Annotated in this window: 52 protein-coding genes (2 of these 52 running past the window's edge); 29 read left to right on the forward strand and 23 right to left on the reverse strand. The window is 71.0% G+C overall.

The features are described from left to right. The 6 genes from ACIBN2_RS11245 to ACIBN2_RS11270 all read right to left on the reverse strand — a co-directional run. Nucleotides 1–461, reverse strand: partial view of an FAD-dependent monooxygenase gene (locus ACIBN2_RS11245; RefSeq protein WP_399134034.1) — the 5' portion only. It extends 859 nt beyond the left edge of the window; 461 of the gene's 1320 nt are visible here — the first part of the coding sequence; the start codon lies at nt 459–461; its stop codon lies beyond the left edge, outside the window. Nucleotides 462–464: 3 nt separating this feature from the next. Then, nucleotides 465–1229: an SDR family oxidoreductase gene (locus ACIBN2_RS11250; RefSeq protein ID WP_399134035.1), complete on the reverse strand. Its 765-nt coding sequence runs from the start codon at nt 1227–1229 to the stop codon at nt 465–467. Nucleotides 1230–1258: 29 nt separating this feature from the next. Continuing rightward, nucleotides 1259–1525: an acyl carrier protein gene (locus tag ACIBN2_RS11255; protein ID WP_399134036.1), complete on the reverse strand. Its 267-nt coding sequence runs from the start codon at nt 1523–1525 to the stop codon at nt 1259–1261. A gap of 26 nt (nt 1526–1551) precedes the next feature. Continuing rightward, nucleotides 1552–2769, reverse strand: coding sequence for a ketosynthase chain-length factor (locus ACIBN2_RS11260; RefSeq protein ID WP_399134037.1), 1218 nt, complete (start codon nt 2767–2769; stop codon nt 1552–1554). Then, the gene (locus ACIBN2_RS11265) at nt 2766–4034 is read right to left on the reverse strand and encodes a beta-ketoacyl-[acyl-carrier-protein] synthase family protein (protein ID WP_399134038.1); all 1269 of its coding nucleotides are present in this window, start codon (nt 4032–4034) and stop codon (nt 2766–2768) included. The genes ACIBN2_RS11260 and ACIBN2_RS11265 overlap by 4 nt, the downstream gene beginning before the upstream one ends. Before the next feature lie 135 nt (nt 4035–4169). Continuing rightward, nucleotides 4170–4622 (reverse strand): nuclear transport factor 2 family protein, encoded by a 453-nt coding sequence (locus ACIBN2_RS11270; protein ID WP_399134039.1) that lies wholly within the window; start codon nt 4620–4622, stop codon nt 4170–4172. A gap of 194 nt (nt 4623–4816) precedes the next feature. Here ACIBN2_RS11270 and ACIBN2_RS11275 point away from each other — a divergent pair, with 194 nt between their 5' ends. The 5 genes from ACIBN2_RS11275 to ACIBN2_RS11295 are packed head-to-tail and all read left to right on the forward strand — an operon-like array spanning nt 4817 to nt 10021. Beyond that, nucleotides 4817–5764, forward strand: a complete 948-nt coding sequence (locus tag ACIBN2_RS11275; RefSeq protein WP_399134040.1) for an aromatase/cyclase — start codon at nt 4817–4819, stop codon at nt 5762–5764. Then, complete coding sequence (locus ACIBN2_RS11280; RefSeq protein ID WP_399134041.1) at nt 5757–7352, forward strand: class I adenylate-forming enzyme family protein; 1596 nt, start codon at nt 5757–5759, stop codon at nt 7350–7352. The genes ACIBN2_RS11275 and ACIBN2_RS11280 overlap by 8 nt, the downstream gene beginning before the upstream one ends. Next, nucleotides 7346–7645, forward strand: coding sequence for an antibiotic biosynthesis monooxygenase family protein (locus tag ACIBN2_RS11285; protein ID WP_399134042.1), 300 nt, complete (start codon nt 7346–7348; stop codon nt 7643–7645). The genes ACIBN2_RS11280 and ACIBN2_RS11285 overlap by 7 nt, the downstream gene beginning before the upstream one ends. Next, nucleotides 7638–9245: an FAD-dependent oxidoreductase gene (locus ACIBN2_RS11290; protein WP_399134043.1), complete on the forward strand. Its 1608-nt coding sequence runs from the start codon at nt 7638–7640 to the stop codon at nt 9243–9245. Before ACIBN2_RS11285 ends, ACIBN2_RS11290 begins: the two co-directional genes overlap by 8 nt. Before the next feature lie 14 nt (nt 9246–9259). Further along, nucleotides 9260–10021: an SDR family NAD(P)-dependent oxidoreductase gene (locus ACIBN2_RS11295; RefSeq protein WP_399134044.1), complete on the forward strand. Its 762-nt coding sequence runs from the start codon at nt 9260–9262 to the stop codon at nt 10019–10021. Between the two features lie 92 nt (nt 10022–10113). Here the strand turns inward: ACIBN2_RS11295 and ACIBN2_RS11300 are convergent, their stop codons facing one another. The 10 genes from ACIBN2_RS11300 to ACIBN2_RS11345 form a co-directional block, all read right to left on the reverse strand. Next, nucleotides 10114–10293 (reverse strand): hypothetical protein, encoded by a 180-nt coding sequence (locus tag ACIBN2_RS11300; RefSeq protein WP_399134045.1) that lies wholly within the window; start codon nt 10291–10293, stop codon nt 10114–10116. Continuing rightward, complete coding sequence (gene rfbB, locus ACIBN2_RS11305; protein ID WP_399134046.1) at nt 10290–11282, reverse strand: dTDP-glucose 4,6-dehydratase; 993 nt, start codon at nt 11280–11282, stop codon at nt 10290–10292. The genes ACIBN2_RS11300 and rfbB overlap by 4 nt, the downstream gene beginning before the upstream one ends. Then, on the reverse strand, nt 11279–12346 hold the full coding sequence (locus ACIBN2_RS11310; protein WP_399134047.1) for a glucose-1-phosphate thymidylyltransferase: 1068 nt from the start codon (nt 12344–12346) through the stop codon (nt 11279–11281). Before ACIBN2_RS11310 ends, rfbB begins: the two co-directional genes overlap by 4 nt. Nucleotides 12347–12412: 66 nt before the next feature. After that, nucleotides 12413–13816: an adenosylhomocysteinase gene (ahcY, locus tag ACIBN2_RS11315; RefSeq protein ID WP_399134048.1), complete on the reverse strand. Its 1404-nt coding sequence runs from the start codon at nt 13814–13816 to the stop codon at nt 12413–12415. Next, the gene (gene metF, locus ACIBN2_RS11320; protein ID WP_399134049.1) at nt 13806–14696 is read right to left on the reverse strand and encodes a methylenetetrahydrofolate reductase [NAD(P)H]; all 891 of its coding nucleotides are present in this window, start codon (nt 14694–14696) and stop codon (nt 13806–13808) included. Before metF ends, ahcY begins: the two co-directional genes overlap by 11 nt. Then, entirely contained in the window at nt 14693–15691 is a 999-nt protein-coding gene (locus tag ACIBN2_RS11325) for a carbohydrate kinase family protein (RefSeq protein ID WP_399134050.1), read from the reverse strand. Before ACIBN2_RS11325 ends, metF begins: the two co-directional genes overlap by 4 nt. 1 nt (nt 15692) lies before the next feature. Continuing rightward, a complete protein-coding gene (metK, locus tag ACIBN2_RS11330; protein ID WP_399134051.1) occupies nt 15693–16856 on the reverse strand; it encodes a methionine adenosyltransferase in 1164 nt (387 codons plus the stop codon). 179 nt (nt 16857–17035) lie between these two features. Next, nucleotides 17036–17815 carry a thioesterase II family protein gene (locus tag ACIBN2_RS11335; protein ID WP_399134052.1) on the reverse strand — a complete coding sequence of 260 codons (780 nt, stop codon included), beginning with the start codon at nt 17813–17815 and terminating at the stop codon, nt 17036–17038. A gap of 125 nt (nt 17816–17940) precedes the next feature. After that, nucleotides 17941–18738, reverse strand: coding sequence for a BTAD domain-containing putative transcriptional regulator (locus tag ACIBN2_RS11340; protein ID WP_399134053.1), 798 nt, complete (start codon nt 18736–18738; stop codon nt 17941–17943). Between the two features lie 488 nt (nt 18739–19226). Beyond that, the gene (locus ACIBN2_RS11345) at nt 19227–19979 is read right to left on the reverse strand and encodes a TetR/AcrR family transcriptional regulator (protein ID WP_399134054.1); all 753 of its coding nucleotides are present in this window, start codon (nt 19977–19979) and stop codon (nt 19227–19229) included. A gap of 162 nt (nt 19980–20141) precedes the next feature. On the opposite strand from ACIBN2_RS11345, the gene ACIBN2_RS11350 reads away from it, so the two are divergent. Genes ACIBN2_RS11350 through ACIBN2_RS11360 form a run of 3 tightly spaced genes read left to right on the forward strand, consistent with a single transcriptional unit; the run spans nt 20142 to nt 22503 of the window. Then, entirely contained in the window at nt 20142–20765 is a 624-nt protein-coding gene (locus tag ACIBN2_RS11350; protein ID WP_399134056.1) for a PadR family transcriptional regulator, read from the forward strand. A 2-nt stretch (nt 20766–20767) separates the two neighbouring features. After that, nucleotides 20768–21736, forward strand: a complete 969-nt coding sequence (locus ACIBN2_RS11355; RefSeq protein WP_399134057.1) for an ATP-binding cassette domain-containing protein — start codon at nt 20768–20770, stop codon at nt 21734–21736. Nucleotides 21737–21747: 11 nt separating this feature from the next. Beyond that, a complete protein-coding gene (locus ACIBN2_RS11360) occupies nt 21748–22503 on the forward strand; it encodes an ABC transporter permease (RefSeq protein WP_399134058.1) in 756 nt (251 codons plus the stop codon). A gap of 186 nt (nt 22504–22689) precedes the next feature. Here the strand turns inward: ACIBN2_RS11360 and rpsT are convergent, their stop codons facing one another. Then, nucleotides 22690–22956: a 30S ribosomal protein S20 gene (rpsT, locus tag ACIBN2_RS11365; RefSeq protein ID WP_399134060.1), complete on the reverse strand. Its 267-nt coding sequence runs from the start codon at nt 22954–22956 to the stop codon at nt 22690–22692. Nucleotides 22957–23178: 222 nt separating this feature from the next. Between rpsT and lepA the strand changes: the two genes are divergently transcribed. Together lepA and ACIBN2_RS11375 are read left to right on the forward strand one after the other, a co-directional pair. Continuing rightward, nucleotides 23179–25047, forward strand: coding sequence for a translation elongation factor 4 (lepA, locus tag ACIBN2_RS11370; protein WP_399134061.1), 1869 nt, complete (start codon nt 23179–23181; stop codon nt 25045–25047). A 249-nt stretch (nt 25048–25296) separates the two neighbouring features. Further along, a complete protein-coding gene (locus ACIBN2_RS11375; RefSeq protein ID WP_399134062.1) occupies nt 25297–27171 on the forward strand; it encodes an AMP-dependent synthetase/ligase in 1875 nt (624 codons plus the stop codon). Between the two features lie 13 nt (nt 27172–27184). Here the strand turns inward: ACIBN2_RS11375 and ACIBN2_RS11380 are convergent, their stop codons facing one another. Next, the gene (locus tag ACIBN2_RS11380; RefSeq protein WP_399134063.1) at nt 27185–27772 is read right to left on the reverse strand and encodes a two-component system response regulator; all 588 of its coding nucleotides are present in this window, start codon (nt 27770–27772) and stop codon (nt 27185–27187) included. Nucleotides 27773–27784: 12 nt separating this feature from the next. Further along, entirely contained in the window at nt 27785–31846 is a 4062-nt protein-coding gene (locus tag ACIBN2_RS11385) for a HAMP domain-containing protein (RefSeq protein ID WP_399134064.1), read from the reverse strand. Nucleotides 31847–32038: 192 nt separating this feature from the next. Between ACIBN2_RS11385 and ACIBN2_RS11390 the strand changes: the two genes are divergently transcribed. Beyond that, nucleotides 32039–33955, forward strand: a complete 1917-nt coding sequence (locus tag ACIBN2_RS11390) for a SpoIIE family protein phosphatase (RefSeq protein WP_399134065.1) — start codon at nt 32039–32041, stop codon at nt 33953–33955. A gap of 44 nt (nt 33956–33999) precedes the next feature. Next, nucleotides 34000–35232 (forward strand): radical SAM family heme chaperone HemW, encoded by a 1233-nt coding sequence (gene hemW, locus ACIBN2_RS11395; RefSeq protein ID WP_399134066.1) that lies wholly within the window; start codon nt 34000–34002, stop codon nt 35230–35232. 53 nt (nt 35233–35285) lie between these two features. On the opposite strand, the gene ACIBN2_RS11400 is transcribed toward hemW, so the two are convergent. Together ACIBN2_RS11400 and ACIBN2_RS11405 are read right to left on the reverse strand one after the other, a co-directional pair. After that, on the reverse strand, nt 35286–36155 hold the full coding sequence (locus ACIBN2_RS11400) for a DUF3097 domain-containing protein (RefSeq protein WP_399134067.1): 870 nt from the start codon (nt 36153–36155) through the stop codon (nt 35286–35288). A 34-nt stretch (nt 36156–36189) separates the two neighbouring features. Next, nucleotides 36190–36918 (reverse strand): MBL fold metallo-hydrolase, encoded by a 729-nt coding sequence (locus ACIBN2_RS11405; RefSeq protein ID WP_399134068.1) that lies wholly within the window; start codon nt 36916–36918, stop codon nt 36190–36192. Nucleotides 36919–37069: 151 nt separating this feature from the next. Between ACIBN2_RS11405 and hrcA the strand changes: the two genes are divergently transcribed. From hrcA to ACIBN2_RS11455, 10 genes are all read left to right on the forward strand, one after another. Continuing rightward, nucleotides 37070–38086 (forward strand): heat-inducible transcriptional repressor HrcA, encoded by a 1017-nt coding sequence (gene hrcA, locus ACIBN2_RS11410; protein ID WP_399134069.1) that lies wholly within the window; start codon nt 37070–37072, stop codon nt 38084–38086. After that, complete coding sequence (gene dnaJ, locus ACIBN2_RS11415) at nt 38087–39223, forward strand: molecular chaperone DnaJ (RefSeq protein WP_399134070.1); 1137 nt, start codon at nt 38087–38089, stop codon at nt 39221–39223. 100 nt (nt 39224–39323) lie between these two features. Beyond that, nucleotides 39324–40400, forward strand: a complete 1077-nt coding sequence (locus ACIBN2_RS11420; RefSeq protein ID WP_399134071.1) for a nitronate monooxygenase — start codon at nt 39324–39326, stop codon at nt 40398–40400. Continuing rightward, nucleotides 40397–41149, forward strand: coding sequence for a 16S rRNA (uracil(1498)-N(3))-methyltransferase (locus ACIBN2_RS11425; protein ID WP_399134072.1), 753 nt, complete (start codon nt 40397–40399; stop codon nt 41147–41149). The genes ACIBN2_RS11420 and ACIBN2_RS11425 overlap by 4 nt, the downstream gene beginning before the upstream one ends. Before the next feature lie 19 nt (nt 41150–41168). Next, the gene (locus ACIBN2_RS11430) at nt 41169–41561 is read left to right on the forward strand and encodes a VOC family protein (protein ID WP_399134073.1); all 393 of its coding nucleotides are present in this window, start codon (nt 41169–41171) and stop codon (nt 41559–41561) included. 74 nt (nt 41562–41635) lie between these two features. Beyond that, nucleotides 41636–42190: a hypothetical protein gene (locus ACIBN2_RS11435; protein WP_399134074.1), complete on the forward strand. Its 555-nt coding sequence runs from the start codon at nt 41636–41638 to the stop codon at nt 42188–42190. 45 nt (nt 42191–42235) lie between these two features. Beyond that, entirely contained in the window at nt 42236–45451 is a 3216-nt protein-coding gene (locus ACIBN2_RS11440) for a S41 family peptidase (RefSeq protein ID WP_399134075.1), read from the forward strand. A 52-nt stretch (nt 45452–45503) separates the two neighbouring features. Next, nucleotides 45504–45857, forward strand: coding sequence for an HIT domain-containing protein (locus ACIBN2_RS11445; RefSeq protein ID WP_399134076.1), 354 nt, complete (start codon nt 45504–45506; stop codon nt 45855–45857). A 6-nt stretch (nt 45858–45863) separates the two neighbouring features. Continuing rightward, nucleotides 45864–46769 (forward strand): ribonuclease Z, encoded by a 906-nt coding sequence (locus ACIBN2_RS11450; RefSeq protein WP_399134077.1) that lies wholly within the window; start codon nt 45864–45866, stop codon nt 46767–46769. A 20-nt stretch (nt 46770–46789) separates the two neighbouring features. After that, nucleotides 46790–47779 carry an adenosine deaminase gene (locus ACIBN2_RS11455; protein WP_399134078.1) on the forward strand — a complete coding sequence of 330 codons (990 nt, stop codon included), beginning with the start codon at nt 46790–46792 and terminating at the stop codon, nt 47777–47779. Between the two features lie 10 nt (nt 47780–47789). Here the strand turns inward: ACIBN2_RS11455 and ACIBN2_RS11460 are convergent, their stop codons facing one another. Continuing rightward, complete coding sequence (locus tag ACIBN2_RS11460; protein WP_399134079.1) at nt 47790–48983, reverse strand: MFS transporter; 1194 nt, start codon at nt 48981–48983, stop codon at nt 47790–47792. Between the two features lie 226 nt (nt 48984–49209). Next, nucleotides 49210–49995 carry an IclR family transcriptional regulator gene (locus ACIBN2_RS11465; RefSeq protein WP_399134080.1) on the reverse strand — a complete coding sequence of 262 codons (786 nt, stop codon included), beginning with the start codon at nt 49993–49995 and terminating at the stop codon, nt 49210–49212. A 104-nt stretch (nt 49996–50099) separates the two neighbouring features. Between ACIBN2_RS11465 and ACIBN2_RS11470 the strand changes: the two genes are divergently transcribed. The 7 genes from ACIBN2_RS11470 to ACIBN2_RS11500 form a co-directional block, all read left to right on the forward strand. Further along, entirely contained in the window at nt 50100–51038 is a 939-nt protein-coding gene (locus ACIBN2_RS11470; protein WP_399134081.1) for a 5-dehydro-4-deoxyglucarate dehydratase, read from the forward strand. After that, the gene (locus ACIBN2_RS11475; protein WP_399134082.1) at nt 51035–52375 is read left to right on the forward strand and encodes a glucarate dehydratase family protein; all 1341 of its coding nucleotides are present in this window, start codon (nt 51035–51037) and stop codon (nt 52373–52375) included. The genes ACIBN2_RS11470 and ACIBN2_RS11475 overlap by 4 nt, the downstream gene beginning before the upstream one ends. Before the next feature lie 46 nt (nt 52376–52421). Next, nucleotides 52422–53825, forward strand: a complete 1404-nt coding sequence (locus ACIBN2_RS11480) for an MFS transporter (protein ID WP_399134083.1) — start codon at nt 52422–52424, stop codon at nt 53823–53825. Nucleotides 53826–53960: 135 nt separating this feature from the next. After that, complete coding sequence (locus tag ACIBN2_RS11485) at nt 53961–55106, forward strand: carbohydrate kinase family protein (RefSeq protein WP_399134084.1); 1146 nt, start codon at nt 53961–53963, stop codon at nt 55104–55106. 141 nt (nt 55107–55247) lie between these two features. Then, the gene (locus ACIBN2_RS11490) at nt 55248–56321 is read left to right on the forward strand and encodes a PhoH family protein (protein ID WP_399134085.1); all 1074 of its coding nucleotides are present in this window, start codon (nt 55248–55250) and stop codon (nt 56319–56321) included. A 13-nt stretch (nt 56322–56334) separates the two neighbouring features. After that, nucleotides 56335–56832, forward strand: coding sequence for an rRNA maturation RNase YbeY (ybeY, locus tag ACIBN2_RS11495; RefSeq protein ID WP_399134086.1), 498 nt, complete (start codon nt 56335–56337; stop codon nt 56830–56832). Then, a protein-coding gene (locus tag ACIBN2_RS11500) for a hemolysin family protein (RefSeq protein WP_399134087.1) crosses the window boundary here: on the forward strand, nt 56829–57506 show its 5' portion. It continues 630 nt past the right edge of the window; 678 of the gene's 1308 nt are visible here — the first part of the coding sequence; it begins with the start codon at nt 56829–56831; the stop codon falls past the right edge of the window. The genes ybeY and ACIBN2_RS11500 overlap by 4 nt, the downstream gene beginning before the upstream one ends.

Below are 57506 nucleotides of genomic sequence, written 5' to 3' on the forward strand. Positions count from 1 at the left end.
TCCAGCAGAGCGCCCACCCGGTGACCGTCGAGGTGCCGGAACCCGGGCAGCTGCCGGCACTGCGCGAGCAGCGCGTCGAGCAGATGGCGCTGCGGCACGGCCAGCAGGTGGTCGTACGGGGCCGCCAGCCGACGGTAGTCGATGTCGAGCAGTACGCGACTGCGGTCCACGAGCTGGAAGCCGTCGAGTTCGCACGCACCGGCGTCGCGCGCCGCGGTGAGGACGCCGAGGTCGTCGAGGATGCGCTGGCCGCCGGGCTGGAGGATCTCGCCGCGGAAGGCGCGCTCGAAGCGGGTGGACTTCTCCAGGACCGTGACCCGTACCCCGGAGCGCAGCAGCATCAGGGAAAGGGCGAGCCCGGCGGGCCCGCCGCCCACGACACAGACATCGGTGTGCAGTTCGTCCGCCGGCCCGGTGGTGCCGGTCCAGTTCGTGCCGTTCGTGTTGTTCGGGATGGACATTCCTCAGCCCGCCACCAGACCGAGGCCGCCGTCGACGGTCACGACCTGGCCCTGCAGCCAGGCGGCTTCGTCCGTGCACAGCAGTCCGACCACGTCGGCGACGTCCTCGGGCGTGGTGAGCCGTCCGCCGGGTGTGCGGGCGGCGATCGCCTCGGCGAACTCGCGGGGGACGGTCCCGTCCCCCTTGTCGACCTTGGCGGCGGCGACCGCGTTGACGGCGATGCCGCGTCCTGCCAGTTCCACCGCGAGGTAGCGCACGAGCGATTCCAGGGCGGCCTTGGCCACGCCCGCCCCGGCATAACGGGGAACCACCCGGCGGGCGCCGGTGCTGGAGACGGCGACGATCCTGCCGGAGCGGCCCGCCATCAGCCCGGCGAGCCGTGCGGCGCCGGTCAGCAGGGGGTGCAGTGCGACGGCCAGGGAGCGGTCGACGAGCGCGGTGTCGGTGGTGAGCGTGGGTGCGGGCCGGAAGTAGGAGGTGTTGTGGACGAAGATGTCGAGGTGGCCGAAGCGGCGCAGTGCCTCGTCGCACAGCGCGTCGATGCCTTCGGTGACGTCGGCTCTGACGGCGCCGACCCGGCCGGGCAGGCCGGCCAGCGCGTCGACGGCCTGTGCGGCGTTCGCCTCGTCCTCGGCGTAGTTGACGAGGACGTCGGCGCCGCTCGCGCTCAGTTTGCGGGCTATCGCGAGACCCACTCCCCGGGTGGCGCCGGTCACCAGCGCGGTGCGGCCGGTCAGCCTCGGGGCGGTGGAGTGGTCAGTGGTCACGGTTGGGCTCCCAGGTGGATCGACTCGGCTCAGGCGGCGCGGACGGCGGCGAGGGCCTCGTTGACCAGCGCCAGATACGCGCGCAGGGTCTCCGCCCCGGAAACGGCCTCGTCATCGAGGGCGATGCCGTACTCCCGCTCGACGCGTGCGGTGGTCTCCAGGACGGCGACCGAGTCGTAGCCGAGGTCGGTGAAGGAGACATCGAGGGCGCGCTCGGAAAGGTCGGCGTGCTCGCTCTCGCCCGCGCATTCGCGCAGCACGGTGGTGAGGTCTTCCAACTGCATCTGCTGGGCCATGGAGTTCTCCTTCTCGGGATGGGCCGTCAGCCGGCGGAGCACAGGACGGCGGCGGCGTTGAAGCCCCCGCGGCCCCTGGCCAGTACGAGGGCGGTGCGCAGCGGCAGCCGCCGCGCACGGCCGGTGACCAGGTCGAGGGGGCAGTCGTCGGCGGGTTCGGTGACGTTCACGGTGGGAGGCACGACCTGCTCGTGCAGGGCCAGCAGGGCGGCAGCCAGGTCCAGCGAGGCGCCGCCGGCCGAGAGCCGCCCGGTCATGGTCTTGGGCGCGGTGACCGGCACGCCGTACGGGCCGAACAACTCGGCCAGGGCCCGCGCCTCCGTGCGGTCCGCGTCCCGGTCGCCCGCGGCGTCGGCGAACACGACGTCCACCTGGTCCGCACTCAGTCCGGCGTCCCGCAGGGCGAGTTCGGCGGCCTGGCCGAGCCGGGAGGCGCCGCCGGATCCGGGCGCCGGATCGAAGGTGGCCGCATACCCGGCGAAGGATCCGTAGACGCGGGCGCCACGTTCCCGTGCCGCGGAGGCGTTCTCGAGGACCAGCAGGGCACCACCTTCTCCCACCACCTCGCCGGTGGCGTCCGCGGAGAACGGCAGATAGGCGCGGGCCGGGTCCTCGCTCGGGGAGAGCCGGCCGCCCGCCAGATGAGCGGTCCAGCCCCAGGGGCAGATCGCCGAGTCGACGCCGCCGGTGACCATCAGACCGGCGCCTCTGCGCAGCCGGCGACGGGCCTGGGCGACCGCGTCGAGGCCCCCGGCCTGCTCGGTGACGAGCACGCCGCTCGGACCGCGCAGCTGGTGACGGATGGAGATCTGGCCGGTGTTGACGGCGTAGAACCAGGCGAACGACTGATACGCGCTGACGTACTGTCCGCCTTTGCTCCACAGCGCCTGCAGTTCGCGCTGGCCGAACTCGAATCCGCCGGCCGAACTCGCGGTGACGACACCGGCCCCGTACTCGGGCAACTGCGCCGGCTCGACGCCCGAGTCCTCGATGGCCTCCTGGGCCACGGCGAGGGCGAGCCGGGTCATACGGTCGGTCTGCGGCAGCAGCCGGCCGGGGATGTGTTCGGTGTCGACGAAGTCGAGGACCTCGCCGGCGAGCCGTGCCGGGTAACGGGCCGGATCGAATCGGCTGAGCCGGCGGATGCCGCTCTCGCCGCGCAGCACCGCGTCCCACCAGGCCTTGACGGTCAGCCCGTTGGGAGCGGCCACTCCGATGCCGGTGACGACCGCCCGCTCGGTCATGCCGCCTCCTGGAGTCCGGGAGCGGTCAGGACCATGGCGCTCTGGAACCCGCCGAAGCCGCTGCCCACGCTGAGCACCGTGTCGATGCGCTGCTCGCGCGCGGTGAGCGGGGTGTAGTCCAGGTCGCAGGCCGGGTCGGGGTCGTGCAGATTGGCCGTGGGAGGCACCGTGTCGTGCTCGATGGCCAGCGCGCTGGCCGCCACTTCCAGCGAACCGATGGCGCCGAGCGAGTGCCCGATCATCGATTTGATGGAGCTCACCGGGACCCGGTAGGCGTGGTCGCCGAGGCTGCGCTTGAAGGCGGCGGTCTCGTGCCGGTCGTTCTGCTTGGTGCCGGAGCCGTGCGCGTTGACGTAGTCGACGGCGGTGGCGTCCAGCCGCGCCTCGTCGAGCGCGGTGCGGATGGCCGCGGCCATCTCCTTGCCGTCGGGACGCAACCCCGTCATGTGGTACGCGTTGCAGCGGCCGGCGAACCCCGAGATCTCCGCGTAGACGTGGGCGTCACGGCGCCGTGCGTGCTCGAGGCTCTCGAGGATCAGCACGGCGCTGCCCTCCCCGAGGACGAAGCCGTTGCGGCTGCGGTCGAAGGGACGGGAGGCGGTGGCCGGATCGTCGTTGCGCGGCGAGGTGGCCCTGATGGCGTCGAAGCAGGCGACGGTGATGGGCGAGATGGGTGCCTCGGTCGCACCGGCGACCATCACGTCGGCGCTGCCCTCCCGGATGAGATCCACGGCGTGGCCGAGGGAGTCGAGGCCGGAGGTGCACCCCGTGGAGATCAGCGCCACGGGCCCCTGCGCGCCGGTGCGCCAGGCGACCTCGGCGGCCATGGAGCTGGGCACGAAGTAGTCGAAGAGGTGGTCGACGGCGAGGGTGTGGTCGACATGCCAGTCGGAGCCCCCCTCGCTGACGACGTTGTACTGGGTGTCGAGCCCCATCGTGCAGCCGACCGCACTGCCGAGGGACACGCCGGTGCGCAGCGGGTCCGTCCCGCTGTCGAGGCCGGCGTCGGCCACGGCCTCGCGGGCGCTGACGACGGCGAACTGGGTGGCGCGGTCGAGCCGTTCGGCCTCGGCGGGGTCGAAGCCGTGCTGCGCGGGATCGAAGTCGGCCTCGGCGGCAATCCTGGAGCGGAACGCGGACGCGTCGAAAAGACTGATCCGGCGGGTGGCCGTACGGCCCGCCGTGAGCTGTTCCCAGAACGCCCCGACGCCCACCGCCCCCGGGGCCACCACCCCGATGCCGGTGATCACGACGCGACGGTTCATCGGCCCTCACCGCTTACTGTCCCCATGGTCATGGGTGCTCTCTCCTGCTGGTTGTGTGTCCTGCCGACGAGGCTGGGCGAGCCCTCTCGAACCGGGCTCGAAGCGCGCAGGAGCCGCGGTCGGGGCGCGGCGCGGTCAGCGCAGGTCGTCGCGGGCGACCTCGCGGGCCTTGACCAGCAGCCGCCCGCCCTCGCGGACCAGGACGTCGGTGCAGGTGCAGACTCGGTGGACGCGGGAGGCGCCGCCGAGCGGCGAGGCGAACACGGTGGTGTACGAGTGGACGACCACCGACCCGTCCTTCTGCGGCCGGACGTCGAAGACGCCGGGCCAGTGACGGTGCTGTTCACCGGCCTCGGCGAGCGCCTCGGCGGTGCGGCGTACCGCGGCCGCCAGGCCCGCGCGGCCCACCACCGGCGCGGGCAGGGTCGGCACCGAGAACGAGGCGTCCTCGGTGAAACCGGCCGCCCATGCGTCTGCGTCGCCGTCGTCCAGGAGGTGCATGTGGCGGGCGTAGAACTGCTGGATCTCCGCGTACAGGGCACCGAACTCGGTGGCGGAGTACGGCTGTGTCTCGGTCTGCGCGGTCATGGTGTCTCCGTTTCGTCGGGCTGTCCGGGCGGCGGCCATCGTGGACCGCCGCGGTCGAGCCGCGTTCGAGTCGCTCTGCAGGGCGGCCCGGATCCTCCGTCGTCCAGCCGGAATCCAATGCGCCTCAAGCGGCGGCACGGAGCGTTGCCACCGAACCCGCACGGCGACGCGTCGATGGCGCAGGAGGACACACGATGCCGAACACCCAGCAGTACTCCGTCCGGGACGAGTTGCTCGTCGCGGCCCCGGTCGAGGAGGTCCGCTCGCTGGTCGAGGACGTCGTCGGCTGGACGCAGCTGCACAAGCCAGCCGTCCATGCGGAGATCCTGGCGGACAGCGGCCGGGAGCAACTGGTCCGGCACTGGGCCGTCGCGGGCCGGGACTCGGTGCGCACCTGGACGACGCGCCGTACCGGCGCCGCCGACGGCAGCCGGATCTCCTTCGTCCACGAGGACCCCGAGGCACCCTTCGCGTCCCTCGGCGGCGCCTGGACGTTCCAGGAGCAGGACGGCAAGACCCTGGTGGAGATGAGCCACGACTTCACCCCGGCCGACGGCGGCCGGGCCGGGGCGCAGGAGCTCTCCGCCCGTCTGCGCGCGGGCACCCGGGACTATCTGAGCACCCTCGGCCATGCCGCCGAGAACCGTGCCGAACTCGACCGGCTGATCATCTCCTTCACCGACGCGCTTTTCATCGCGGGCGACATCAAGGACGCCTACGACTATTTGTGGGAGGCGGACAAGTGGGAGGAGCGCATCCCCCACATCGCCAAGCTGGACCTCGAAGAGCCCGCACCGGGCGTCCAGTTCTTCGACATGCTCACCTCGACGCCGGACGGCTCCTCGCACCGCACCCGCTCGGTCCGGGTCACGGTCGAGACGGACATCATCGTGTACAAGCAGACCGAGCTGCCCGCACTGCTCGACGGCCACACCGGGCACTGGAAATTCACGCGGACGCCCGAGGGCGTCATCGCGGAGGCCCGGCACACGGCGACCATCAAGCCGTCGGCTCTGCACATCCTCGGCGAGGGCACGACGGTCCTCGACGCGCGCAAGTACCTGCGCCGCGTGCTGAGCGCCAACAGTGTCAGCAACCTGCGCCTGGCCAAGGCGTACGCCGAGGAGCGCGCCGGTGTCTGACGGCCCGTCCGTCCCGGCGCTCACGCTGGACGGGCTGCTGCGCCGGGCCGCCGAGCGCTTCCCCGAGCGGGTGGCCGTCCGGGACGAACACGGAGCCCTCCGCTACGCCGAACTCGACGCGTACGCCGACCGGTTCGCCCGCGCCCTGCGCCGGCTGACCGGCGGCCGCCGGACGGCGGTCGGGGTGGCCGGCGTGCTGGACACGGTGTTCGCGGCGGGCTTCTACGGCACGAGCCGCAGCGGCAACCGGGTCGTGCTGGTCAACCCCCTGGTCCGCGAGGCCGCACTGGAGCACATCTTCCACACCGCCGGCATCGAGATCGCCCTGGTCCCCGCTCGGACCGCCGAACGGCTGCAGACGGTCCGCGGGCGGCTGCCGGACCTGCGCGAGGTGTACGTGGTCGACGCGGACCGGGCCGAGGGGGCGCCCGAGGGCACGCGCCCCCTGGCCGAACTGCTCGGCCCGGACGGACCCTCCATGGCCGGGCTCTCCGGCACTGCCGCGGCCGACTCGGACTCGGTCGCCTGTGTTCAGTTCACCAGCGGAACCACCGGTCCGCCCAAGGGCGTTCAGCTCACCCACCGCAACCTGGTGACCAACGCCGCACAGGCGGCATACGCACTCGGCCTCGACGCCGACTGCGTATGCCTCAACCATCTGCCGCTGTACCACCTGATGCATCTGAACGCGGCGGTGTACGCGGGCGCCACTCAGGTGCTGTGCCACGATCCCGATCCGGTGGCCTCGTTCGCGGCGGCCGCCGACGCCGGGGCGACCCACTACTTCGGGCTGCCGGTACGGCTGACCAGGCTGGCGGCGGATCAGCGGCTGACCGCGATCTCGCCCGCGCCGACGCTGAGGCTGATCGCCTCGGGCGGCTCGGCGCTCGCCCCCGCCGTCGCGGACCGCCTGCGCGAACAGCTCGGCGTCCCGGTCATCCAGGGCTACGGGCTCGCCGAACTCTCCCCGCTCAGCCACAACGACCGGCCGGAGCGGAGCAGACCCGGCTCGGTCGGTCCGGTCGTGCCGGGCACCGAGTGCCGCATCGTGGATCTGGACACCGGCGCCGACCTCGGCACCGGCCTCCCGGGCGAAGTCCTGCTGCGCGGCCCGCAGTTGATGGCCGGATACCTCGGCCTGCCGGACGCGCCGGACATCGACCCCGACGGCTGGTTCCACACCGGCGACGTCGGCTACGAGGACGCGGACGGCTGGCTGTTCCTGGTCGACCGCATCAAGGACGTCTTCAAGGTCGACAACGAGCTGGTCTCGCCGAGCGAGATCGAGCGGATCCTCATGCAGGACGCGCTCGTCGCCGATTGCGTGGTGGCGGACCTGCCCGACGAGTTCAGCGGTGCCGTCGTGTGGGCGGGCATCGTCACCGCCGGTGACGGACCGGCGGACCTGCGGCTGGTGGTGACGCGGGCCAACGCCCGGCTGGCCGACCACCAGCAGATCCGCCGTGCCGAACAGCTCACCGCCGTACCCCGCTCGCCGAACGGCAAGGCCGAGCGGCGCCGGCTGCGCGAGTGGCTGCGAAGTTCCGAGCCCCATCAACCCTTCCGGACAGGAGAACCATCGTGGTGACCTTCGTCAACAAGCTGACCGTCCACGGCGACATCGAGGAGTTCCTGAGGATCAAGCGGTCCCTGACCGAGTTCATGTCCGGCCAGCCGGGTTATCGCAGCTCCTCGACGCTGCGCCACCTCGGGCAGCGCAACGTCTTCATCGAGACGGCCGAGTGGGACGACGCCGCATCCCACCGGACCGCTCTGCACAGCGAGGAGTTCCGGACGCTGATCAAGGGCCTCGCCGGGCTGGCCGACGCGGAGCCCGGTCTCTACGAGGAGGTCACCGAGGACGGGGCCGGTCGTGGCTGACGGGACTCAGGTGCTGGTGGCGGGGGCCGGCCCGGTCGGTCTCACCGCCGCGCACGAGCTTGCCCGCCGCGGGCTGCGGGTGCGGCTGATCGACGCCGCGCCCCAGCCGGCCACCACCAGCCGCGCGGTGGCCACCCACCCGCGCACCCTGGAGACGTACGACCAGATGGGCGTCGTCGAGGAGATCCTCGAACAGGCCCAGCAGATCAGGGCGTTCACGATGTTCAGCCGGGGCCGTCGGCTGGTGCGGCTGGATGCCGACTACTCGACCATGCCCACCCGTTATCCGTTCACGGCGATCGTCGAGCAGGTCGACACGGAGGCGGTGCTGCGTGCGGCGGTGGCCCGGCTCGGAGTCGAGGTCGAGTGGGGGACGCGGCTGACCGGCTTCACTCAGGACGGCGGGCGGGTGGTCGTCGGCCTCGAACGCGCCGACGGGAGCGCGGAATCCGCCGAGGTGCCCTGGCTCGTCGGCTGTGACGGCGGACACAGCGCCGTGCGTAAGGAGCTGGGGCTGCCCCTGCTCGGCGAGAGCAGCGAGACGTGGATGCTCGCCGATGCCCCCGTCGACGTGGACCTGCCACGCGACAGCATCTACTGGATCCACACCGGCTCCCAGGCGCTGATGATGGTGCCCTTCAGACGCGGTGGCCGCTGGCGCCTGCTGGACACCACCACCGCGCCGCCCGGCACCGACGCCGACGTGGTCGCGGACCGCTTCGCGAGCAAGCTCGGCCCCGGCCTCGGCCGCACGGCAGAGGTCCGCACGCCCACCTGGACGTCGGTCTTCACCTTCCAGCAGCGGATGGTGCCCCGCATGGGCGAGGGGCGGGTCTTCGTGGCGGGCGACGCCGCCCATGTGCACAGCCCGGCCTCCGGACAGGGAATGAACACCGGCATCCAGGAGGCGTACAACCTGGCCTGGAAGCTGGCCCTGGTCGAACAGGGCCATGCCGAGCGGGAGTTGCTCGACAGCTACAGCGCCGAGCGGGTGCCGGTCGGTGAAACGCTCCTCGGCTCCACCAAGAAGGCGACCTTCATGGTGCAGCTGAAGAACGCGTTCGCGCCCCTCGCCCTGCCGGTCGTCTTCGGTGTCATCCGCAACGTCACACCACTGCGCAAGAAGGTGCAGCGCCAGGTGCTCGGAGGCATCTCCGGCCTCCGGCTCGGCTACCCCGACTCGCCGCTGACCCGGCCCGCGGACACCGGCCGAGGGCCGCTCCCCGGCACCCGTGCCTCCGTCGGAGCGGGGGCGGACCCGGCCGATCCGGGCTGCCGGGCCTGGGCCGAGGAACTGCGCGACACCCGATGGACGCTGGCCCTGACCCCGGGCACGGCGGCCGGTGTGCTCACGGCGGACGCATGGCTGTCGGTCCGCACGCTCGGCGACGGAACCCAGGGCCCGGGCCCGCTCGCCGACCCGAACGGCCGGCTGCGCACCGCCCTGGGGCTCGGACCGGGCGGCTGGCTGCTGGTCCGTCCGGACGGCTATGTCGCCGCCCATGGAGGGGAGTTCAGCGAGACGGACCTGCGGCAGGCGTTGGCGGCGGCACATCTGCGCCTGGTGCCTGCCCGGCTCGTACCCGACGGATCGACGTGAAGGCGAGGGGCCACATGGACATGGGTCTGAAGGACCGCACGGTGCTCGTCACGGGCGCCTCCTCCGGGATCGGTGCGGACATCGCGCGCGCGTACGCGGCCGAGGGCGCCCGCGTCGCCCTGACCTACCGCGGCGACAGTACGGCCGGGCAGCGGCTCGCCCGCGAACTCGGTGCCGACCGGGACACGGCGATGGCGCTGCGGTACTCGCTCGCAGAACCGGAGACGGTGGAGTCGGCCGTCGCCGAGGTCACCAGGCGGTGGGGCGGTGTGGACGTGCTCGTCGCCAACGCGGTGCGCTGGGCTCCCCGGCGCGCACCGGGCGAACACTTCGAGGACGTCCCGGCCGGCGACTGGACGGCGTTTCTCGCCGACAACCTCGCGCCGACCCTGCGCACCGTGCAGCTCACGGTGGCCGGTATGCGCAAGCGGTCCTGGGGCCGGATCGTGCTCATCTCCTCGCACGTCGCGCTCGACGGCCACCGCGGCCAGGAGTTCTACGGGGCCGCCAAGTCGGCGCTGCACGGATTCGCCAGGAGCCTGGCCTGGGACCTGGGCCCGGACGGCGTGCTGGTCAACGTCGTCTGCCCGGGTCTGACCGCCACGGAGCGGGTGCGCGGCGGGCTGCCCGCCGAAGTCCGGGAGCGGGAGACCCGGTTGACTCCCACCGGCCGGCTCAGCAGCCCCGAGGACATCGCCGGTGCGGTGCTCTTCCTCGGCTCGGCGGCCAACGGCAACACCACCGGCCAGATCGTCACCGTGGCCGGCGGCCGCTGACGACCGACCCGCGCTGCCCGCACGGTCGCTCCGTCGCCGCGGCCACGGTGTGCCGGTCCGCCTGGGCGGACCGGCACACCGTTGTACAGACCTCAGAGAGCATCCATCCGCGGGTCGGGCGTCCGGCCCCGGCTCGCCGTAGGCCGGTCAGGGAAGAAGCCCACCTGTGCCAGGGCGGACAGGAGCTGCTCGTCCTCGTAGTACAGCGGACCGGTGTGGAGAGTGCCGAGGCCGACGAGGCCCAGCCACAGGATGTGCAGCAACCGCCTCATGCCCGCGCTCCCGCACGCTGTGCGAGCGGCTCCCACCAGGAGCGATGGTCGCGGTACCAGTCGACCGTCTCCGCCAGCGCGGCCTCGAACTCCCTGGTCGGCCGGTACCCGAGCTCGCGCCCGATCTTGGTGCAGTCGACGGAGTAACGCCGGTCGTGCCCCTTGCGGTCGGTGACGCGTTCCACGCTGTCCCAGCCGGCGCCACAGGCGTCCAGGAGCAGCTGGGTCAGTTCCTTGTTGGAGAGTTCGGTGCCGCCGCCGATGTTGTACACCTCACCGGCCGTGCCGCCGGCGCGCACCAGCTCGATCCCGCGGACGTGGTCGTCGACGTGCAGCCAGTCGCGCACGTTGCCGCCGTCCCCGTACAGCGGCACCTTGCCGCCGTCGAGCAGGCGGGTGACGAAGAGCGGGATGACCTTCTCGGGGAACTGGTGCGGGCCGTAGTTGTTGGAGCAGCGGGTGACGCGGACGTCCAGACCGTGCGTGCGATGGTAGGCCAGCGCGATGAGGTCGCTTGACGCCTTGGCCGCGGAATAGGGGGAGTTGGGGCTGACCGGCGAGGTCTCGGCCCAGGAGCCCAGGTCGATGGAGCCGTACACCTCGTCGGTGGAGATGTGCACGAACCTCTCGGTCCGGTGCCGCAGTGCCGCGTCCAGGAGGGTGTGGGTGCCGGTCACATTGGTGCGTACGAAGTCGGCTGCGCCGGCGATCGAGCGGTCGACGTGCGACTCGGCGGCGAAGTGCACCACCTGGTCGTGGCGGGCGATCAGCTCGTCCACCAGAGGCGCGTCACAGATGTCGCCGCGTACGAAGGTGAACCGGTCGCTGTCGCTCACCCCGGTCAGATTGGTGAGACTTCCGGCGTACGTCAGCTTGTCGAGGACGGTGATCGTCACGTCCTGCGCACCGTGCGGACCGAGCAGCGTGCGGACGTAGTGCGAACCGATGAAGCCGGCCCCGCCCGTCACCAGGATGGCCTTGGTGGTCATGATGAGATCTGCACCTCGCTGTGGTCGCCGAGAACGAGCCGGTTGCTGGACGGCAGCCGTGGGGCAGGGGTCACGCTGACGCTGCGGCCGATGAGCGATCCCCTGACCCGGTGCACGCCCTCCAGGCGGGAGTCGCGCAGCACGATGGAGAACTCGATCTCGCTGCCCTCGATCCGGCAGTTCTCCGAGATGGACGTGTACGGGCCGACGTAGGAGTCGCTGATCACCGTGCCGGACCCGATGACCGCGGGGCCGACCAGACGCGAATTGCGGACCCGGGCGCCGGCCTCGATCCGTACACGCCCGACCACCTCGCTGCCCGCATCCACATGGCCCTCGGTGCACGGCTCGATGCCCTCCAGCACGGACCGGTTCACCTCCAACATGTCCATGACGTTGCCGGTGTCCTTCCAGTAGCCGTGGATCACGGTGGACCGCACGTCACACCGGTTGTCGATCAGCCACTGGATGGCGTGGGTGATCTCCAACTCGCCGCGCCAGGACGGCTGGATGGCACGTACGGCCTCGTGCACGGCCGGCGTGAACAGGTAGACGCCGATCACGGCCATGTCGCTCTTGGGCTGGGTCGGCTTCTCCTCCACCCCCACGACCCGGCCGTCCCCGTCCAGTTCGGCGATGCCGAAGGCGCTCGGATCGGGAACGCGGGTCATCAGGATCTGTGCGTCGGGTCGGTCGGCGCGGAACGCGTCCACCAGGCCGGTGATGCCGCCGACCACGAAGTTGTCTCCCAGATACATCACGAAGTCGTCGTCACCGAGGTATTCGCGGGCGATCAGGACCGCGTGCGCGAGGCCCAGCGGTTTGTCCTGCGGCAGATAGGTCACCTGGAGACCGAACTTGGAACCGTCGCCGACCGCTTCCTGGATCTCGCTCGCGGTCTCTCCCACGATGATCCCGACCTCGGTGATCCCGGCCCGTGCGATGTCCTCGAGGACATAGAAGAGCACCGGCTTGTTCGCCACCGGCACCAGCTGCTTGGGCGATGTGTGAGTGATGGGCCTCAGGCGTGTCCCCGAGCCACCGGACAGTACGAGAGCCTTCATGTCATGGACGCTATGCGGGTGTTCTGGAACCCCGCTCGGGAGCCGGTCGACGCCTCGCCGGACCGCTCAGTAGCGGTAGTGGTCCGACTTGTAGGGGCCCTCGACCTGCACGCCGATGTAGGCGGCCTGCTCGGGGCGGAGCGTGGTCAGCTTCACGCCGAGCGAGTCCAGGTGGAGGCGGGCGACCTTCTCATCGAGGTGCTTGGGCAGCACGTAGACGTCGGTCGGGTACTCGTCGGGCTTGGTGAACAGCTCGATCTGGGCCAGGGTCTGGTCCGCGAAGGAGTTGGACATCACGAACGACGGGTGGCCGGTGGCGTTGCCCAGGTTCAGCAGGCGGCCCTCGGACAGGACGATGAGCACCTTGCCGTCGGGGTAGGTCCAGGTGTGCACCTGGGGCTTGACCTCGTCCTTGACGATGCCGGGGGTCTTGGCGAGGCCGGCCATGTCGATCTCGTTGTCGAAGTGGCCGATGTTCCCGACGATGGCCTGGTGCTTCATCCTGGCCATGTCGGAGGCCATGATGATGTCCTTGTTGCCGGTCGTGGTGACGAAGATGTCGGCCTTGTCGATGACCTCGTCCAGGGTGGTGACCTGGTAGCCGTCCATCGCCGCCTGGAGCGCGCAGATCGGGTCGATCTCGGTGATGATCACGCGGGCGCCCTGTCCGCGCAGCGACTCCGCGCAGCCCTTGCCCACGTCGCCGTAGCCGCACACGACCGCGGTCTTGCCGCCGATCAGGACGTCGGTGGCCCGGTTGATGCCGTCGATCAGGGAGTGCCGGCAGCCGTACTTGTTGTCGAACTTCGACTTGGTCACGGCGTCGTTCACGTTGATCGCCGGGAACAGCAGGACGCCGTCACGCTGCATCTCGTACAGACGGTGCACGCCCGTCGTGGTCTCCTCGGTCACGCCGCGGATCTCCGAGGCCAGAACGGTCCAGTCGAGGGTGCTGGACCTCAACAGGTCTTGTACGACGGCGAGTTCATCGCTGTCCGCGGGCGGGAGCGCGCCGGTCTTCTGGTACTCGACGCCCTTGTGGACGAGGAGGGTGGCGTCACCGCCGTCGTCGAGGATCATGTTCGGGCCGCCGGTGGCGGTGCCCGGCCAGGTCAGCGCCTGCTCGGTGCACCACCAGTACTCCTCCAGGGTCTCGCCCTTCCAGGCGAAGACCGGGATGCCGGCAGCAGCGATGGCGGCGGCCGCGTGGTCCTGGGTGGAGAAGATGTTGCAGGACGCCCAGCGGACCTGCGCGCCCAGGGCGGCCAGGGTCTCGATGAGGACGGCGGTCTGCACGGTCATGTGCAGGGAGCCGGTGATGCGGGCGCCGGCCAGTGGCTGGGTCTCGGCGTATTCCTTGCGGATCGACATCAGGCCGGGCATCTCGTGCTCGGCGAGGGTGATCTCCTTGCGGCCGAACTCGGCCAGGGAGAGGTCGGCGACCTTGAAATCGGTGAATTCAGCGGACACTTGCGCTCCTTGTGCTCAGGACGTTGCGGTGGATGTCGAGGGCGGCGCTGGACTTGTTGAGGGTGATGTAGTGCAGGCCGGGCGCGCCCTCGGCGAGGAGCCGTACGGCCATGGCGGTGGCGCACTCGACCCCGATGCGGTGGCCGGCGGCCCGGTCGCCCTGGGCCGCCGCGAGCCGGTGGGCGAGGTCCTCGGGGAAGGCCGCGTGGGAGAGTTCGGCGAAACGGGCGATCTGGCGTACGTCGGTGGCCGGCATGATCTCCGGGATGATCGGTACGTCGCAGCCCGCCGCGGCGACCCGGTCGCGCAGCCGCAGATAGTCCTCGACGCGGAAGAACATCTGCGTGATCGCACAGTCGGCGCCGGCCCTGCACTTGGCCACGAAGTGCTCGATGTCGCTGTCCCAGTCGGGCGAGCGCGGATGGCGTTCGGGAAACGCCGCGACACCGATGCCGAAGTCGCCCGACTCCCTTACCAGGGACACCAGTTCATGGGCATGGGTGAAGCCGTCCGGGTGTGCCGTCCAGGGGGCGTTCGGGCCGCCCGGCGGATCGCCGCGCAGGGCGAGCACGTCGCGCACGCCCGCGTCCGCGTACTGGCCGATGACGTGCCGCAGTTCGGCCACGGAGTGCCCGACGGCGGTGAGATGAGCGACGGGCCGCAGGGTCGTCTCCGTCGCGATGCGTCTGGTCACCTCGACCGTACGATCGCGGGAGGAGCCGCCCGCGCCGTAGGTGACGGACACGAACGTCGGCGACAGGGCCTCGATCCGGCGGATCGCGTTCCACAGGGCCGAGGCGCCCGCCTCGGTCTTCGGCGGGAAGAACTCGAAGGAGAAGGAGCGGGCGCCGCTCGCGAGAACGTCCCGCAGGGTCGTCATGTGCGGCGTCCCGCGTCGAAGTGGCCTGCCGCGCTCGAGAGCCGTCGGGCCGCGTCGGCGCCGTAGGCTCGCTGCACGATGTCGAGCAGGCCGGCCGGGTCGGTCTCGTAGGTCTGTGAACCGACCGTGCCCAGAGCGACCGAGGCGAGCGCGCAGCCCAGTTGTGCCGCCGACTCGACGGGAAGCCGGCGGCCGACGGCCGCGAGGAAGCCGGCCCGGAAGGCATCGCCCACTCCGGTCGGGTCGGCGACGTCGGTAGCGGGGATCGCGTGGACGGTGAGAGCCGGCCGCCCTGCCCGGTCGATGCGGACGCCCTTCTCGCCGAGGGTGGTGACCCAGGTGCCCGTGGTCGCGAGGATCTCGTCCCTGCCGAGGCCGGTGCGTTCCTGGAGCAGTGCCGCCTCGTACTCGTTGGTGAACAGCCAGGAGGCTCCGGCGACCAGGACACGGGCCTGGTCGCCGTCCAGCCGGGCGAGTTGCTGCGAGGGGTCGGCGGCGAACGGGATGCCGAGCGTGCGGCAGTCGCCGGTGTGGCGCAGCATGGCCGCCGGGTCGTTGGGCGACACGAGGACCAGATCGGGCCTGGCGCCGGCGGAGATCAGGTCCCGCAGATCGATCTCGGCCGCCTCGGCCATCGCGCCCGTGTGGAACGCGGCGATCTGATGGGCATCCTCGTCGGTGACGCAGACGAACCGGGCGGTCTGCCGCCGGGCGGAGACCCGCACGCCGGTGGTGTCCACGCCGTGCTCCTTCAGCCAGACCTCGTATTCGGCGAAGTCGCTGCCGACCGCCCCGACGAGTACCGGCCGCAGGCCCAGAACACCGAGACCGAAGGCGATGTTGGCCGCGACTCCGCCGCGTCGCACGTCGAGCCGGTCGACGAGGAAGGAGAGCGAGAGGTGAGCCAGCTGGTCGGGGAGCAGCTGGTCGGCGATCCGGCCGGGGAAGACCATCAGATGGTCGGTGGCGATGGATCCGGTGACGGCGATCCGCATCTCAGACCCCCGCCGCGAGCCGCAGCGCGTCCACGCGGTCCGTCTTCTCCCAGGTGAAGTCCGGGAGTTCACGGCCGAAGTGGCCGTACGCGGATGTCTGGGCGTAGATCGGGCGGCGCAGGCCGAGGTCGCGGATGATCGCGGCCGGGCGCAGGTCGAAGACCTGGCGGACGGCGTGCTCGATCGCCGTCTGCGGTACGGCGGCGGTGCCGAAGGTCTCGACGAACAGGCCGACCGGCTCGGCCTTCCCGATGGCGTAGGCGACCTGGACCTCGCAGCGGGAGGCGAGGCCGGCGGCGACGACGTTCTTGGCGACCCAGCGCATTGCGTACGCCGCCGAACGGTCCACCTTGGAGGGGTCCTTGCCCGAGAAGGCACCGCCGCCGTGGCGCGCCATGCCGCCGTACGTGTCGATGATGATCTTGCGGCCGGTCAGGCCGGCGTCGCCCATCGGGCCGCCGATCTCGAACCGTCCGGTGGGGTTGACCAGCAGGCGGTAGCCGTCGGTGTCGAGTTTGATGCCGTCGTCGGCGAGGCGGGCCAGTTCGTGCTCGACGACGTGGGTGCGGATGTCGGGGGCGAGCAGTCCGTCGAGGTCGACGTCGGCGGCGTGCTGGGTGGAGACGACGACCGTGTCCAGGCGGACCGCGCGGGTGCCGAGGTACTCGACGGTGACCTGGGTCTTGCCGTCGGGGCGCAGGTAGGGGGTGACGCCCTCCTTGCGGACCTGGGAGAGACGGTGGGACAGGCGGTGCGCCAACTGGATGGGCAGGGGCATGAGTTCGGGTGTCTCGTCGCAGGCGTACCCGAACATCAGGCCCTGGTCGCCCGCGCCGCCGGTGTCGACGCCCTGCGCGATGTCCGGGGACTGGGCGCCGATGGACACGGACACTCCGCAGGAGCGGCCGTCGAAGCCCTTCTGGGAGGCGTCGTAGCCGATGTCGAGGACGGCGTCCCGGACCAGGCCGGGGATGTCCGCGTACGCCGTGGTGGTCACCTCTCCGGCGACGTGCACCTGGCCCGTGGTGATCAGCGTCTCGACGGCGACCCGGGCTTGCGGGTCCTTGCCGAGGAGCGCGTCGAGAATCGTGTCGCTGATCCGGTCGGCGATCTTGTCGGGGTGTCCCTCGGTGACGGATTCCGAGGTGAACAGGTGACGGGACATGTCACTCCAGGCGGTGGTGGCCGGACGGTCGGGACGGTCGGCGACCGGGCGGAAACGGCCCGGGCCGGGGAGCAGCGTGCCCGGGGCCGGACAAGGAACGCTCGAAGAACGGACGAACGAGGGCAAGGAGCCCGGCGCGGCGGACCGTCGGCGTGGGCGGCCGGCACCTCGCGGCGCTGTCAGCGACGCAGCTCCACCGGCGACGGCGCGGAGAACCGCGGCCACGTGCTCCCGAGGCGGCGCACGACGCGGCATGCCTGCCCCATCAGCCGGGGCAGTTCGGGGCCGCGTACGAAGAGATGGCCGTCGGACACGGTGCGGAGCCGTACGGGCCCCTCGGTCCAGGCGTGCCAGCCCTCGGCCACCGCGGGGGACGCCGGCGCGTCGTCGTCCCCGGCGATGACGAGCAGCGGTGTGGTGAGCGGGCCGGCCGGCGACGGTGTGCGTGCCGCCGCGCGCAGGGCGCGGTCGAGCGCCAAGTCGTCCCGGAGCACTTGCTTCCTGGCCGGTTCCTGGATGCCGCCGAGGTCGGTGCCGGGCGGTACGACGCCCATCCGGTCGAGCGTGCGCAGGAGTTCGGACTCCGGCACTCCCAGTACGTAGGCCGACTCAGGAGGCATGTGCGGGGGTGTGCAGGCGCCGACCGCCAGCAGTGCCGGGCCGGGCAGGCCCATCTCCTGCAGGGCGCTGGCCACCGTGTAACTGACCAGGGCGCCGAGACCGTGGCCGTACAGGACACAGGGGCCGGCCGGTGCATCGGTGAACAGGTGCAGTACATCGCCGAGCAGCGCTTCGCGTGTGGTCACACGGAGTTCGTCGCGCCGTCGGCCGCGGCCGGGCAGCAGCACGGGGACGGGCACCACGCCGGGCCCGACACTCGCGGCCCAGCCCTGGAAGGTGGAGACGTCCGCTCCGGCGTGAGCGAAACAATAGAGTCGTACCGGCTGTTCGTGTGGCATGGATCCTCTTCTCCACGTGTGTGAACGCCGTGGGTACAGAGGGTCGTCGGCCGGCCTCGACAGCCGCTCGAGGCCGGCCCGAAGGGGCCGTCCACGAGTACGGACTGCCTGGGTGACCCGGCCCGCTAGGCGGCACTCTGCGAGCTGAGGACCAGATGCTGTGCCTGCTGCAGCTTCTGGGACGGCTCCAGCCCCAGTTCATCCATCAGATTCTTTCGAAGCCGATGATAAATACCGAGAGCCTCCGAACGGCGCCCTGCCAGATTCAGGGCACGCATGTACTGTTCATGTATATTCTCATTAAGAGGCTGCTGTGCGGTCAACGTGACCAGGTCCAGTATTGCCTCGTCATACCTGCCCACCAGCAGGTCGGCTTCGATTCTGCTTTCCAGGACAATCTGCCGCTGTGTCTGCAGACCACGAACTTTCGGCTCGAGAACGGAGCCGATCGGCACATCGACAAGAGCTGGTCCCCGCCAATACTCCAATGCTTTCCGCAACAGATGGGACCCGCGCTGCGGGTCACCCTGAGCGAGAGCGATCCGTCCCTGGGTCGAGAGGTCGTTGAATTGACGGAGGTCGAAGGGGGCCATGGGTAACCGCAGAAGATAGCCGCCCTGCCTGGTCAGCAGGATGTCCCGGACCACTGCGGACTCGTCCTTGAACGCTTTGGACATGAGTTTCCGAAGGTGCAGAATGTAGGTCTGCAGGGTCGTTTTCGCACTCCTTGGCGGCCTTTCCGCCCACAGCTCGTCGACGAAATTCGACGCTGTCACGACCTGCCCTTCATTGAGGGCCATGAGTGCCAGAACCTGCATTTGTTTCGGTGCGGTAGGGGTGACATCGATGCCATTCACGCTGAACTGCAGCGGACCGAGAACGGACATGGCGATCTGAGTCACATCGGTCGATTCCCCGAACATGCAAACCCCTCCATCAATTTGAGACCATCTCTGACGATTTCGGTCCTTATTGACTGGGGTGCAGCGCAGGCGGCGCAGAATAAGGCACAAGCCTGCCCTGCATTGAGACTTCCCCCGTCCTCCGACGAGCCTATAGCAGGACCCTGAGAGGATCAACAACCTTTAGCCAAACATTGGAGTCAATTACTCCTCGAGGGACTCTCGAGTCATTTCTGAGAGAATAGGATTCGGGAAATTAGTGTGCAATATGCCAACTCCGGCAAAATGGGATGTTTGTGTGCCGTCGGTCATGGCGAAGGGTGATGTGCATCTCGACTTTGTTTCATTCTCAATCATTGACGGGGATCTGCGGCAACCGGTATCTCATTCTTTCTTCACCCTGTGAATTCCCTTTGCCGGTGGTCGCGAGTCCTCGTGCAGCCGTAAGGACCCGGCCGCGCTGCGGCCGGGTCCTTACGGTTCGGGTGGCGGGAGGTGCCCGCCGAGGGTCAGGCCGGCTCGATGCGCTCGATCCGTCGGGCCAGGCCGTCCAGCAGGGCGTCGAGACCGATCTCGAAGCTCTCGTCGGCGGTCAGGTGGCGGGCCCCGGCCTGGAGAAACCGGGAGAACGCCGGGTAGCGGCCGCCCGCGACGATGCCGTCCAGGAATGACGTCACGTCGAAGTGCCGCTCGTGGGTGCTCCTGTCGCCGGCCCGCACCCGCTCCATCTCCTTCTCCTCGGCCTCGCACATCGCCGTCCCCATCACATGGCCGGTGACGATGCCCGCGTAGGCCGAAGCGACGGTGACCTCCAGCCCGGCGCCCTCCAGCACCGCCATCATGTGCTCCAGCCAGCTCAGGGCCCGCGGGCCGAAGAGCGGCCGGCGGAAGGTCAGCCGGGCGAACCACGGGTGACGCCCGATGGCCCTCCGCAGCTCCTGCGCCCCGGCACGCAGGTCCGCCCGCCATGTCCCCGACTCGCCCTGCGTGAGCGTCAGTTCGCCGAAGACGCCGTCGAGCAGCAGGTCCTCCAGGTCGCCAGGGCGCCGGATGTGGTGCCGAAGCGAGGCCCCGGCGGCACCGAGCTCCGTGGTGAGCCGTTCGGCCGACACCGCGGCGAGCCCCTCGGCGTCGGCGATCCTCAACAGGGCCGCGACGACCTGGGCGCGAGTCAACGGCGGCCGCAGCTGGGCGCCGTCCGGCTCGGGCTCGGCCCAGATCAGGGGTGGGACCTCGGGTGCCTGTTCGGCGGTTGCCGCCATCTCTCACTTCCCCTGTCGAAACGAGTGTTCGGGCCCCAGGGTGGTCCGCCCGGCTCGAAGCCCCCTCGAAGCGGGCTCGGCCGACGGGCGTGGAGCCGTGCCGCTTCCCGTGCGCTTCGGATCCGATTGACAACATGAATCTAATTCTGAGAAGTTAGATTCATGAATCTATCTCGCCTCGTGGTGCTGGGACTGCTGGAGAGCGGCGGGCCGCAGCACGGTCACGAGATCCGCAGACAGGCCGAGCGCAGCAACGTCCAGACCTGGGGAGGCGTCAGCATCGGTGCGCTGCACCGGGAGCTGAAGACGATGGAGACGCATGGCTTCGTCGAGGCCGTTCGCACCGAGCAGGTGGGGCGCCGCCCGGTGCGGACCGTCTACCGGATCACCGACGACGGCCGGTCCGAGTTGCACGCACTCCGGGAGAAGGCCGTCGCTCAGCTGCACTTCGGCCCGGACCCGCTGGGCGTCGCCCTGCTCTTCGGCCGAGTCGGGGACCGCGCTGAGATGCTCGCGCTGCTCGGCTCGCGGCGCGAGCTGCTCGCCACCAGTCGCGACGGCGTGGCCGCCGAATGCCGGCGCCTCACCGAGCAGGGACTGATCACCGACTTCGACGCGGCGATGTTCCACCGCCGGGAGATGCAGCTGGACGCCGAGCTGCGCTGGCTCGAGAAGTTCGAGAAGAACGTGGCCGACATCGTCGACCCGCGGCCCGCCACGGGCGATGAGGGGACCGGGGCGCCGACCGACCGTCAGGCAGACCGGTTCAACGAGGAGCGACCGTGAACATGATCGAAGCGGAAGACCTGTCGAAGACGTACAAGACAAAAAAGAAGGGCGGGGTCCAGGCCGTCACCGGGGTGAGCTTCCACGTCGCGCCGGGCGAGATCGTCGGCTTCCTGGGCCAGAACGGCGCCGGCAAGACCACCACGCTGCGGATGCTCACCACGCTGCTGGAGCCCACTTCCGGCAGTGCCCGCGTCGCAGGCTGCGATCTGCGCAGTGACCCGCAGGGCGTCCGCCGCAAGATCGGCTACGTCGCACAGTCCGGTGGCACGTCCCCTGCGGCCACCGTACGCAGCGAGCTGGTTCTGCAGGGCCGGCTCTACCAGATGTCCCAGGCCGACGCGGTGCGCCGGGCGGACGAGCTGATCGGGGAGCTGGACCTGACCGGCCTGGCGGAGCGCCCGACCATCACCCTCTCCGGCGGCCAGCGCCGCCGTCTGGACATCGCCCTCGGCCTGGCCCACGAGCCCGAGCTGCTCTTCCTCGACGAACCCAGCGCCGCGCTCGACCCGCAGAGCCGCAGCACGCTCTGGGAGCACGTCCGCACGGTCCGGGAGACCCGGGGCACCACCGTCTTCCTGAGTACCCACTACCTGGACGAGGCCGACGCCCTCTGCGACCGGGTGCTGATCATCGACCGCGGCCGGATCGTCGCCGAGGACAGCCCCGCCAACCTCAAGCGCCAGCTGGGACACGACATCGTCACCATCGAGCTGACCGCCGAGGCCGACCGGGCCGAGGCCGCGCTCTCCGCACACCCGGCTGTCCAGGACGTCCGTGCCGACGGCCGGACCCTGCGGCTGACGGTCGAACACAACGACCGTGTGCTGCTGGAGTTCCTGCGCGCGCTCGACGGCGTCAACGCGGAACCGACCTCCATCCAGGTCGTCCGCCCGACGCTGGACGACGTCTTCCTGTCCATCACCGGCCGCTCGCTGGTCGAGGCGGCCGCGCAGCCCGTGAGTGTCTGAGAGGACCAGTCGTGCAGATCGTCAATGACTCGCTGCTCATCTTCCGGCGGTACATGGACACCACGCTCAAGAGCAAGATGAGCGTCGTCATCGGCATGGTCCAGCCGGTGCTCTACCTGCTGCTGTTCGGCCCGATGCTGGAGAAGGCGCTGCCGAACACACCCGGTCACAACGCCTGGCAGGAGTACGTGCCGGGACTGCTCGTCCAGCTCGGTCTGTTCGGCGCCGGATACGCCGGGTTCAACCTGATCCCGGACATGCGCGCCGGCGTGATCGAGCGCATGCGGGTGACTCCGGTCAGCCGGCTGGCGCTGCTGCTCGGCCGGGTCATGCGGGACGCGGTGGTGATGCTCGTCCAGGCCGCCCTGCTGACCCTGGTCTCCGTGGCGTTCGGACTGCGGGCGCCACTGGTGGGCGTGGTGGCCGGATTCCTGCTGGTCCTGGCACTCGCGATCAGCCTGGCCTCGCTGTCGTACCTGCTGGCGCTGAGCCTTCCCACGGAGTACCTCTTCGCGCCGGTGATCAACACGGTGGTGCTCCCGCTGATGCTGCTCTCCGGCATCCTGCTGCCGATGACGTTCGCGCCGGACTGGCTCTCCGTGCTGTCCCGCCTCAGCCCGTTCCGGTACATCGTCGACGGCATGCGGGACCTCTTCCTCGGGCACTACGCGACCGGCTCGGTGCTCGGCAGCGCCATCGTCGCGGTGGTGCTGGTCGCGGCCTCCCTCGCGCTCGGCACCCGGAAGTTCGTCAAAGCCAACTCCTGATAGCCGGTGAACCACGCCGAAGGCCCCGCTTCGTACCCCTGGGGAAGGGGACGGAGGCGGGGCCTTCGGTTCAAGCTGCCGAGCCCGTTCCCGCGTGGCGAACGCAGGCCGCGAACAGGCTCTGGGGGCCGGTCGGGGGCGGATGAGAGAGGGCCCGCCCGAGTCCTTCCGGCGTCAAATCAAGTGTCAGCCGTTGAGGGACGAGACCTTGGAAGCAAGCGCCGACTTCTTGTTGGCGGCCTGGTTCTTGTGGATGACGCCCTTGGAGACGGCCTTGTCGAGCTGACGCGCGGCAGCGCGCTGGTACTCGACGGCCTTCTCGCGGTCACCCGCGGCAGCGGCCTCACGGGCCTTGCGGATCGCGGTCTTCAGGGAAGACTTGACGGCCTTGTTGCGCAGCCGGGCCTTCTCGTTGGTCTTGTTCCGCTTGATCTGGGACTTGATGTTCGCCACTGATTGAGCCTTTTCAGGTTCAGGCACAGGACCGCACGCGGCCCGTGCCAGGTGATTTCTTGAGGTGCGCCTCGTGCTGAGAGGGCATGAGGCACAGCCACCCACGCTACCAGTGGCCATGCCTACGGCCCAAAACGGTCCCAGGTCCCCGCCCATGGGACGATGGAGCCTACGTAACGATCCGACCCGAGGCATAAGGCGCCTCAAGAGACAGGACCCTGCGTGCCCGCGACCCCTAACAATGTGCCCGAGCCGAGCCGTACCGACCCGGCTCTGATCCGCAATTTCTGCATCATCGCGCACATCGACCACGGCAAGTCCACGCTCGCCGACCGGATGCTCCAGCTGACCGGCGTCGTCGAGCAGCGGCAGATGCGTGCTCAGTACCTCGACCGGATGGACATCGAGCGCGAGCGCGGCATCACGATCAAGTCCCAGGCGGTGCGGTTGCCGTGGGCTCCCACCCACGACAAGAACCACACGCACATCCTCAACATGATCGACACCCCGGGGCACGTCGACTTCACGTACGAGGTCTCGCGGTCGCTGGCCGCCTGCGAGGGGACCATCCTCCTCGTCGACGCGGCCCAGGGCATCGAGGCCCAGACCCTCGCCAACCTCTACCTGGCGATGGAGAACGACCTCACGATCATCCCCGTACTGAACAAGATCGACCTGCCGGCGGCGCAGCCCGAGAAGTTCGCCGAGGAGCTCGCCAACCTGGTCGGCTGCGACCCCACCGACGTGCTCCGGGTCTCCGCGAAGACCGGTGTCGGCGTGGACGCGCTGCTCGACAAGGTGGTGGCGGAGGTCCCGGCGCCGGTCGGCGTCGCGGACGCCCCGGCCCGCGCGATGATCTTCGACTCCGTCTACGACTCCTACCGCGGCGTCGTGACGTACGTGCGTGTCATCGACGGCCAGCTCAACAAGCGCGAGCGCATCAGGATGATGTCGACCGGCGCCACCCACGAGCTGCTGGAGATCGGCACGAACTCGCCGGAGATGCTGGCCGCGGACGGGCTCGGCGTCGGCGAGGTGGGCTACCTCATCACCGGTGTGAAGGACGTCCGCCAGTCCAAGGTCGGTGACACCGTCACCAGCCAGCACAAGGGGGCCACCGACGCGCTCGGCGGCTACAAGGACCCGAAGCCCATGGTCTTCTCCGGTCTGTATCCGCTGGACGGCTCCGACTACCCGGAGCTGCGCGAGGCCCTGGACAAGCTCCAGCTCAACGACGCCGCGCTGGTCTACGAGCCGGAGACCTCCGCCGCCCTCGGCTTCGGCTTCCGCGTCGGCTTCCTGGGCCTGCTCCACCTCGACGTGATCCGCGAACGCCTGGAGCGCGAGTTCGGCCTCGACCTGATCGCCACCGCGCCCAACGTGGTCTACCGCGTGCTGATGGAGGACGGCAGCGAGCACACGGTCACCAACCCCAGCGAGTTCCCCGAGGGCAAGATCAACGACGTGTACGAGCCCGTCGTACGCGCCACGATCCTCGCGCCCACCGAATTCATCGGGTCGATCATGGAGCTGTGCCAGACCCGGCGCGGCACCCTCCTCGGCATGGACTACCTCTCCGAGGACCGCGTCGAGATCCGCTACACGCTGCCGCTCGCGGAGATCGTCTTCGACTTCTTCGACCAGCTGAAGTCGAAGACGCGCGGTTACGCCTCACTGGACTACGAGCCCACCGGCGAGCAGACCTCCAGCCTGGTCAAGGTCGACATCCTGCTGCACGGCGACAAGGTCGACGCCTTCTCCGCGATCACGCACAAGGACGCGGCCTACGCCTACGGTGTGCGGCTCGTCGCCAAGCTGCGCGAACTCATTCCGCGGCAGGCCTTCGAGGTGCCGATCCAGGCCGCCATCGGCTCCCGGGTGATCGCCCGCGAGACCATCCGCGCCATCCGCAAGGACGTCCTCGCCAAGTGCTACGGCGGTGACATCTCCCGTAAGCGCAAGCTGCTCGAGAAGCAGAAGGAGGGCAAGAAGCGAATGAAGATGGTGGGTTCCGTGGAGGTTCCGCAGGAGGCGTTCATCGCGGTGCTCTCCAGCGATGACAGCGCGGGGTCGGGCAAGGCCAAGAAGTAACCAGAGGTAACGACCGGTTGCGCCGTCAAACCGGACACAACAGGGGCTCGTCGTACGAAAATGCGGCGGGCCCCTACGCGTGCGTAACGTCGCTCTCTGTACGAAGTGACAGGCCGCCGCCTCTTACGCACCGGCCGGTCGGGCTCTACTCTGATCTCTGCTCCATAGTTACTCGTGAGTTAAACAACAGCCGCGAGTGAAACCAGCCGCACTGAGCCAGCCGCACTGCCGCGGGCCCCGGAGGATGTCGTGAGCGACACACAGACACTGATCGAGAACCGTCCGCCGAGCGTGGCGACTCTCTTCCTGGAACGCGTTGCCGCCACACCGGACGCCGAGGCGTACCGCTACCCGGTGGCGCCGGCAACCGGTGACGGCCCCGACGGGTGGAAGTCGATGAGCTGGGCGCAGGCCGCCGAGCGGGTCTACGCGATCGCGGCCGGGCTGATCGAGCTGGGCGTGCTGCCCGAGCAGCGCGTCGCGCTCGCCTCCTCGACCCGGGTCGAGTGGCTCCTCGCCGACCTCGGCATCATGTGCGCCGGCGCGGCCACGACCACGGTCTACCCGCAGACCAACGCCGACGAGTCGGCGTTCATCCTCGCCGACTCCGAGAGCCGGGTGCTGATCGCGGAGGACGCGGCCCAGGTCGCCAAGGCGGTCGAGAAGCGGGGCGAGCTGCCCGCTCTCACGCACGTCGTGGTGATCGACGCGGCCGGCGTCGAGACGAGCGACTATGTGCTCACCCTCGCCGAGCTGGAGGCGCGTGGCGCCGCCCGGCTGGAGAAGGACCCCGAGCTGATCAAGGAGCGGGTCGGCGCGATCACCAGGGACCAGCTCGCCACCCTCATCTACACCTCCGGCACCACCGGCCGCCCCAAGGGCGTGCGCCTGCCGCACGACAACTGGTCATACATGGCGAAGGCGATCGCCGCGACCGGGCTGGTCGGCCCGGAGGACGTGCAGTACCTGTGGCTGCCGCTCGCGCACGTCTTCGGCAAGGTGCTCACCTCCGGCCAGATCGAGGTCGGCCACGTCACCGCCGTCGACGGCCGCGTGGACAAGATCATCGAGAATCTGCCGGTCGTGCAGCCGACGTACATGGCGGCCGTCCCGCGCATCTTCGAGAAGGTCTACAACGGGGTCGCGGCCAAGGCGAAGGCCGGCGGCGGCGCCAAGTACAAGATCTTCCAGTGGGCCGCGGGGGTCGCCCGCGAGTACGCCAAGGCCTCCCAGGACAACTTCCGGCGCACCGGCACGCCGTCCGTCCCGTTCGGGCTCGCCGCCAAGCACAGGGCGGCCGACGCCCTCGTCTTCGCCAAGATCCGCGAGGCGTTCGGCGGCAACCTCCGCGCCTGCGTCTCCGGCTCGGCCGCGCTCGCCCCGGAGATCGGCTACTTCTTCGCCGGCGCCGGCATCCACATCCTCGAGGGCTACGGCCTCACGGAGTCCTCGGCCGCCTCCTTCGTCAACCCGGGCGAGGCGTACCGCACCGGCACGGTCGGCAAGCCGCTGCCCGGCACGGAGGTGCGCATCGCCGACGACGGCGAGATCCTGCTGCGCGGCCCCGGCATCATGGAGGGCTACCACGGCCTGCCCGAGAAGACGGCCGAGGTGCTGGAGTCGGACGGCTGGTTCCACACCGGCGACATCGGCGAGCTGTCCCCGGACGGCTACCTGCGCATCACCGACCGCAAGAAGGACCTCATCAAGACGTCCGGCGGCAAGTACATCGCGCCGGCCGAGGTCGAGGGCCAGTTCAAGGCCGTGTGCCCGTACGTGTCCAACATCCTGGTGCACGGCGCCGACCGGAACTTCTGCACCGCGCTGATCGCGCTCGACGAGCCGTCGCTCCTCGAGTGGGCCAAGGACAACGGCCTGGAGGGCAAGTCCTACGCCGAGGTCGTCGCCGAGCCAGCCACGGTCGCCCTGATCGAGGGCTATGTGAAGGAGCTCAACGAGGGGCTGCAGCGCTGGCAGACCATCAAGAAGTTCCGCCTGCTGCCGCGGGACCTCGATGTGGAGCACGGTGAGATCACGCCGAGCCTGAAGCTGAAGCGGCCGGTCGTCGAGCGGGAGTACAAGCACCTGATCGACGAGATGTACGCCGGCACGCGGGAGGCGTAGACGAAGGGCGGGGTCAGCCCGGGCGGCCTCTGCCCACCAGCTCACGGATCTCCCGGATCCGGACACGCAGCGTGTCCAGGTCCGGGGGGTCCTCGCTGTTCAGTTCCGCCTCCAGCTCCGCCAGCCTGCCGCCCGCCTCGCCGCAGTCCGCCCTGGTGTCCGCCACCTCCTGTGCGAGCAGACGCTCCAGCTGGAGGTTCTTGCGGTGCAGGTCGAGGAAGACGCTGACCTTCGCCCTGAGCACCCACGGGTCGAAGGGCTTGGTCAGGTAGTCCGCGGCCCCCGTGGCGTAGCCGCGGAAGGCGTAGCCCGAATCGTCGTCCGCGCCGGTCAGGAAGATGATCGGCACGTCCTTGGTCTGGTCGAGCCGTTTGATGTTCGCGGCCGTCTCGAACCCGTCCATGCCGGGCATGCGTACGTCGAGCAGGACGAGGGCGAAGTGCTGCCGCAGCAGCGCCTTCATCGCCTCCTCGCCCGAACGTGCGCGTACCAGTGGCTCGTTGAGGGACCCCAGGACGGCCTCCAGCGCGATCAGGTTGTCCTCCATGTCGTCCACGAGGAGGATGCTGGCGCGCTCGTCGGTCGTTGCCTCAGCGCTCATGGTGACTGTGCCTCATGATTCGGTCGTCGGCGGAACCGCGGCTTCCGCACCTGCCCCGGGTTCTGACGCAACGGTCTCGATGGTGCCGTCCACGCCCTCGGGGTCCAGGAGTGCGCACACCACTGTCAGCAGGAGATCGACGTCCACCGGCTTCGGTACGTAGTCGTTCGCACCTCGGGCGATGGACTTCTCCCGGTCTCCGGGCATCGCCTTCGCGGTCAGGGCGACGATCGGCAGGCCGGTCCAGCGGGGGGTGCGGCGGATGGCGGCGATGGTCTCGTAGCCGTCCATCTCCGGCATCATGATGTCCATCAGGACGAGTTCGACATCCGGGTTGCGTTCCAGGGTCTCGATGCCCTCGCGGCCGTTCTCCGCGTACAGGACCGGCATGCCGACCCGGCCGAGGACATGGGTCAGGGCGAAGACGTTGCGGATGTCGTCGTCGACGATCAGCACCCGCCGCCCCGGCAGCACCTGACCGGCCCGGCCCGTCTTCCACTCCTCGAGCTTGGTGGGCGTCGGCCAGGAGTCGTCCGCGTCGTGCGAGGCGGTGAACGGCTCGGTCGACAGCTGCTGGGGCACCGGCAGCGAGCGCTCCTCGGAGACCGGTCCGGTCGCCGCGTGGCCGGGGCTGACGATGGGGACGTACAGCGTGAACGTGGACCCCTTGCCCGGCTCGCTCTCGGCGACGATACGGCCGCCGAGCAGGCCCGCGATCTCCCGGCTGATGGACAGGCCGAGGCCCGTGCCGCCGTACTTGCGATTGGTGGTGCCGTCGGCCTGCTGGAACGCCTCGAAGATCACCGGCAGCTTCTCGGCGGCGATGCCGATGCCGGTGTCGGAGACCGCGAAGGCGATCACGTCCTCCCCCTCGTGGAGGTGGACGTGATCGGGGTCCTTGATCCGGTTCACCCGCAGCTCGACCCGGCCCGTCGCGGTGAACTTGATCGCGTTGGACAGCAGATTGCGCAGGATCTGCTGGAGGCGCTGCTCGTCGGAGTACATCTCGCGCGGCACGTCCTCGCCGACCGACACCTCGAAGGCGAGCCCCCGGTCGAGGGTGAGCGGCCGGAAGGTGGCGTGCACGTAGTCGAGCAGCTTGATCAGTGGCAGCTTCTTCGGGCGTACGTCCATCCGGCCGGCCTCGATCTTCGACAGGTCCAGGATGTCGTTGATCAGCTGGAGCAGGTCCGAGCCCGAACGGTGGATCGTCGTCGCGAACTGCACCTCCTGGTCGGTGAGATGGCCGTCCGGGTTGTCGGACAGCAGCCGGGCCAGGATCAGCAGGGAGTTCAGCGGCGTCCGCAGCTCGTGCGACATGTTCGCCAGGAACTCCGACTTGTACTGGGAGCTGGTGGCCAGCAGGGCCGCCTTCTCCTCCAGTTCGGCGTTCGAGCGCTGCAACTCCGCCTGCTGCATCTGGAGTTCGTCCGAGCGCTCCTGGAGCTGCATGGCCAGCCGCTGCGACTCGCCGAGCAGGGACTCCGTACGGGAGTTGGCGATGATCGTGTTGATGGCGACGGCGATGGTGTTGACGAACTGGTCGAAGAAGGCGAGGTGCACATCGGAGAAGCGGGAGAAGGACGCCAGCTCGATCACGCCGAGGAGCTTGTCCTCGAAGAGGATCGGGATGATGACGACGCTCGTGGGGGCCGCCTCGCCGAGCCCGCTGTTGATCTTGATGTAGTCCGGCGGTGCCTCCTCCACGAGGATCCGCTTCTTCTCCCGGGCCGCCTGCTGCACCAGCCCGTGCACCGGAAGGCCGCCCGTCTCGACGGTCGCCCCCTGCGCCGAGCCGTACCCGGCGATGAAGGCGAGCCCCTTCGCGGGTACGGAGGTGCGCAGCGAGGTGCTGTCCTCGCCCGGGTCGGCCAGGAAGAACGCGCCGTACTGGGCGTTCACCAGCGGGGTCAGCTCGCGCAGCAGCAGGTCGGCGACCTCCATCAGATCGCGGTGGCCCTGCATCAGGGCGGCGAGCCGGGCCAGGTTGGACTCCAGCCAGTCCTTGGCGCGGGTCGTCTCGCGGAGGTTGGACACCATCAGGTTGATGTTGTCCTTCAGCTCGGCGACCTCGCCGCGCGTCTCGACCGTGATCGAGCGGGACATGTCGCCCTGGGCCACGGCGGAGGCGACCTCGGCGATCGCGCGGACCTGGGTGGTCAGGTTCGACGCGAGCTCGTTCACGTTCGTCGTCAGCCGCTTCCAGGTGCCGTACACACCCTCGACCCGTGCCTGGCCGCCGAGTTGGCCCTCTGAGCCGACCTCGCGGGCGACGCGGGTGACCTCGGAGGAGAAGGAGGAGAGCGTGTCGACCATGGTGTTGATGGCGGTCTTCAGCTCCAGGATCTCGCCGCGGGCGTCCACGTCGATCTTCTTGGAGAGGTCGCCGTTGGCGACGGCCGTGGTCACCTGGGCGATGTTGCGCACCTGCGAAGTGAGGTTGTCGGCCATGTAGTTGACGTTGTCGGTCAGGTCCCGCCACACGCCGGAGACGCCGAGGACCTGGGCGCGGCCGCCGAGCCGGCCGTCGGTGCCGACCTCGCGGGCCACACGGGTCACCTCGTCGGCGAACGCGCGCAGCTGCTGCACCATCGTGTTGACGGTGTCCTTCAGCTCCAGGATCTCGCCGCGGGCGTCGACGGTGATCTTCTTGGAGAGGTCGCCGTTGGCGACGGCCGTGGTCACCTGGGCGATGTTGCGGACCTGCGACGTCAGGTTCAGCGCCATGAAGTTGACGTTGTCGGTGAGGTCCTTCCAGACGCCGGAGACGCCCCGCACCTGCGCCTGGCCGCCGAGGTTTCCCTCGGTGCCGACCTCGCGGGCGACGCGGGTGACCTCGTCGGCGAAGGCGGAGAGCTGGTCGACCATGGTGTTGATCGTCGACTTCAGCTCCAGGATCTCGCCCTTGGCCTCGACCGTGATCTTCTTGCCGAGGTCGCCCTGGGCGACGGCGGTGGACACGAGCGCGATGTTGCGGACCTGCGAAGTGAGGTTGTCCGCCATGAAGTTGACGTTGTCGGTGAGGTCCTTCCAGACGCCGGAGACGCCCCGCACCTGGGCCCGGCCGCCCAGGTTTCCCTCGGTGCCGACCTCGCGGGCGACGCGGGTGACCTCGTCGGCGAAGGCGGAGAGCTGGTCGACCATCGTGTTGATCGTCGACTTCAGCTCCAGGATCTCGCCCTGGGCGTCGACGGTGATCTTCTGGCTCAGGTCGCCGTTGGCGACGGCGGTGGTCACCTGGGCGATGTTGCGCACCTGTGAGGTGAGGTTCGAGGCCATGAAGTTGACGTTGTCGGTGAGGTCCTTCCAGACGCCCGACACACCGCGCACCTGGGCCCGGCCGCCGAGTTGGCCCTCGGTGCCGACCTCGCGGGCAACCCTGGTCACCTCGTCGGCGAAGGCGGACAGCTGGTCGACCATCGTGTTCACGGTCAGCTTCAGTTCGAGCAGCTCACCGGTCGCCTCGACCGTGACCGTGCGGGTCAGGTCGCCGCGGGCCACCGCCGTCGTCACCAGGGCGATGTCACGCACCTGGGCGGTCAGCCGGGACGCCATCGTGTTGACGGCCTCGGTCACGGCCCGCCAACTGCCCGAAAGCCCGGTCACCTTGGCCCGCCCGCCGAGCCGCCCCTCCGTGCCCACCTCCCGCGCGACGCGGGTCACCTCGCCCGTGAACAGCGACAGCTGGTCGACCATCTTGTTCACGGCACGGCCCAGCCGCCGCAGGTCACCGCGTAACTGCCGGCTGCCGTCGTGCAGGTCGACCCGCTGGGTGAGGTCACCGCCCGCCACCGCGTCCAGCACCCGCGTGGCGTTGGCCGCCGGGGCCACCAGGGCGTCCAGGATCTGGTTGACGTCGTTGACCCGGGACGTCCACGCGCCCTGGCCCGGACTGGCCGAGACCCGCTCGTCCAGGCGCCCGTAGCGCACCAACTCCCGCTTCACACGCTGCACTTCCCCGTTGAAGTGCGTGCTCCGGTCCGCGATCTGGTTGAAGGCCGCCGTCAGTTCGGCCACGATGCCGTGACCTGTCTCGGGGACCTTCGTGAAGTCACCGTCCCGGGCAGCGGTCATCGCGGCGAGCAGCGTGCGCAGCTCCGATGCTCGGACCTGTTCCGCTTTTTGTCCGTCTTCGAGCGCACGTGTAGCACTGTTCTCACTCATGGCGGCCCACTTCGGTAACTCGGCGCTTATGGGCGTGGTCAGTCTGTCACTCTGTCGGCATCGACTGAGGCGTATTCGTCCGAACCGCTCGGGGAGCTGTCCATGGGGGCCATTCCGACGCAACGGGAGACCGCTTCCTGTGCCTGCGGGGCGCCGGTGCATGGGCGCACGACCGCACACGGAGGCGCAGAACCCTGCGCGCAGGCGGGCACGACGCTCCCCGGAGGCCCCCTCGCGCCCGGGTCCGCCCGCGCGCTCGTCCGGGCCGCGGCCGCCGAGTGGACCGAGGCATGTCTGCCCGGCGCCGACCGCCTCACCGACCGTCTCGTCGACGACGCCGTGCTCGTCGTGAGCGAACTCGTCACCAACGCCGTCGTGCACGCGGGCACCGAGGTCGTGCTGGAGTGCCGGCTGGAACAGGACGCCGGGGCGCTGGTCGTGGAGGTCGCCGACCACCACCCCTCCCGCGCGCCCCGCGACGCGGAGGCCGAAGGGCCGTACGAGACACTGGAGTACGGCCGCGGACTGCGCCTCGTCGCCACGCTCGCCGAAGCCTGGGGCGTCACCTTCCGCAAGGGCACGAAGACGGTGTGGGCGCGGCTGACCGCCGAGGCGCGCCCGGCCGGGGGCCCGGAGGCGTTCGGCGGCCGGCTCACCCTGGAGCGCGGACTGCGCGCCGCGGAGATCCTCGCGCCCGACCCGCAGCGCGCCGAGCGCGACCGGGACTGGCTGCACCGCGGCGCCCTGTCCTTCCTCGCCGAGGCGTCGGACCTGCTCGCCGGGCAGCTCGACGAGAACCTGGTCGCCGCGCTCGCCGGGCAGCTGATCGTGCCGCGGCTCGCCGACTGGTGCGCGGTGTGGCTGGAGGACGAGGCCATGGGCCGCGGCTGGGCCGACGGCACGGCGGGGGCCGGCCCCCGGCTCGCCCGGGTCTGGCACGGCAGCGAGAACCGCATCGAGGAGCTGCGCCGGTCGCTGGAGAAGGACCCGCCGCTCCCCACCGAAACGTTACGGTCCGGGCCCGTGCCGCACCCTTGGCCCGGCGAGGCGCTCGGGGTGCGCGACGAGCACGGAGCGGCGCTCGCCTACCGCCTGATCGCGGGCGGCCGCCCGCTCGGCACCCTCGTCATCGGACGGGCCGGGCTGCTGCGTTTCCCCGACGAGGTCACCGGGCTGGTCGAGGACCTCAGCCGCCGGGTGGCGCTGGCCATCGGCGCGGCACGGCAGTACGCCCGCCAGGCCACCATCAGCCAGGTGCTCCAGCGCGGGCTGCTGCCCGCCGCCGTCGCCGAGATCCCCGGTGTGCGCAGCGCCCTCGTCTACGAGCCGTGCGACAAGGGCGGCCCCAGCGGCGACTTCTACGACCTCTTCCCGGCCGGCGACGGCCGCTGGTGCTTCGCCGTCGGCGACGTCCAGGGGAAGGGCCCGGAGGCCGCCGTGGTCATCGGCCTGGCCCGCCCCTGGCTGCGCCTGCTCGCGCGCGAGGGCTACCGCGTCGCCGACGTCCTCGACCGCCTCAACCGGCTGCTCCTCGACGACGCCACGGAGGCCGCGGACGCCGCCGCCCGGGCCCTGGTCAGGCCGCCCGCCCCCGGCGACGGCCCGCAGACCCGTTTCCTGTCCCTCCTCTACGGCGAGCTGACGCCCTTCGACGGCGGAATCCGCTGCACCCTCGCGTCCGCCGGCCACCCGCTCCCGCTGCTGCTCGGCCCCGGCGGGGACGTCCGTACGGCCGCGCTCCCGCAGACCCTCCTCGGGGTCGTCGAGGACGAGACGTACACCAGCGAGACCTTCGAGCTGCGGCACGGCGACAGCCTGCTGTGCGTCACGGACGGGGTGACCGAGCGCCGCGACGGCTCCCGCATGTTCGACGACGCCGACGGGCTCGCGGACGCCCTCGCCGGATGCGCGGGCCTGAGCGCGCAGCTGATCGCGGAGCGCATCCGGCGACTGGTGCACGAGTTCGGCGGGAAGCCGCCGGAGGACGACCTGGCGCTGCTGGTGCTGCAGGCGGAGTGAGCACGCGGGACCGGCCCCGGCCCGCGTGCTGGACAATGGGAGGCATGCCATCCGCACTTCCCGACGGCGAGCCGGTCCCCGCCGACGGCACCCTGCCCGCGTCCGCGCTCGCCGCGTCCGCCGACCGCCCCCTCGGGTTCTACCTGCACGTCCCGTACTGCGCGACCCGCTGCGGCTACTGCGACTTCAACACCTACACCGCCACCGAGCTGCGCGGCACGGGCGGCGTCCTCGCCTCCCGCGACAACTACGCGGACACCCTGGCCGACGAGGTCCGCCTGGCCCGCAAGGTCCTCGGCGACGACCCGCGCCCGGTCCGCACGGTCTTCGTGGGCGGCGGCACCCCCACGCTGCTGGCCGCGGGCGATCTCGTACGGATGCTGGGCGCGATCCGCGACGAGTTCGGCCTCGCGCCGGACGCCGAGGTCACGACCGAGGCGAACCCGGAGTCGGTCGACCCGGCCTACCTGGCGGTCCTGCGCGAGGGCGGCTTCAACCGGATCTCCTTCGGCATGCAGAGCGCGCGGCAGCACGTACTGAAGGTCCTCGACCGCACCCACACCCCGGGCCGCCCGGAGGAGTGCGTGGCGCAGGCCCGCGCGGCCGGCTTCGAGCACGTCAACCTGGACCTGATCTACGGCACGCCGGGGGAGTCCGACGACGACTGGCGGGCGTCGCTCCAGGCGGCGATCGGCGCGGGCCCGGACCATGTGTCGGCGTACGCCCTGATCGTCGAGGAGGGCACCCAGCTGGCCCGGCGCATCCGCCGCGGCGAGATCCCGATGACGGACGACGACGTCCACGCGGACCGGTACCTGATCGCGGAGGACGTCCTGTCCGCGGCCGGCTTCGACTGGTACGAGGTCTCCAACTGGGCCACCGGTCCCGAGGCCCGCTGCCTGCACAACGAGCTGTACTGGCGCGGCGCCGACTGGTGGGGTGCGGGCCCCGGCGCACACTCGCACGTCGGCGGGGTGCGCTGGTGGAACGTCAAGCACCCCGGCGCGTACGCCGCGGCACTGGCGCAGGGCCGCTCCCCGGGCGCCGGCCGCGAACTCCTCTCGGAGGAGGACCGCCGTGTGGAACGCATCCTGCTGGAGCTGCGGCTGCGGGAGGGGGTGCCGCTGGATCTGCTCCGGAAGGAGGGACGGGCGGCTTCCCGGCGGGCACTGGCGGACGAACTGCTGCAGAAGGGCCCGTACGAGGAGGGGCGTGCGGTGCTGACGCTGCGGGGGCGGCTGCTGGCGGACGCGGTGGTCAGGGACCTGGTGGACTGATCGTCGCGCGGGCATGGGCGCGGGGCGGCGGGCGACGGCCCGCCGCTGCCGGCTCAGCCGGCCGGAGCCGTGACGAAGTCGATCAGTTCCTCGACCCGGCCCAGCAGTTCCGGCTCCAGGTCCTTGTAGGAACCCACCCGCTTCAGGATCGCCTGCCACACCGCGCCGGTGTTCTCCGAGGGCCAGCCCAGCGCGCGGCACACGCCCGTCTTCCAGTCCTGGCCGTGGGGGACGCGCGGCCAGGCGTCGATGCCGAGGGCGGCCGGCTTCACCGCCTCCCAGATGTCGATGTACGGGTGGCCGACGACGAGCGCGTGCTCGCTCGTCACCGACTCCGCGATCCGCCACTCCTTCGTGCCGGGCACGAGGTGGTCCACCAGCACCCCCAGCCGCGCGTCCGGACCCGGCGCGAATTCGGCCACGATCGACGGCAGGTCGTCGACGCCCCCCAGGTACTCCACGACCACGCCCTCGACGCGCAGGTCGTCGCCCCAGACCTTCTCCACCAGTTCGGCGTCGTGGCGGCCCTCCACGTAGATCCGCCCGGCGCGAGCCACGCGCGCGCGTGCGCCGGGGACCGCGACCGAACCGGAAGCCGTACGGGAGGGCCGTGCCGGAGCGGACGACGACGGCCGTACGAGTGTCACCACCCGGCCCTCCAGCAGGAACCCCCGCGGCTCCAGCGGGAACACCCGGTGCTTGCCGAATCGGTCCTCCAGCGTCACCGTGCCCGCCTCGCAGCGGATCACCGCGCCGCAGAATCCGGTGCCGGGCTCCTCGACCACCAGACCCGGCTCGGCCGCCACCTCAGGGACCGGCTTGGGCTTCTTCCACGGCGGGGTGAGGTCGGCGGAGTACGAACGAGGGCGCGGGCCCGAAGGGCCCCCGTTGGAAGGGCGGTGGCGGGAGACGGGTGGGCGCATTCGGATGACGATAGGAGAACCGGCCGGGCGGCGGTTACGACACGCCGAAACGCGCCGCCAGCCCGTCACGCTGCGCCCGCACGAACCGCGCGTCCACCACCGCTCCGTGACCGGGCACGTACAGCGCGTCCTCGCCGCCCAGCGCGAGCAGCCGGTCGAGCGCGGCCGGCCAGTGCGACGGCACGGCGTCGGGACCGGCCTGCGGCTCGCCGGACTCCTCGACCAGGTCGCCGCAGAAGACCACCTCGGGCGAGCCCGGCACCAGCACCGCCAGGTCGTGGGCCGTGTGGCCGGGGCCCACGTTCGCCAGCAGGACCTGCCGGCCGCCGCCCAGGTCGAGGGTCCACTCACCGGAGACGTGGTGCCGGGGAGCGGTCAGCGCGTCCACCGCCTCCTCGGCCGCGTCCGCGTCCAGACCGTTGGCCACCGCGTCCGACCGCAGCTCCTCGCGCGCGTGCCGTGCCTCGAACAGCGCGTCCATGCCCACCGCGCCGTACACCTCCGTGCCCGCGAACGCCGCCGCCCCGAAGACATGGTCGAAGTGCGGATGCGTGAGGGCGAGATGGGTCACACGGTGACCGGCGAGCTCCTGCGCCTCGGTGCGCAACCGCGTGCCCTCCGCGAGGCTCGAGCCCGCGTCGATCAGGAGCGCCGTGTCCTCGCCCACGACCAGCCCCGCCGTGCAGTCCCAGTGCGGAAGTCGGCAGCGCCCGACCCCGGCCGCCACTCGCTCCCACCCGAGCTCTTCCCAAGTCACCGTCATACGGCGACGCTAGCGGTACGGGCCGGTCCGGCAGGGACTGCCTTGCCCGGGGCGTACCCCACCGCCGTACACTGGGCCGGGGAACTCTGGCACTCGGATGGACAGAGTGCCAGGCGAAGCGCTCGGGGACGACTTTCTGGAGGTGTGCGCGATGCTGAGTGAACGACGGCTCCAGGTACTGCGCGCCATCGTCCAGGACTACGTCGGCACCGAGGAGCCGGTGGGCTCCAAGGCCCTGACCGAGCGGCACAGCCTCGGGGTCTCCCCGGCCACCGTGCGCAACGACATGGCGGCCCTGGAGGACGAGGGCTACATCGCCCAGCCGCACACCAGCGCCGGGCGCATCCCGACCGACAAGGGCTACCGGCTGTTCGTCGACAAGCTCGCCGGTGTCAAGCCGATGACCGGACCCGAGCGGCGGGCCATCCAGAACTTCCTCGACGGCGCCGTCGACCTGGACGACGTGGTGGCGCGGACCGTGCGGCTGCTCGCGCAGCTGACCCGGCAGGTCGCCGTCGTGCAGTACCCCTCGCTGACCCGCTCGACGGTGCGGCACGTGGAGCTGCTCTCGCTCGCCCCCGCGCGCGTGATGCTCGTGCTGATCACCGACACCGGCCGGGTCGAGCAGCGCATGGTGGACTGCCCGGCCCCGTTCGGGGAGGCCTCGCTCGCGGATCTGCGGGCGCGGCTGAACAGCAGGGTCGCGGGCCGCCGCTTCGCGGACGTCCCGCGACTGGTCGAGGACCTGCCCGAAGGCTTCGACGTCGAGGACCGGGGTACCGTCTCGACGGTGCTCTCCACCCTCCTGGAGACACTCGTCGAGGAGAACGAGGAGCGGCTGATGATCGGCGGCACCGCCAATCTGACCCGCTTCGGACATGACTTCCCCCTCACCATCCGCCCCGTCCTGGAGGCGCTCGAGGAGCAGGTCGTGCTCCTCAAGTTGCTTGGGGAGGCCGGAGATTCGGGCATGACCGTACGCATCGGTCATGAGAACGCCTACGAGGGACTCAACTCCACTTCTGTGGTGTCGGTGGGCTACGGTTCGGGCGGCGAGGCAGTCGCCAAGCTCGGCGTGGTCGGACCGACCCGCATGGACTACCCGGGAACGATGGGAGCGGTACGCGCAGTGGCACGGTACGTCGGACAGATCCTGGCGGAGTCGTAAGTGGCCACGGACTACTACGCCGTTCTAGGCGTGCGCCGCGACGCGTCGCAGGAAGAGATCAAGAAGGCCTTCCGGCGGCTCGCCCGCGAGCTGCACCCGGACGTCAATCCGGACCCGAAGACCCAGGAGCGGTTCAAGGAGATCAACGCCGCCTACGAGGTGCTCTCCGACCCGCAGAAGAAGCAGGTCTACGACCTCGGCGGCGACCCGCTCTCGCAGGCGGGCGGCGGAGGCGCGGGCGGCTTCGGCGCCGGTGGCTTCGGCAACTTCTCCGACATCATGGACGCCTTCTTCGGCACGGCGTCGCAGCGCGGTCCGCGCTCGCGCACCCGCCGGGGTCAGGACGCCATGATCCGGCTGGAGATCGAGCTCGACGAGGCGGCCTTCGGCACGACCAAGGACATCCAGGTCGACACGGCGATCGTCTGCTCCACCTGCAACGGTGAGGGCGCGGCGCCGGGCACCACCGCCCAGACGTGCGACATGTGCCGCGGCCGCGGTGAGGTCTCGCAGGTCACCCGGTCCTTCCTGGGCCAGGTCATGACCTCGCGGCCGTGCCCGCAGTGCCAGGGCTTCGGCACCGTGGTCCCCTCTCCCTGCCCGGAGTGCGCGGGCGACGGCCGGGTCCGCTCCCGCCGCACGCTCACGGTCAAGATCCCGGCCGGTGTGGACAACGGCACCCGCATCCAGCTCGCGGGCGAGGGCGAGGTCGGCCCCGGCGGCGGCCCCGCCGGCGACCTCTACGTCGAGATCCACGAGCTGCCGCACTCGACCTTCCAGCGGCGCGGCGACGACCTGCACTGCACGGTGACGATCCCGATGACCGCGGCGGCCCTCGGGACCAAGGTCCCGCTGGAGACGCTGGACGGCATGGAGGAGGTCGACATCCGGCCCGGCACCCAGTCCGGCCAGTCGATCCCGCTGCACGGCCGGGGCGTGACGCACCTGCGGGGCGGCGGCCGGGGCGACCTCATCGTGCACGTCGAGGTGCAGACCCCGAACAAGCTCGACCCCGACCAGGAGCGGCTCCTGCGCGAACTGGCCAAGCTGCGCGGCGAGGAGCGCCCGACCGGGCAGTTCCAACCCGGACAGCAAGGGCTGTTCTCGCGGCTGAAGGACGCGTTCAACGGCCGCTGAGCCACACCCGTCACGGCCGCCCGTACCAAGGGCACGGGCGGCCTCCGCGAAGGGGACGGGTGGATTCGGACTTGTTCGGAGGACGTGACAACATGCCGTCATGTCCTCCGCGCTGACCGGTCTCTTCCCTCATCCGATCGTGCAGGCCCCCATGGCGGGCGGCGTCTCCGTGCCCCATCTCGCGCAGGCCGTGTCCGAGGCGGGCGGGCTGGGGTTCCTGGCCGCCGGGTACAAGACGGCCGACGGCATGTACCAGGAGATCAAACAGCTCCGCGGGCTGACCACCCGCCCCTTCGGCGTGAACCTGTTCCTGCCGCAGCCCGACCACTCCGACCCCGGCGCGGTCGAGATCTACGCCCACCAGCTGGCCGGCGAGGCCGCCTGGTACGAGACCGAGCTCGGCGACCCGGACAGCGGCCGCGACGACGGCTTCGACGTCAAGCTGGCCGTGCTGCTCGACAACCCCGTGCCGGTGGTCTCCTTCCACTTCGGCGTGCCGAGCGGCGAGGTGATCGACTCCCTGCACCGCGTCGGAACCTTCACCATGGTCGCCGCGACGACCGCGGAGGAGGCCCTCGCGGTGGAGCGTGCCGGCGCGGACGCGGTGATCGCGCAGGGCGTCGAGGCCGGCGGCCACCAGGGCACGCACCGGGACGTCGCGGAGAACAACGGTGCCGGTATCGGCCTGCTCTCCCTCGTCGCCCAGGTACGCGAGACGGTGGGCATCCCGATCGTCGCCGCCGGCGGCATCATGCGCGGCGGGCAGATCGCCGGGGTGCTGGCGGCGGGCGCGAGCGCGGCCCAGCTCGGCACGGCGTTCCTCGCCACCCCGGAGTCCGGTGCGAACGCCGTCCACAAGCAGGCGCTGACCAACCCCCTGTTCGTACGAACGGAGTTGACCCGCGCGTTCAGCGGCCGGCCGGCCCGCGGCCTGGTCAACCGCTTCATGCGCGAGCACGGCCCCTACGCCCCCGCCGCCTACCCGGAGGTCCACCACCTCACCGCACCGCTGCGCAAGAAGGCCGCCGCGTCCGGCGACGCGCAGGGCATGGCGCTGTGGGCGGGGCAGGGCCACCGCATGGCGCGCGAACTTCCGGCCGGTCAGCTGGTGGAGGTCCTCGCCGCCGAGCTCGACGCGGCCAGGACAGCGTTGTCGGCCAAGGGGGACATGCGATGACCGCGCCCGTGTTCGTGATCGACTCGCTGGAGGGCGTGACGGCCGGGACGGTCGTCGAACTCGACGGCCCCGAGGGACGGCACGCGGTGTCCGTACGCCGGCTTCAGCCCGGCGAGGACGTGGTGCTGACGGACGGCCGGGGCCGGGGCGCGGCCGGCGCCGTGGTCCGGACGGAGGGCAAGGACCGGCTGTTCGTCGAGCTCTCCGAGCTGCCGTTCGAACCGGAGCCGGCGCCCCGTATCACCGTCGTCCAGGCCCTGCCCAAGGGCGACCGCGGCGAACTGGCCGTCGAGACGATGACCGAGACCGGCGTCGACGCGATCGTCCCCTGGTCGGCCGCCCGCTGCATCACCCAGTGGAAGGGCGAGCGGGGCCTGAAGGCGCTCGCGAAATGGCGTGCCACGGCCCGCGAGGCGGGCAAGCAGTCCCGCCGGCTGCGCTTCCCGGAGGTCGCGGACGCGGCAACGACCAAGCAGGTTGCCGCGCTTCTGGCCAAAGCCGACTTCGCCGCCGTGCTGCACGAGGACCGCGCGTACACCAGCGAGCCGCTGGCCACCGCCGAACTGCCCGCCGAGGGCGAGATCGTGCTGGTCGTGGGCCCCGAAGGGGGTGTCTCCGAGCAGGAGTTGTCGCTCTTCGAGGAGGCCGGCGCGAAGGCGTACCGGCTCGGGCGTAGCGTGCTGCGTACATCGACCGCGGGTACCGCGGCGACCGCTCTGCTCCTCGGCCGTACCGGCCGCTGGTCCTGAAAGCCCCAGGGGGATCACCGTGGAACTTGCCCAGGTCAGGCTTCTCGTCAGCGACTTCGCCGCCTGCTACCGCTTCTACTGCGAGGTCCTCGGCCTCAAGCCGCAGTCGGGCGCGACCGAGGGGCCGTACGAGAAGTTCAGCCCGGCCACCGGCTCGGCGGGGATCGCCCTTCAGGACCGGTCGATGATGGCCGACGTCCTGAACGAGCTGGGCGACACGGCGACGGGCCACCGCTCCCTGGTGGTCCTGCGGGTCGACGACCTCGACGTCTACTGCGAGCAGATCGCCACCCGCGGCGCGACCCTCCTGCACGGACCGTCCCCCATGACGGAACGCATGCGGGTGGCCCACCTCAAGGACCCCGAGGGCAACTTGGTGGAGCTGCAGGAGTGGCTGCTGCTGCGCGGCTGACCCGGAGCGCACCGGCGTTTTTGTGACCGTATGCGCTCTACCGCCGGACGGCGGCTGGTGGCAGGCTGCCGTCCATGGGGGCGTTGAGGCAGATCTGGCGGCGGCCGCGGGGACGGCGGGTCGCGGCTGCGACGGCCTGTGTGGTGGCCGCCGTGGCCGGGGCCGTGGCATGTGACCCCAATGGGCTGAACTCCGCGTCGGTGGCGTACACGACCGATCAGACCGCGACAGCGGCACTGAAGGCGCAGCACGTCGACGTGCAGTGGCTCAGCTGCACCGCCAACTACGGCAACAACAACCAGGCGTCGAGCCAGGCACCTTCGGCGAGCGCGACCACCATCGCCAACGTCGACTGCCAGGGTCAGACCAAGGACGGGCAGAACATCACCGTCACCGGCAAGGTCACGCGGACCGTCGACGGCGCCTGTGTGCGCGGTGATCTGACCGCCAAGGTCGGCAACAAGGTCTGGTTCCACGTGAGCGGGCTCGGCAACTGCAACGCGACGCCGTCGCCCATCGTCAACAACCCGTCCAACGGGCAGCCGCAGGGCGCCACCGTCACCGTGACGGTCACCAGGACCATCTGGTGCAAGGGCGATCCGCAGTGCTGGCCCGTGGAGGGCAAGTGATCGAAAGGCATGGTTGCGCGAGCCGCGCCTGCCTAGAGTGATCGGGTGACTCAGCCCGCCTCCCCGGCATCCGCAGCCCCGTCGGCGTACCTTCGATTCCCGCATGTGCACGGCGAGTTGGTGACCTTCGCCGCAGAGGACGACATCTGGCTCGCGCCCCTCGACGGCGGCCGGGCCTGGCGGATCAGCGCCGACGACGTGCCGGTCTCCGCGCCGCGCATCTCGCCCGACGGCACGACCGTCGCCTGGACCTCCGCCCGCGACGGCGCCCCCGAGGTGCACATCGCGCCGGTCGACGGCGGACCGTCCAAGCGACTGACGCACTGGGGGAGTTGGCGCACCCAGGTGCGCGGCTGGACCCCCGACGGCCAGGTCCTGGCGATCACCACCCACGGCCAGGCCAGCCTGCGCCGCTCCTGGGCGCACGCCGTCCCGCTCGACGGCGGACCGTCGGCCCCGCTGCCGTACGGGCCCGTCGGCGGTGTCGCGTACGGGCCGAGCACCGTGCTGCTGTCCGCGCCGATGGGGCGGGAGGCGGCCTGGTGGAAGCGCTACCGGGGCGGTACGGCCGGGAAGTTGTGGATCGACCGGGAGGGTCAGGGCGAGTTCGTACGGCTGCACGAGGACCTGGACGGGAACCTGGAGTTCCCGGTGTGGGCGGGGGAGCGCATCGCCTTCCTCTCCGACCACGAGGGGACCGGCGCGCTGTACTCCTCCCTCGCCGACGGGTCCGACCTGCGCCGGCACACGCCTCTCGACGGCTTCTACGCCCGGCACGCCGCCGGGGACGGCACCCGGATCGTCTACGCCTCCGCCGGCGAAGTGTGGATCCTCGACGACCTGGACGGGGCCGAGCCGCGCCGGCTCGACGTCCGGCTCGGCGGGCAGCGCAACGAACGGCAGCCCTTCCACCTGGACGCCTCCCACTGGTTCGGCTCCGCCGCGCCCGACCACACCGCGCGCGGCAGCGCGGTCGCCGTCCGGGGCGCCGTGCACTGGGTCACCCACCGCTCGGGCCCGGCCCGCGCGCTCGCCGCCGCACCCGGGGTACGGGCCCGGCTGCCGCGCACCTTCCGGGCGGAGGGCGAGGAGTGGGCGGTGTGGGTGACGGACGCCGAGGGCGACGACGCCCTGGAGTTCGCGCCCGCCACCGGCCTCGCCCCCGGCGCCACCCCGCGCCGGCTCGCCGCGGGACAGCTCGGCCGGGTCCTCGGGCTCGCCATGGCGCCCGACGGCAGCCGGGCCGCGGTCGCCGCGCACGACGGCCGGGTGTTGCTCGTCGAGCGCGAGACCGGGGAGGTCCGCGAGGTCGACCGCAGCGACGACGGCGACGTCTCCGGCCTGGTCTTCTCACCCGACTCGGCCTGGCTCGCCTGGTCCCACCCCGGCCCGCGCCCGCTGCGCCAGCTCCGCCTCGCCAACACCACCGACCTGTCGGTCACCGAGGCGACCCCGCTGCGTTTCCAGGACTACGCCCCCGCCTTCACCCTCGACGGCAAGCACCTCGCCTTCCTGTCCAACCGCTCGTTCGACCCGGTCTACGACGAGCACGTCTTCGACCTGGCCTTCGTGGTCGGCGACCGCCCGCACCTGATCACGCTGGCCGCGACGACCCCGTCGCCGTTCGGGCCGCAGCGGCACGGCCGCCCCTTCGAGGCACCCGACAAGGACGAGACCCCCGAGGGCGAGGGCACCCCGGCCACCCGTATCGACCTGGAGGGCCTCGCCGACCGGATCGTGCCCTTCCCGGTCGAGGCCGCCCGCTACTCCAACCTGCGTGCGGCCCGGGACGGCGTGCTGTGGCTGCGCCACCCGGTGCAGGGCGTCCTCGGCTCCTCCCGGGCCACCCCGGAGGACCCCGACCCGAGGACCGAGCTGGAGCGCTACGACCTCGCGCAGCACCGCCTGGAGCACCTCGCCGCCGACGCCGACCACTTCGCGGTGAGCGGCGACGGCAAGCGGGTCCTGCTGTGGACGGACGGCCGGCTGAAGGTCGTGCCCAGCGACCGGCGGGCCTCGAACGACGACGACAGCGACACGAACGTCACCGTCGACCTCTCCCGCGTCCGGCAGACCGTCGACCCGTCGGCCGAGTGGCGGCAGATGTACGAGGAGACCGGCCGCATCATGCGGGACCACTTCTGGCGGCCCGACATGAGCGGCGTGGACTGGCCGGGCGTCCTCGACCGCTACCGGCCCGTGCTGGAGCGGGTCGCCACCCACGACGACCTCGTCGACCTGCTGTGGGAGGTGCAGGGCGAGCTCGGCACCTCCCACGCCTACGTCGTCCCGCGCGGCGGCCACGGCCACGGGCCCCGGCAGGGTCTGCTCGGCGCCGACATCTCCCGCCACGAGGACGGCAGTTGGCGCATCGACCGCATCCTGCCGACCGAGACCTCCGACCCGGCCGCCCGCTCCCCGCTCGCCGCACCCGGCGTCGCGGTGCGGGCCGGCGACGCGATCGTGGCGGTGGGCGGCGTCCCGGTGGACCCGGTCACCGGGCCCGGCCCGCTGCTCGTCGGCACGGCCGGCAAGCCCGTCGAGCTGACCGTCTCCCCGGCCGGCGGCGGCGAGGCGCGGCACGCGGTGGTCGTCCCGACGGCCGACGAGGAACCCCTGCGCTACCACGCGTGGGTGGCGGACCGCCGCGCCCACGTCCACGAACGCTCCGGCGGCCGCCTCGGCTACCTCCACGTCCCCGACATGCAGGCCCCGGGCTGGGCCCAGATCCACCGCGACCTGCGCGTCGAGGTGGCCCGTGAGGGCCTGGTCGTCGACGTCCGGGAGAACCGCGGCGGCCACACCTCCCAGCTCGTGGTGGAGAAGCTGGCGCGGCGCATCGTCGGCTGGGCCCTGCCCCGCGGCATGCGCGCCTACAGCTACCCGCAGGACGCGCCGCGCGGTCCGGTGGTCGCCGTGGCCAACGAGTTCTCCGGCTCCGACGGCGACATCGTCAACGCGGCGATCAAGGCCCTGGGCATCGGCCCGGTCGTCGGGACACGGACCTGGGGCGGCGTGATCGGCATCGACAGCCGCTACCGGCTGGTCGACGGGACGCTCATCACCCAGCCCAAGTACGCGTTCTGGCTGGAGGGTTACGAGTGGGGGGTGGAGAACCGCGGCGTGGACCCGGACGTGGAGGTGATCCAGCGCCCGCAGGACCACGCGGCGGGCCGGGACACCCAGCTCGACGAGGCGATCCGCATCGCGCTCGCGGCCCTCGAGGAGACCCCCGCCAAGACACCACCGAGCCTGGACTGACGGCCCTGGATACGATGCCCCCGTACGCGATCAGCCGGCTTGAGGAGAGCACATGCCAGGGGAGCCGCAGGACGACTGCCTGTTCTGCAAGATCGTCGGAGGTCATGTCCCGGCGACGATCGTGCGGGAGACGGAAACCACCGTCGCCTTCCGGGACATCAACCCCCAGGCACCCACCCACGTCCTGGTGATCCCCAAGGCGCACTACCCGGACGCCGCCGCGCTCGCCGCCGCCGAACCGGCCCTCGCCGCGGACCTGCTGCGCGAGACCCGGGAGATCGCCGACGAGGACAAGCTGGAGAGCTACCGCATCGTCTTCAACACGGGCCCCGGCGCCGGCCAGACCGTCTTCCACGCGCACGCCCACATCCTCGGCGGCCGCGGCCTGCAGTGGCCCCCCGGGTAACCACCGGTGTCCGTACGTGAATTGGTGGTCCTCGGCACCGCCAGCCAGGTCCCGACCCGGCACCGCAACCACAACGGCTACCTGCTGCGCTGGGACGGCGAGGGCCTCCTCTTCGACCCCGGCGAGGGCACGCAGCGCCAGATGCTGCGGGCCGGGGTCGCCGCGCACGACCTGAACCGGATCTGCGTCACGCATTTCCACGGGGACCACTCGCTGGGCCTGGCCGGCGTCGTCCAGCGCATCAACCTCGACCGGGTGCCGCACGAGATCAGCGCTCACTACCCGGCTTCGGGGCAGCACTTCTTCGACCGGCTGCGGTATGCGACGGCGTACCGGGAGACGGTCGCGCTCACCGAGGCGCCGGTCGACGCCGACGGCATCCTGGCCGTCACGGGCTCGTACGCCCTCGAAGCCCGCAGGCTCTCCCACCCCGTCGAGTCCTACGGCTACCGGCTCACCGAGCCCGACGGCCGCCGCATGCTCCCCGAGCGGCTGGCGGCGCACGGGATCAAGGGCCCGGACGTCGGGCGCCTCCAGCGGGAGGGCTCGTTCAACGGGATCTCCCTGGCGGACGTCAGCGAGGTCCGGCGCGGCCAGCGGTTCGCGTTCGTCATGGACACCCGGCTGTGCGACGGCGTGCACGCGCTCGCCGAGGGCTGCGACCTGCTCGTCATCGAGTCGACCTTCCTCGACGAGGACACGGACCTCGCGGCCGAGCACGGCCACCTGACCGCCGGGCAGGCGGCGGCCGTGGCGCGCGAGGCGGGCGTACGGCATCTGGTGCTCACGCACTTCAGCCAGCGCTACCCGGACGCGGAGGAGTTCGAGCGGCAGGCGCGGGCCGCGGGCTTCGAGGGGGAGCTGACCGTCGCGCACGATCTGCTGCGGGTACCGGTTCCGAAACGCCGATAAAACACCCGTACGATACTTCGATGCCCCTCCCCAAAGCTGAACTGCACCTGCACATCGAAGGCACCTTGGAGCCGGAGCTGGCCTTCGAGCTCGCCGCGCGCAACGGCGTCGAGCTGCCGTACGCCGACACCGGCGAGCTCCGCGAGGCGTACGACTTCGAGGACCTCCAGTCCTTCCTGAACCTGTACTACGGGCTCATGGCCGTCCTGCGCACCGAGCGGGACTTCGAGGACCTCGCGAACGCCTACCTCGCCCGCGCCGCGGCGCAGGGCGTGCGGCACGCGGAGATCTTCTTCGACCCGCAGGCGCACCTCGCGCGCGGCGTGGACATGGGCACGGTGGTGGACGGGCTGTGGCGCGCGCTGGGCGGCAGCGAGGCGAACCACGGTGTCTCGACCCGGCTCATACTGTGCTTCCTGCGCGACGAGTCCGCCGAGTCGGCCCTGGAGACCCTGCACGCGGCGAAGCCGTACCTGGACCGGATCACCGGTGTCGGCCTCGACTCGGCCGAGGTGGGGCACCCGCCGGTGAAGTTCCGCGAGGTGTACGAGGCCGCCGCGGAATTCGGGCTGCGGCGGGTGGCGCACGCCGGCGAGGAGGGCCCGCCGGAGTACGTCACCGAGGCCCTGGACGTGCTCGGCGTCGAGCGCGTCGACCACGGGCTGCGGTGCATGGAGGACCCGGCGCTGGTCGAGCGGCTGGTCCGGGACCGGGTTCCGCTGACCCTGTGCCCGCTGTCCAACGTCCGGCTGCGCACGGTCGGCACCCTCGCCGACCACCCGCTCCCCGCGATGCTCGACGCCGGCCTGATGTGCACGGTCAACTCCGACGACCCGGCCTACTTCGGCGGCTACGCCGGTGACAACTTCACCGCCGTGGGCGCCACCCTGGGCCTGTCCGAGGACCGCCTGCGCGAGCTGGCCCGCAACTCCTTCGTCGCGTCCTTCCTGGAGGACGACGAGGCGTTGCGGGCCAGGTACCTCGCGGAGGTGGAGGCGTACCGGTTCTAGGCGACGCTCCCTACGCCGCCGTGGTGTCGTAGGAGCTCGGGACGGACGTCTCGACCGGGATCTCGACGACCGGGAGCGCCGTCCTGCCGACGCGGAGGGCGACCGCCGTCATCGGTACGGCGATCACGAGGAGACCGAGGGCGAGGACGACGCCCATCACCGTGAACCCGGCCTGCGCGGCGAGCACGCTGCCCGCCAGCGGGCCCGCCGCCGTCCCCAGTGAGGACGCCGAGCCGACCAGGACCGCCCACCGGCCGCGCGGGTCCAGGAGGGCGGCGAGGCCGATCACGTACGACAGCACGACCGGGTAGAGCAGGTTCCAGGCGATCTCGCCGCTCGCGAAGGTCGTGAGGTCGGTCGCGGACGCGCTGAGCACGATGCAGCCCGCGATGACGGCGGTACCGGCGCCCACCGGGACGGCCCTCCCGAACCGCGGGCCGACGGCGCCCGCGACCGTCAGGCCCAGCAGACCGGCGCCGAGCGCCACCGCGAAGACCACGCCGACGGTCGCCTCCGACAGATGCGCCTGTGCCAGGCCGATGCGGCCGCTGACGCCCCACAGCGAGTTCTGCGCCAGGGACCAGCAGAGCAGCGCCAGGGCGAGGACCACCCCGGAGCGGAAGTGGGGGAGACGGGGGCCGTCCAGGGCGGACCGCTGGGCGGCCGTACGCAGCGGCAGGCGGCCGGTGAGGGGCCAGACGGCGAGCGCGGTGAGGGCGATCGCGGCCAGCGGCTGGCCGTGGCCCGCACCGAGGTGGGGGACCGTCAGATAGACGGCGCCCGCGAGCGCGGAGACGCCGAGCAGGCCGGCCGTGGTCGTGCGGTGCGGGTCGGGCTGGGCGGCGATCCCGGTGGCGGCCACGGTCGTGGCCGTACCGGAGCCGAAGCCGCCGGCCAGAGCGCCGAGGACGACGGCCGGGACGGCGTGGGTCAGCGCGGCGGTGCCGTAGCCGAGCACGGCGAGCGTGAGTCCGATCCGGGCCAGGGTCCGGGCCCCGATCCGTTCGACGCGCGAGGCCAGCAGGAAGCCGGCCGACGCGGAACTCAGCAGCAGCGCACTGCCGATGGCACCCGCCTGCGTGGCGGTCAGTGGCAGCCCCGAATCCAGCCGGCCCACGGTGGTGGGCAGCAGGTAGGGGGCGAGATACCCGGCCGTGAAAAGGGCGACGAGGGGCCAGGGGATGGTGGTGCGAGGGGCGAACACGGGCGTTCCCAGGGCATGCGAAAGGAGCGGCACAAGAAAGGGGTTTGGGGGCGCAGGCCGTCGACGGACAGGAACGCGCGAGCAAGTTGTATCAAGCACGCGGTTTGCGAAAGAAGCCCAGACGGTGTGATGTGGCACACGTTCTGTTTGGGGTGCCGGAGGCCGGGTAAACGAACGCTCCGCATCGGGTGAACAAGCGCCCTCCGCGTACGGCGGGAAGCGCGGGCTAACGCCAGTGCGCCGAGCCTCCCGCGGCGGGTGCGCTCGACTCGATCTTCAGCCGGATCTCCCGCATCACCGCCACGATCCGCTCCTGGTGCTCCGGCGTCAGCCGGGCCACCGGCACCGAGCAGCTGATCGCGTCCTGCGCGGGAGTCTCGTAGCGCAGCGCGAAGCCGAAGCCGACGATGCCGAGGACGCCCTCCTCGCGGTCGATCGAGTAGCCGCGGGCGCGGATCCCGTCGAGATCGGCGGCCAGGGCCTCCCTGCCGGTGTGCGTGTTGGGGGTCATCGCCTCGTACGGCCCCTCGGGCAGCTCCTCGGCGTCCCGTTCGGCCAGCAGCGCCTTGCCCAGTGCGCCGACGTGGGCCGGCAGCCGGCGGCCGACCCGGCTGATGGTGCGCAGGTACTCGTGCGACTCCCGGGTCGCGAGGTACGCCACGTCCCGGCCGTCCAGCCGCCCCATGTGGATCGTCTCGCCCAGCGCGTCGGACGCCTCGTCGAGGTACGGCCGCACGATGCGCACCCGCGGGTCGGAGTCCAGATAGCTGGTGCCGGTGAGCAGGGCGCGGATGCCTATGCCGTAGAGCGACCCGGTGATGTCCGTACGCACCCAGCCACGGCCGATCAGGGTCTGCAGCAGCGCGTACATCGAGCTGCGCGGCACACCGAGCTCGTCCGCCAGTTCCTGCAGCCGGGCGGGCCGATCGCCGCGCGCCGCGAGCACTTCCAGCAGCTCGACCGTCCGCGCGGCCGACTTCACCTCGCGGACGCCGCCATCTGTCTCCGACATGGGGCGATGGTAATCGGGCCCTGCCGGACCATTGACGCCCACGGTTCGTGTATCTAACCTCCATCTTCATACATGGATGACGTCTACATAGGGAGATGGCGAGGGTGAGCCTCGATACGGAAACGGCCCGGCGGCTGCGGGACGGCATGGCGAAGGGCGTGCTGTCGTTCCCGCTCACGAGCTTCCACGACGACGGCTCGCTCGACCCGGAGGGCTGCCGCGTCCATGTCGCGGCCCAGCTCGCCACCGCGCCCGGCGCCGTCTTCCCGGCCTGTGGCACCGGCGAGTTCTTCTCGCTGGACGAGGACGAGTACCGCCAGGTCGTGACCATCGCGGTCGAGGAGGCGGACGGCCGCGTGCCCGTCGTCGCCGGTGCCGGCTACGGCTGGGCGCAGGCCGTACGGTTCGCGCGCATCGCGGAGGAGGCCGGCGCCAACGCGCTCCTCGTCCTGCCGCACTACCTGGTCGCCGCTCCGCAGGACGGTCTGGTCGCCCAGCTGGAGCGGATCGCGGCCCGCACCCGGCTGCCGCTCATCGCCTACCAGCGCGGCCAAGTCGCCTTCACCGCCGACTCGTTGAAGCGCATCGCCGGCATCCCGAACGTCATCGGACTCAAGGACGGCCACAGCGACCTCGACCGTCTCCAGCGCCTCACCCTCGCCGCTCCGGAAGGCTTCCTGTTCTTCAACGGAGCCTCCACCGCGGAGATCCAGGCGCGTGCCTACGCCACCGTCGGCGTCCCCGCCTACTCCTCCGCCGTGCACGCCTTCGCCCCGGAGATCGCGAACGCCTTCTTCACGGCGCTGCAGAAGGAGGACCTGGCCACGGCCGAGACGCTGCTGCGCGACTTCTACGTCCCGTTCGTCGAACTCCGCGACCGCGTACCTGGATACGCCGTGTCGCTGGTGAAGGCGGCGGCCCGGCTGCGCGGCCGCCCCGTCGGCCCCGTGCGCGCCCCGCTCACCGACCCCTCGGCCGCCGACCTGGCGGACCTCGAGGCCCTCCTGACCACCGGACTCGACCTCGTGGGAGCCTCCCTGTGAACCTCACCATCACCGACGTACGGCTGACGCCGATCCTGGTCGCCGACCCGCCGCTGCTCAACACGCAGGGAGTGCACCAGCCGTACACCCCGCGGCTGATCGTGGAGGTGGTGACGGCCGACGGGATCACCGGTGTGGGCGAGACGTACGGCGACACCAAGTACCTGGAGCTGGCGCGGCCGTTCGCCGAGAAGCTCAAGGGGCGCCAAGTCACCGATCTGAACGGGCTGTTCACGATCGCGGACGAGGTCGCCGTGGACGATACGCGGGTTTCCGGACAGGTCGACGTCGGCGGGCTGCGCGGCGTGCAGACCGCCGACAAGCTGCGGCTGTCCGTCGTCTCCGGCTTCGAGGTCGCCTGCCTCGACGCCCTCGGCAAGGCGCTCGGACTGCCCGTGCACGCGCTGCTCGGCGGCAAGGTGCGCGACGCGGTCGAGTACAGCGCCTACCTGTTCTACAGGTGGGCCGGGCACCCCGAGGGCGTTGCCTGCGAGAAGGACGACTGGGGTGCCGCGGTCGACCCGGCCGGGGTCGTCGAGCAGGCCCGGCTGTTCACCGAGCGGTACGGGTTCACCTCGTTCAAGCTCAAGGGCGGCGTCTTCCCGCCGGACGAGGAGATCGCCGCGATCCGGGCGCTGGCCGAGGCGTTCCCCGGGCACCCGCTGCGCCTGGACCCCAACGGCGCCTGGTCCGTGGCGACTTCGCTGAAGGTGGCCGCGGAGCTCGGGGACGTCCTCGAGTACCTGGAGGACCCGGCGCTCGGTACTCCCGCGATGGCCGAGGTGGCCGCGGCGATGAGAGGGGCGGCGCGAAGCGCCTCCGGCAAGGGCGGTGGTGGGCGACGGGCGGGCGTTCCGCTGGCCACCAACATGTGCGTGACGACCTTCGCCGAGATCCAGGAGGCGTTCACCAAGGGCGCCGTCCAGGTCGTCCTCTCCGACCACCACTACTGGGGCGGGCTGCGCAACACCCAGCAACTCGCCGCCGTCTGCCGCACCTTCGGTGTCGGCGTCTCCATGCACTCCAACACCCACCTGGGGATCAGCCTGGCCGCGATGACCCACGTCGCGTCCACCGTCCCGAACCTCCACCACGCCTGCGACTCCCACTATCCCTGGCAGTCGGAGGACGTGCTCACCGAGCGGCTGACCTTCGAGGGCGGCAAGGTCACCGTCTCGGATGCGCCGGGCCTCGGCGTCGAACTCGACCGCGAGAAGGTGCAGTTGCTGCATCAGCGGTGGCTCGACGACGACGGCACCCTGCGCGAGCGCGACGACGCGGCGGCGATGCGCCTCGCGGACCCCGAGTGGGTCACCCCGGCCGTCCCCCGCTGGTGACGTCGGCCGTCAACTCCCCTTCCCCTGCCCACGATCGGAGCCGCTCGTGTCAGCAGCAGTCCCCGAAACCCACCCGCCGGCGGTCGAGTCCGCCATCCGCAAGATCTTCCGCCGTGTGGTCCCGCTGTTCTTCGTGATGTTCGTCGCGAACTACATGGACCGCGTCAACCTCGGCTTCGCGCAGGACCAACTGCGCGCTGACGTGGGGCTGTCGGCCGCCGCGTTCGGTCTCGGCGCCGGGATCTTCTTCATCGCGTACGCCCTCTTCGAAGTCCCCTCCAACATGCTGATGGAGCGCTTCGGGCCCAAGGTCTGGCTGACCCGGATCATGATCAGCTGGGGTGTGGTGGCGACGGCGATGGCCTTCGTGAACAGCCCCGGCACGTTCTACGCCCTGCGCTTTTTGCTCGGCGTCGCGGAGGCGGGCTTCTTCCCGGCCGTCATCTACTACTTCTCCCGCTGGCTGCCCGACTCCCACCGCGGCCGGGCCACCTCGATCTTCCTGATGGGTTCCGGTACGGCGACGGTGATCGTCGGCCCGATCTCCGGCGCGCTCCTCGAAATGCACGGCATCTGGGGCCACTCCGGCTGGCAGTGGATGTTCTTCGTCGAGGGCGTCTTCTCGATCGTGCTCGGGTTCGTCGTCTTCCGCTTCCTCGACTCGGGCGTGGAGAACGCGCGCTGGCTGACGGAGGAGGAGAAGCGGGAGCTGGTGGCGGTCATCGACGCCGAGCAGGCCGCCCGTGACGAGCAACGCGGCACCGCAGCCCACGTCTCCCGCTGGAAGCTGCTCGCCGACCCGCAGATGCTGCTCTTCCTCTGGATCTACTTCGCGATCAACGTCGCCCTGTACGCGGTGACGTTCTGGCTGCCGTCGATCGTGGACGACATCGGCGGGCTGAGCGACTTCCAGGTCGGGCTGCTGACGGCGGTGCCGTGGCTGTGCGCGATCGTCGCGGTCTACGTCGCCGGGCGGATCTCCGACCGCATCGGGAAGCGGCGCCCCGTCCTGGTCGCGCTGCTCGTCCTCGGCGGCTGCGGCACCCTGCTCGCGGTGTTCGTCTCGCCCTGGGTGAGCCTCGGCGCCCTGTGCCTGGCCGCCATGGGGTTCAAGCCGGCCTCCCCGATCTTCTGGACGATCCCCCAGAGCTACCTGGACGCACGGGCGGCGGCTCCCGGCATCGCCCTCGTCAACTCCATCGGAAACCTCGGCGGCTTCGTGGCCCCCACCGCCTTCGGCATCATCGAGGACACCACGGGGTCCACCAAGGCCGGACTGGTGGGCCTGACGGTCGTCGGCTTCCTGGCCGCGCTGAGCGTGTTGCTGGTACGCGGCGGCGGCCGCAACGACCACGTCCGCACGCGCCCGGCACCTCCCACGCCGGCCCCGGCCCCGAAGGCGACGCCGGGGGCGCTCCGTACGGGGCGGACGGGGGGTGCGGCGGCCTGAAGCGGCGGGGCAGCGGGGTGCCGGTGCGCGACCTGTCGCGGTCCCGCCGGGGCGGGGCCGGGTAGGGGAGCGGCGGCGGGCTGTCAGCGGGGTGGTGCACACTGGCCTGATCCGCACCATGTCAGGGAGCGCACCGTGATCAGGCCCACCGGGAAGGGACCGTCGCCCGTCATCGCAGGACCGCAGTGCCAGGCCCAGGTCGACCCGCTGGCCGCGCTGCGCGGTCCGGACGATCCGCCCTGGGACGTGTACCTCACCGGCACCGTCTTCCTCGACATCATCTTCACCGGGCTCGACACCGCCCCGGTGCGCGGGACGGAGTCCTGGGCGCGCGGGATGGGGTCGAGCCCCGGCGGCGTGGCGAACATGGCCACCGCACTGGCCCGCCTCGGCCTGAAGACGTCGCTCGCCGCGGCCTTCGGCGACGACCACTACGGCGAGTACTGCTGGGACGCGCTGGAGCAGGGCGAGCACATCGACCTCTCCACGTCCCGCACCATCCCCGGCTGGCACTCCCCGGTCACCGTCTCCATGGCGTACGAGGGCGAGCGCACGATGGTCTCCCACGGCCACGAACCGCCCTTCGAGGCCGTGCTCGACCCGAGCGTCACCCACGACCGCACGCCCCGCGCGCGTGCCGCCATCGCCGCCCTCGCCCCCGGAAAACGCGCGCCCTGGATCGCCGAGGTCGCCGCCCGGGGCACCCGCATCTTCGCCGACGTCGGCTGGGACGACACCGGCGCCTGGGACCTCGCCGGCCTGCCCGACCTCGAACACTGCGAGGCGTTCCTGCCGAACGCGGAGGAGGCGATGCGGTACACGGGGGCCACCTGCCCCCGCGCCGCAGCCCACGCCCTCACCGAACACGTACCGCTCGCGGTGGTCACCCTCGGCGCCGAGGGCGCGTACGCGGTGGACCGCCGCACCGCCGAGACCGCCGAGGTCCCCGCCATCGCGGTGGAGGCCCTGGACCCGACCGGCGCAGGCGACGTCTTCGTGGCGGGCTTCGTCACCGGCACGCTCGCCGGCTGGCCGCTCGCCGACCGCCTCGCCTTCGCGGGCCTCACGGCGGCCCTGTCGGTGCAGGAGTTCGGCGGCTCCCTGTCCGCTCCGGGCTGGTCCGAGATCGGCGCCTGGTGGCGCAAGGTGCAGTCGGTGCGGAGCCAGGACCCGGCCGCCCTGCGCCGCTACGCCTTCCTGCAGACCCTCGTACCGGAGCAGGAGGCGCGGCCGTGGCCGCTGCGCCGGGCGGTGCCGACGATCGGCTTCAGGTCCGCGTAGCGCGCGCCGGCCTGTGAAACACGGGAGACGGAAAAGCCCTACGGCGTTGTCACCGCCCCGGCGTACCCTGGAAACCGCCAGGCAGCCCGAGCGGCCAGCGTGCCGTAACGAGGAGGACGAGCAAGGCCTACGAGCCGGCCCATGACTCAGACACCCACAGCTCACAGCCCCGCGCAGGGGCAGGCACGAGCAGAGTTCACCGTCCCCGCCCAGCACCCGATGGTCACCGTTCTGGGATCCGGCGACTCCCTTCTGCGCGTGATCGAGACGGCCTTCCCGGCGGCCGACATCCATGTCCGGGGCAATCAGATCAGCGCGGTCGGCGACCCGAAGGACGTCGCCCTCATTTCGCGCGTGTTCGACGAGATGATGCTGGTGCTCCGCACCGGGCAGCCGATGACGGAGGACGCAGTGGAACGCTCGATCGCCATGCTGAAGGCGAGCGAGAACGGGACGAGCGACGGCCAGGAGACCCCGGCCGAGGTACTGACGCAGAACATCCTGTCCTCCCGCGGCCGCACGATCCGCCCCAAGACCCTCAACCAGAAGCGGTACGTCGACGCGATCGACAAGCACACGATCGTCTTCGGCATCGGCCCCGCCGGCACCGGCAAGACCTACCTCGCCATGGCCAAGGCGGTGCAGGCCCTGCAGTCCAAGCAGGTCAACCGCATCATCCTGACCCGTCCCGCGGTCGAGGCCGGAGAGCGGCTCGGCTTCCTCCCGGGCACGCTCTACGAGAAGATCGACCCCTATCTGCGCCCGCTCTACGACGCGCTGCACGACATGCTCGACCCCGACTCGATCCCGCGCCTGATGGCCGCCGGGACCATCGAGGTCGCGCCGCTCGCGTACATGCGCGGCCGCACCCTGAACGACGCCTTCATCATCCTGGACGAGGCCCAGAACACGAGCCCCGAGCAGATGAAGATGTTCCTCACCCGGCTCGGCTTCGACTCGAAGATAGTGATCACCGGTGACGTGACGCAGGTCGACCTGCCGAACGGGACCAAGTCGGGTCTGCGCCAGGTGCAGGAGATCCTCGAGGGCCTCGACGACGTCCACTTCTCCCGCCTCACGTCGCACGATGTCGTACGGCACAAGCTCGTCGGCCGTATCGTCGACGCGTACGAGAAGTACGACAGCAAGCACGGCACCGAGAACGGCACCCACAAGGGCGGCCGGGGCAGGCAGTCCGGGCACAAGGGGAAGTAGAAGCAGCGGCACCATGTCGATCGACGTCAACAACGAGTCCGGAACCGAGGTCGACGAGCAGGCGATCCTCGACATCGCCCGCTACGCACTCGCGCGGATGCGCATCCACCCGCTCTCCGAGCTCTCGGTGATCGTCGTGGACGCCGACGCCATGGAGCAGCTGCACGTGCAGTGGATGGACCTGCCGGGGCCCACGGATGTCATGTCCTTTCCCATGGACGAGCTGCGTCCGCCGTCGAAGGACGAGGAGGAGCCCCCGCAGGGCCTCCTCGGCGACATCGTGCTGTGCCCCGAGGTCGCGAAGAAGCAGGGCGACGAGGCGCCGACGCAGCACTCCATGGACGAGGAGCTCCAGCTCCTGACCGTCCACGGGGTGCTGCATCTCCTCGGATACGACCACGAGGAGCCCGACGAGAAGGCCGAGATGTTCGGCCTCCAGGCGGCCATCGTGGACGGCTGGCGCGCGGAGAAGGGCCTGACCGGCCCGTCTCCGGCCCCGACCGTCTCATGAGTCCGCAGATCGTCGCGGGCGCGATCGCCCTCGTCGTCGTGGCGTGGCTCGCCGCCTGCGCGGAGGCGGGCCTCGCGCGTGTCTCCAGCTTCCGCGCCGAGGAGGCGGTCCGCTCCGGGCGGCGCGGCAGCGCGAAGCTCGCGCAGATCGCCGCCGACCCGACGCGCTATCTGAACGTCGCGCTGCTGGCCCGCGTCGCGTGCGAGATGGCGGCCGCGGCGCTGGTGACGTACGCCTGCCTCCAGGAGTTCCCGGGCACCACCCGCGCCCTGCTGGTGGCGATCGGCGTGATGGTCCTGGTGTCGTACGTCGCCGTCGGCGTCTCGCCGCGCACCATCGGCCGCCAGCACCCGCTGAACACGGCGACGGTGGCGGCGTACGTGCTGCTGCCGCTGGCCCGGATCATGGGCCCGATCCCGAACCTGCTGATCCTCATCGGCAACGCGCTCACCCCGGGCAAGGGCTTCCGCCGGGGCCCCTTCGCCTCCGAGGCGGAGCTCAGGGCGCTGGTCGACCTCGCGGAGAAGGAGTCGCTGATCGAGGACGAGGAGCGCCGCATGGTGCACTCGGTCTTCGAGCTCGGCGACACGCTCGTGCGGGAGGTCATGGTCCCGCGCACCGACCTGGTCGTCATCGAGCGCTACAAGACGATCCGTCAGGCCCTCACCCTCGCG

Source organism: Streptomyces sp. NPDC050534, assembly GCF_044457745.1.
Taxonomy (GTDB): domain Bacteria; phylum Actinomycetota; class Actinomycetes; order Streptomycetales; family Streptomycetaceae; genus Streptomyces.

Coding starts and splice junctions, on each gene's coding strand:
- ACIBN2_RS11255 (WP_399134036.1), bottom strand. CDS start 1,525: ATGGCCCAGCAGATGCAGTTGGAAGACCTCACCACCGTGCTGCGCGAA.
- ACIBN2_RS11260 (WP_399134037.1), bottom strand. CDS start 2,769: ATGACCGAGCGGGCGGTCGTCACCGGCATCGGAGTGGCCGCTCCCAAC.
- ACIBN2_RS11265 (WP_399134038.1), bottom strand. CDS start 4,034: ATGAACCGTCGCGTCGTGATCACCGGCATCGGGGTGGTGGCCCCGGGG.
- ACIBN2_RS11270 (WP_399134039.1), bottom strand. CDS start 4,622: ATGACCGCGCAGACCGAGACACAGCCGTACTCCGCCACCGAGTTCGGT.
- ACIBN2_RS11275 (WP_399134040.1), top strand. CDS start 4,817: ATGCCGAACACCCAGCAGTACTCCGTCCGGGACGAGTTGCTCGTCGCG.
- ACIBN2_RS11295 (WP_399134044.1), top strand. CDS start 9,260: ATGGACATGGGTCTGAAGGACCGCACGGTGCTCGTCACGGGCGCCTCC.
- ACIBN2_RS11300 (WP_399134045.1), bottom strand. CDS start 10,293: ATGAGGCGGTTGCTGCACATCCTGTGGCTGGGCCTCGTCGGCCTCGGC.
- rfbB (WP_399134046.1), bottom strand. CDS start 11,282: ATGACCACCAAGGCCATCCTGGTGACGGGCGGGGCCGGCTTCATCGGT.
- ACIBN2_RS11310 (WP_399134047.1), bottom strand. CDS start 12,346: ATGAAGGCTCTCGTACTGTCCGGTGGCTCGGGGACACGCCTGAGGCCC.
- metF (WP_399134049.1), bottom strand. CDS start 14,696: ATGACGACCCTGCGGGACGTTCTCGCGAGCGGCGCCCGCTCCTTCTCC.
- ACIBN2_RS11325 (WP_399134050.1), bottom strand. CDS start 15,691: ATGCGGATCGCCGTCACCGGATCCATCGCCACCGACCATCTGATGGTC.
- metK (WP_399134051.1), bottom strand. CDS start 16,856: ATGTCCCGTCACCTGTTCACCTCGGAATCCGTCACCGAGGGACACCCC.
- ACIBN2_RS11335 (WP_399134052.1), bottom strand. CDS start 17,815: ATGCCACACGAACAGCCGGTACGACTCTATTGTTTCGCTCACGCCGGA.
- ACIBN2_RS11340 (WP_399134053.1), bottom strand. CDS start 18,738: ATGTTCGGGGAATCGACCGATGTGACTCAGATCGCCATGTCCGTTCTC.
- ACIBN2_RS11345 (WP_399134054.1), bottom strand. CDS start 19,979: ATGGCGGCAACCGCCGAACAGGCACCCGAGGTCCCACCCCTGATCTGG.
- ACIBN2_RS11350 (WP_399134056.1), top strand. CDS start 20,142: ATGAATCTATCTCGCCTCGTGGTGCTGGGACTGCTGGAGAGCGGCGGG.
- ACIBN2_RS11355 (WP_399134057.1), top strand. CDS start 20,768: ATGATCGAAGCGGAAGACCTGTCGAAGACGTACAAGACAAAAAAGAAG.
- ACIBN2_RS11380 (WP_399134063.1), bottom strand. CDS start 27,772: ATGAGCGCTGAGGCAACGACCGACGAGCGCGCCAGCATCCTCCTCGTG.
- ACIBN2_RS11385 (WP_399134064.1), bottom strand. CDS start 31,846: ATGACCGCTGCCCGGGACGGTGACTTCACGAAGGTCCCCGAGACAGGT.
- ACIBN2_RS11390 (WP_399134065.1), top strand. CDS start 32,039: ATGGGGGCCATTCCGACGCAACGGGAGACCGCTTCCTGTGCCTGCGGG.
- hemW (WP_399134066.1), top strand. CDS start 34,000: ATGCCATCCGCACTTCCCGACGGCGAGCCGGTCCCCGCCGACGGCACC.
- ACIBN2_RS11400 (WP_399134067.1), bottom strand. CDS start 36,155: ATGCGCCCACCCGTCTCCCGCCACCGCCCTTCCAACGGGGGCCCTTCG.
- ACIBN2_RS11405 (WP_399134068.1), bottom strand. CDS start 36,918: ATGACGGTGACTTGGGAAGAGCTCGGGTGGGAGCGAGTGGCGGCCGGG.
- hrcA (WP_399134069.1), top strand. CDS start 37,070: ATGCTGAGTGAACGACGGCTCCAGGTACTGCGCGCCATCGTCCAGGAC.
- ACIBN2_RS11420 (WP_399134071.1), top strand. CDS start 39,324: ATGTCCTCCGCGCTGACCGGTCTCTTCCCTCATCCGATCGTGCAGGCC.
- ACIBN2_RS11425 (WP_399134072.1), top strand. CDS start 40,397: ATGACCGCGCCCGTGTTCGTGATCGACTCGCTGGAGGGCGTGACGGCC.
- ACIBN2_RS11435 (WP_399134074.1), top strand. CDS start 41,636: ATGGGGGCGTTGAGGCAGATCTGGCGGCGGCCGCGGGGACGGCGGGTC.
- ACIBN2_RS11445 (WP_399134076.1), top strand. CDS start 45,504: ATGCCAGGGGAGCCGCAGGACGACTGCCTGTTCTGCAAGATCGTCGGA.
- ACIBN2_RS11455 (WP_399134078.1), top strand. CDS start 46,790: ATGCCCCTCCCCAAAGCTGAACTGCACCTGCACATCGAAGGCACCTTG.
- ACIBN2_RS11465 (WP_399134080.1), bottom strand. CDS start 49,995: ATGTCGGAGACAGATGGCGGCGTCCGCGAGGTGAAGTCGGCCGCGCGG.
- ACIBN2_RS11490 (WP_399134085.1), top strand. CDS start 55,248: ATGACTCAGACACCCACAGCTCACAGCCCCGCGCAGGGGCAGGCACGA.
- ybeY (WP_399134086.1), top strand. CDS start 56,335: ATGTCGATCGACGTCAACAACGAGTCCGGAACCGAGGTCGACGAGCAG.